A 54724-nucleotide genomic window follows, 5' to 3' on the forward strand; every position below is an offset into this window, starting at 1 on the left:
GGTATGGGCACCAATGAAATCGCCGGTAACTTTATCGCCTTCTCGATTGCCACTTTAATTAACCTTCCGGGCAACGCCCTCGGTTCGGCTTCCACCATCATTACCGGTAAGCGGCTGGGTAAAAATCAGGTGATGCAGGCGGAAAGGCAGATTAAACATGTGTTCTGGCTGGCGATGATTGGGCTGTGCACACTGGCATTGATCACCGTACCACTGGCGGGCACGCTGGCTAAATTCTACACCCGCGATCCCGAAGTTATCGAAGTCACCAAACACCTAATCTGGCTCAATGCGGCCTTTATGCCCATCTGGACCGCATCCTGGGTGCTGCCTGCTGGTTTGAAAGGCGCGCGCGATGCGCGTTACACCATGTACGTGTCGATGTTCAGCATGTGGGGTGCGCGCGTTGTTGCCGGCTACGTGCTGGGGATCATGCTCGGTATGGGTGTGGTCGGGGTGTGGCTGGGTATGTTCCTCGATTGGACGGTGCGCGGTGTGTTCTTCTGGTTCCGTTTGACCAGTGGCAAGTGGCTTAACAATTATCGACGCATGCTGGCCAAAAGCCGGGCATAACCTGCATGGCCGCCGCCGCAGAAGGCGGCCATGAATATATGCACTAATTGGGATTCCATCGCATATCTAATCGTTTTGGTTATAAAGCAAGTTACGCTTTACTGTCAGGGTCAACCATTACTGGAGAACCTGACGATGAAAACGATGCTGTCACAGTGGTTCCATCGCCTGATCAACGCCACATCGACACCCGCTGAAGAGCGTGAATTCGATCTCAGCAATCATATCGATCTGCTGATCCCGGTCAGCCAGCTTTATGGCATTGAATTCCACCCGTCGGTTTATCGCTACTATGAGCGATGAACGCCTGCATCACGCTATGCGTTACAGTTACTGGAATGAACTGTGCGCGCTGCTTAAAAACCCGCTGCCCTGTCCAGCGGGTTTTTTGTGCCTGAAAGATAGCCCTTCCTGACGACTTCTTGAGCAAAACCTGACGCAACTCTCCTGCTGGCACTGATTGTATTAATTATGTAAGGCCACCGTAAAGAAATGTATTCCCAAGCCGCGGCGCTCATGCAAGAATAAAAAAGTAAATGATAACCATTGGCGTTATCATTTAGGTGTTGCATCCCGAGGCAGTGGAGATCAGGGCAGGTTACATGCGCTGATTTGCCGGATGCGATGAGCCCGTCAATAACGATAAGAAATTTACCTTTTAAATGGATAACAATCGCAATTTGCCGTTTGGCAGTTTCAATTCGCTGACCCTGTTCACCGGGCTATGTATTGGTATTTCACCTGCTGCCGCTCTGGCCGCTGATAATGCCAGCAAAAAAACAGACGATACTCTCGTGGTGACGGCGCAAACGCCTTCGCTGTATGCACCTAATACATCTGCCGATCCCAAATTCACGCGCCCGCTGGTGGATACCACCCGCACCATGACGGTGATTCCTGATCAGGTTATTAAAGATCAAGGCGTCAATAACCTGACCGATGCACTGAAGAATGTGCCAGGTGTGGGGGCGTTTTATGCCGGGGAAAATGGCAGTTCTTCGACCGGTGATGCCGTGTATATGCGTGGCATGGATACGTCGAACAGCATCTATGTGGACGGTATTCGCGACATTGGTAGCGTGACACGCGATACCTTTAATACTCAGCAGATTGAAGTGATTAAAGGGCCGTCTGGCACCGATTACGGTCGCAGCGCGCCGTCGGGTTCAATCAACATGATCAGTAAGCAGCCGCGTCTGGACACGGGCCTGGATGCGTCGGTCAGTGTCGGCAGTGCGTGGATGCGCCGCGGTACGCTGGACTATAACCAGGCTATCAACGACAGCAGCGCGTTTCGCCTCAATCTGATGGGCGAGAAAACCCACGATGCCGCACGCGATAATGTGCAAAATGAGCGTTATGGTGTCGCGCCTTCACTGGCATTGGGTCTGGATACGTCAACACGTTTATACCTGAACTATCTGCATGTACATCAGAACAATACGCCAGATGGTGGCATCCCAACCATCGGCCTGCCGGGATACGCATCGCCGACGGCAGCCACTTCTGCACTCAACCATTCTGGCAAAGTGGCGACCAGCAATTATTACGGCACCGATTCCGATTTCGACAAATCCACCACGGATAGCGGCACCGTTCGCTTCGAGCACGATCTCAGCGACAGCACCACGATTCGTAACACCACACGCTGGTCGCGCGTGAAGCAGGAATATCTCCTGACCGCGGTAATGGGCAGCACCATTACCACGCCAAATCCTAATGATGTTGGCACCTGGACCTGGACGCGCAACGCAAACCTGAAAGATGTCAGTAACCGCATCCTTACCAACCAGACCAATATTACCTCGAAATTCTATACCGGTTCAGTGGGGCATGATGTCAGTGCTGGCGTGGAATTCACGCGTGAAAACCAGACCAACTACGGCGTCAACGCCATTACTGCGCCTGCGGTTAACATCTACCATCCGATCAGCATCATTTCTGTGGGAGGGCTGGATCGCAACGGCGCCAATGCCAATGGGCAGACCGATACCACCGGAATTTATGCCTTCGATACGCTGGCTATGACCAAAAATTTCGAGCTGAACGGCGGCATTCGTCTTGATAGCTATCACACCGATTATGACAGTGCCACGGCGTGTGGAGGCAGCGGGCGCGGTGCGCTGGCGTGTCCGACGGGCATCGCACGCGGCACGCCGCTCACTACCGTTGATACGGCCAAGTCTGGCAATCTGGTGAACTGGAAAGCGGGTGCGCTCTATCGCCTGACCGAGCAGGGCAATGTTTACGTCAACTATGCTATTTCTCAGCAGCCTCCAGGCGGCAGCAGCTTTGCGCTAGCGGCAGGTGGCACCGGCAATAGTGCTAACCGCACTGATTTCAAACCGCAAAAAGCCAAATCAAGCGAAGTGGGAACCAAATGGCAGGTGCTGGATAAACGCCTGTTGTTGAATGCCGCACTGTTCCGTACCGATATCGAGAATGAAGTGGACGCTAACGACGACGGCACTTATTCGCAAACCGGTAAAAAACGCGTAGAGGGCTATGAGCTTTCAGCTACCGGCAACATCACCCCAGATTGGGAAGTGATCGCCGGTTACACTCAGCAGCACGCTTCGGTGAAAGAGGGCGCAGCGGTTGCTCAGGATGGCTCCTCAGCTATCGCTTATACACCGAAACACGCCTTCACCTTGTGGACGCAATATCAGGCCACTGACGCGATTTCTGTTGGCGCGGGTGCGCGTTACGTGGGCAGTCTGCGTCGCGGCAGCGATGGCGCGGTAGGCACGCCAGACCATACTGAAGGTTATTGGGTGGCCGATGCGAAGCTGGGCTACAAGGTTAATAACAACCTCGATCTGCAGCTCAACGCGTACAATATTTTCGATACCAACTATGTGGCTTCCATCAATAAGAGTGGCTACCGCTACCATCCGGGTGAGCCGCGTACCTTCCTGTTAACGGCAAACGTGCACTTCTAAGATTCACCATGGGGCGTTCGCGCCCCTATTTATGAGAGAACACCGCGATGATGTATCACATTCCTGCAGTGCTGACGCCAGAAGACGTGGCGAATTTCAGTTCGCTGCTGCAACAGGCCGAATGGATTGACGGACGCGCTACGGTGGGCAGCCAGGGCGCCACGGTAAAAAATAATCAGCAGATTGATACGCGTACGCCGCTTTATGAGCGGTTGCAAACAGCAGTGATGCAGGCTTTGAACAACAATCCGCTGTTCTTTTCTGCTGCACTACCGCGCTCTATTTCTACACCGCTGTTTAACCGTTACGAGCAGGGTGAAACCTACGGCTTTCACGTTGATGGCGCGGTGAGACATAACGGTGCCGCTGGCTGGATGCGAACCGATCTCTCGGCTACGCTCTTTCTCAGTGAACCTGACAGTTATGACGGCGGCGAGCTGGTGATTGAAGACACCTATGGTCAACATAAGGTGAAATTTCCTGCCGGCCATCTGGTGCTTTACCCTTCGAGTAGTCTGCACTGTGTCACACCGGTGACACGCGGCGCACGTGTGGCGTCGTTTCTGTGGATTCAGTCGATGGTGCGTGATGATAAGCAACGCGCCATGCTGTTCGAACTGGACCGCAATATCCAAAGCCTCAAAGCGCGTCATGGTGATAGCGATGAGCTGCTGTCCCTGCTGAACATGTATCACAACCTGTTGCGGGGTTGGACGGAAGTGTAACGAATGAGGGGGCTTGCAGAGTGTGACCCTCCCCCAAAATCCTGCTCCATTCAGAAACAGAATTCCGGCATGATATTCACTCCCCTGAGTGGAGGTTGTGCCGATGAAAAAGTCAGCGCTTTTGCGACAGGCAGGTCTTGGTGTCCTCCATGCTGGCTAGTCGGCTTATCCACCACTGGCCTAAAGGCGAAAGACTGATTGCTGAAGCGTTCGACTTCGAGCCTGGAAAATCTGGCCTTAACGCTGCTGCTGATGCTCCTCCAAAGCAGCTCCGATCCGGAAGCCGCCTCGCATTTCATTTACCTGAACCGCGATAATCCTTTGAACCACAAAAACAGTTTTCTATTATCGACCTTCTTTGTTACGCACTAAGCTCACGTCTGTACGAATTGCTCATGATCTCAAAGAAGCGCCTGATGTATCTGGATGGTTGCCTTTTTGCCGGCAGCGTTGCCTTCGAAAACTGCCAGATCTGTCCTTTGATGGATTACGGCTTTTTTCACGCTTTATTACGAAAAGGAAATCGCCATGAATCTGATGAATAATTGTGCACCGCCTGCCGTAGATGTTATATTAAAATATAATATTCGGAGGTGCTCTATGTATACCACTCGCCTGAAAAAGGTCGGCGGATCCATCATGTTGGCGGTTCCTCCCGCCGTGCTGAAAACGCTGGAGCTGTCAACGGACAGCGAAGTCGGCATGACCATTAGTAATGGCTGCCTGATTATTGAACCCCAGAAACGGCCTCATTATTCCCTTGAGGAGCTGCTGGCGCAGTGCGATCCGCACGCCGAAATGAGCGAAGAGGATCGGGAATGGATTGATGCGCCTGCGGTGGGCAAGGAGATCCTGTAAATGGACAGAGGAGAGATCTGGCTCGTTTCACTGGATCCGATTGCCGGTCACGAGCAAAGCGGAAAACGTCCGGTGCTTATCGTATCGAAGGCATCGTTTAACAAGCTCACCCGGCTACCCGTTGTAGTTCCCATCACCAGCGGCGGAAACTTTGCTCGCACGGCAGGTTTCACCGTTTCAATGGAAGGGGCAGGTACAAAAACAATTGGCGTTATTCGCTGCGACCAGCCCAGAACCATTGATATGGCTGCCCGGAACGGTAAGCGGCTGGAACGCATACCAGACGCTGTGGTGGATGAAGTGCTTGCCAGACTGGATGCTATTTTGAGTTAACGCCAGGACGCAGAAAAGCAAAAAGCCCGCTCAGGTTTCCCTGAGCGGGCTTCTCTAAATATGGCTCCTCTGACTGGACTCGAACCAGTGACATACGGATTAACAGTCCGCCGTTCTACCGACTGAACTACAGAGGAATCGTGTGAACGAGGCGCATATTAATGGCACCTCCTGAATGTGTCAACAGCTAAAAATACATTTGTATTCAACTGGCTAGCAATAGTACAAAGCGATCGCGATTTAATCAGAAACTGCTGAAAGACGCGCCATCGGGTCCTGACGATAAAACAGTTGTAAGTGGCGATACATCGCAGGGAAGCGATCCGCCAGTAAATCAGGGGCGCTGAAAAAGTATTCCGACAGCACCGCAAAGCATTCGGCAGGATCGCTGGCAGCGTAGGGATCGATAGTCGCCGCCTGTTCACCCACCAATTCCACTTCCGCCTCAATCTCTTCCATCGCCTTTAGCAAGTCCTTCTCCCATTGGGCGACATCTCGTAACGCAATGGCGGGAATACCGCTGGTATAGCCGCTGCCGCGTGCATCGAGTTTATGCGCGATTTCATGGATGACGAGGTTGTAGCCGGAAAGGTCGAAAGAGTCCTGAATATCAAGGGCATTTAACACCACCGGACCTTGTGTCCAGCTTTGACCAGCATGCACTGCAGGTGCCTGGTGGACTAAGCCGCTGCTGTCTTCCCAACGGTCGTCAACATTGAAGGGCTCGGGATAAATTAACACTTCATGAAAGCCATCCAGCCACTCCAGACCGAGCTTCAACACGGGCAGGCAAAACAGCAAGGCAAGACGTGCCAGCTGTCGTTCGTCGAGTTGCAGTCCATTCAACAGCGAGATTTTTTTTTGTTGCAGAAAGCGTTGGGCAAGCGTGGTCAGGGCGCTTTGCTCTTCAGTCGTCAGCAGCGAGAAGATCGGTTGCGCCAGCGCCTGTTGCCAGGGAAGTGCCGTGACGGTGGTATCTACCTGCGCATTCCATGGCCATTTGAACATCGCGCGACTCACTCTGCAGGGCGGAAAGGGTTATCCTGGCGCGACAAAAAAGAAAATGCCAGCGCAGAATCAAAGCCGTGTATTCAATCAGTTACTACAGGATTTTTCTGTGATTAAGATGGCAAAGCAGGAAAATTGCCCTCACCCAGGCGGGTAAGGGCTGAAGACAATTAACTCTCGCGATCAACGCGTTGAAACTCGATCACCCATACCCACGGGTTCACTTCCCAACTGGTGGCGCCATACTGCTTCTGCCACGCTTTACGATAGGCTTCTTTCGGCGATTCTGCGTTCATGTTCATCGTGAAGAAGTTATTCAGGAAGTGCGTATCTGTTTGTACGCCTTCAGCCATGATGTCATCTTCACTGATGTCTTGAATCTTTTCAGCACGTACCGAGGTAATCGCCAAATCAATACGGCTGGCCCAGCGCGGCATATGAATCGCCGTTTGCCAGCCAAACTGCTCGGCGTGCTCCACATCGTCATCCAACTGACCCAGTTCATTGCTGTCGGAACGATATTGACAGAAAGCCGGGCTACGGAACGGCAGTGGATCGCGTTCATATTCGGCGAGTTGCTCTTCTGGCACGATGGGGCCGCGCCAGGTTTCACGCACCCACAATCGGTCACCCGCCTGGCCAAACGGGCAGTGAGAGCTGACATCTGCCATCGACATCAATTTATAGCCATGCAAATGGTTGGCGCTAACGTCAAATGCATGCACGCCTTCGTGATGATCCTGGCCTGGGCCAAAAGCCTGGGTTTTCATAATGCGCCGGGTTTGCGTCTGCTGGCCAACCAGCAGGGCGCGGACCCGCTGTTCGGAAAAAAGAATCGGCCGTTCTTTCATTACGTACCTCATGTAGTGTTACTCACCCGGAAAACTTCGACGAATCACCCGCATCAGCAGATGTGAGAGTTAGCATAATGGGTTTGAATCAATTTGCTTAATAATTTGTCGCCTCAGTATCAGGCTATTCCTGCATATTCCGGTTTTAAAAATGGCGCTTAAGCAAAATACATGCTGGAAATGCCTTCTCAGGCGAGAGAAAACCAGAAATATCCCCTATACAGTACGTTATAACGGCCTGCATGGGAATCTTTTCAGATTTTCCCGTGAGCGTTTATCGCTTTTACCTTGTGATAGTTAGCATCATTAACTGGAATAATTCAAAAGCGTGAATACTGTTGATGGTGGAAATAGATTACGCCTGTTTAACAGAGTTATTTAACTGCAATGACGCTAAGGAAATGCCTAAAACGTGATCTCCGCTGGGAAAGCGACATTAACAGCGCTATAACAAGATCGGGATCGCATTTTTACGCTTTGCACATCCAGGAAGGATGTAAAAAAAGTGTCACGACCAGACCGCTATGATGTCCCCAGGAGCAGCACCCTGAATTGGCGGTGCTTTTATAACAGCAATAAGGAGAAGCACGATGTCACTCACCCGCTGGCAACAACGCTACGAGAACTGGCTGCAGCAAAACTGGCTGCACGATGATAAAGCCCATGATATCGCGCACCTGCGTCGTGTCTGGATGAGCGCCACGCGCATCATGCAGCACAGTGCAGCCGATCCTATGGTGGTCCTCACCGCCTGTTACTTCCATGACGTGGTTAACCTTCCCAAAAACCATCCAGAGCGCCATCTGGCTTCCACCTATGCGGCTGAAGAGACACGCCGAATTTTGCAGCAGGACTTTCCGGACTTCCCACAGGAATTGCTCGAGGGTGTCGCCCATGCTGTCCAGGCGCACAGTTTCAGCGCACGCATCACGCCACTGACATTGGAAGCAAAAATTGTTCAGGATGCCGATCGCCTCGAGTCTTTAGGTGCTATCGGCCTCGCACGCGTTTTCTACACGGCCGGGGCGTTGGGCCGTCCACTGTTTGACAGTGAAGATCCATTAGGAAAAGAACGTGAATTAGACGATGTGAAATGGACGCTGGACCACTTCCAGAAGAAACTTTTACGCTTGCCCGAAACCATGCAAACCGAAGCGGGGCGCCTGCTGGCGGAGCATAATGCGGATTTCCTGGTGCACTATATGGCTAAGCTGTGCGCGGAATTGCAGGGCAATCTCACCAGCATTGATGAGTCTGTATTAAGGGATTTCAGCCCTATACACTCTTAATATTAAATTTTTATGACAGTCTGTTAACTTTCATCTTCTTCCGCTACGTTGTTGTAAATCAAAAGGGAGTATGAAGATGACCGAGACCGTTAACTTAACCATTAAAATTGACCCGGCGCTGAAAGAGCACATCAAACAGTTAGCCGCCGATAACCAAATCTCCATGAGTCAGGAGATCGTTAACCGCCTGCAGGCCAGTTTACATGCGGTTGAGCAACCGGCCGTCGATAGTCTAAATACCGAAGAAGCGGTCGCTGAACAGCTCTCCGCGTCTGAACTGAAGCAGGTACGTGCACTGCTGAAGAAAGGCAAAAAGAAAAAATAAGCGATATAAAAAACCCGTCATTGACGGGTTTTTTTATCTTTGTACTTAAGCGGCATCGACGCGGAATTGCTGTGCCCGCTGGGCGAGGCGATCAGAGAGTTCACGCAATTGTGTAGCCGAATTGACCTGATGGGCGTTGAGCGCTTCGTTTTGCTGTAGCTGATTACTCATCTCCACCACTTCGTGCGCAATTTTACTGACGCGGTGACTTTGCGCAGTGCTATTTTGCTGCAACTCATCGAGTTGCGTTACGACCCCCGACACCGCGTCGCTGATTTGTGTAAACAACACTTCCAGCGCTTTCACTTTGTCAAAACCATCATTCACATGCTGCTGAGTGTGCTGAATTAAACCATCAATCTGTCGGGTTGATTCACCACTCTTTTGCGACAGCAGTCCCATCTCTTTGGCGACGACGGAGAAACTACGACCGTACGATCCGGCGTGGGCGGATTCAATCGCGGCATTCAACGACAGTAAACGGGTTTGCATCGACAGGCTATCCAGCATGCCGACAATTCCGGCGATATCACCCGAAGCTGTAACGATCTGCTGCATTTTGAGTTCCATATTGTCGACTTCCGTGGCGCAGTTGCGCATCAGGGCATCGGCTGACTGCGCCTCCTGCGTGGCCTGCTGCGAGAACTGCGCACCAATTTCGACCTCTTCAGACACGCGATGTAAACGCTGTGACAAATGGTGGAAGCTGGCATTCTGCGCCTGATGTTGTTGCATGACTTGTTCGTTATGCTGCTGCATATCTTCTGCACCAGCCGCCACGCTGACCGCAACAGTATTAATGTCACTGACAATCTGCTGCAGACCGAAGCGCATCGACTCGATCGACTGAAACAGCTGGCGCGTCTCCAGGCACTGGCGACGCGGCGTGTCATGGCTCGGTACCAGGTCACCTGTGGCAATCTGTTCCAGCTGTCGGTTGGCGCGTCGTAGCGGCAATAGCACGCCGCGCATCAGCAGGCTGGAGGCCAGCACCAGTAGCGCCATCAAAACGGCACTGACGATCAGCGACATATTGCGACTCTGCTTTAGCGTACTGAGGGTATTTTGATTCACGCTGCTCAACTGGTGGTTGGCTTGTTCAATCTCGCTGAACCAGGCATCGTTAAACTGCTGCTGGAATGCCTGCATCGGCACCATAAAGAAGGCATTGATGTCATTGGCCGTTAACCCTTTCAACTGCTCTTGCAAACCTTCCGCTAACATTGCAAAGCCCTGAGCCAGCGGGCTGTCCGCTTTAGCATGGTAGGCGGTGAACAGTGCCTGGGCTTTTTTTAACGAATCATCAGAGGCGGCCGCCAGACTTTTCCAGCTGTCGACTGAGCCGCTTTGCTGATCCTGCATTAAATAGATACCGGCACGGTGGCTGTTATCACTGGCGGTGAGCAACTCGATACGTGCTTTATCCAGCAGGGCCAATCTTTCCCGCAGTTGATTGGCTTGCTGGAGTGAAATTTGCGACTGATTAACGTGATTACTGAGCAGCAGTACGCCCGCGAACTGCAGTAAACAAAACAGCACGATAAACAGCAAAAACTGGCTGCGCAGGCTGGTCAGCCAAAGCGGCATACGCAAGGTAAGACGAGTACGTAAACGCAGCGGTAACGAGATTACAGAAAGGAGTGACATCTAACGCCCCCAAAAATAAAAAGGAGTATTGGGAGCGGGCGTGACAGTTCGGTGACAGAGGACGCGATTCAGCGCAAAACAGCATAATGCGCGTCCCTAAAGGAAATTATGGCCCCGTGGCGCTAAGCGTTTTGGCTAAGATGCTGTTCGATAAGTGGCGAAAGTAGCTTTGCCACAGCAGCAAAAACCGGCACCACCACGGAGTTGCCAAATTGCTTATAAGCCTGGGTATCCGAGACCGGAATACGAAACTGGCTTTGTCCCGGCGCCTCAAATCCCATCAGTCGGGCGCATTCGCGCGGTGTTAACCGACGCGGACGCAGGGCCATATTGCTGGCGTGCTGGAAATCCGCTTCACCTTGCGCTTGATCCCAGCCGCGATCGATCAAGATTTCAGAACCGTCTTTATAGTAGCGCGCTGACAGGGTGCGTACGCATACGTTGGGATTACGGGGATCGTTAAGACCAAAGCCGAAGCCATTACCTTTGGCCTTGTGTTTTTTGGCGTATTGATAGAGATAGTTCCACAGTGTCGGTGACAAGGTGTACTTCGCGTCCGGTGTCGGCTCAAGCAAACTCTGCAGCGTGGGTACCTGCTGCGGATAGTGTTGAGAGAGCGCGCGCAGTGAAAAGCCGTCGCTCAATCCGGTGTCACGACGAATACCCACCAGCACAATACGTTCGCGATGTTGCGGCAGAAAATGGCGCGCATCTACCACTTTTGCATCCGGTGTCGCGCTGTCGGCGGCATCGGCAACGTCGTATCCGAGTTCGTCCAGCGTCGCCATGATGATGGCAAAGGTGCGTCCTTTGTCGTGGCTCTTGAGGTTTTTCACGTTCTCCAATACGAAGAACGGTGGCTTTTTGGCAGCCAAAATCCGCGCCACATCAAAGAACAAGGTGCCTTGTGCTTCACACTCGAAACCGTGTGCACGGCCTAACGCATTTTTTTTGCTGACGCCGGCCAGTGAAAACGGCTGGCAGGGAAAGCCCGCCAGTAGCACCTGATGGTCCGGGATGGTTTGGTCGATGTGCTGATAAATCGCCTGTTCGTCAGCGAGTCCTGCGGGCTGCGTCACCAATCGGATATCGCTGTTGAACTGGTGTCGTTGCGGATCGCTATAGTGATTGGCTTTATACGTGCGTACCGCTTCTTTATTCCATTCACTGGTGAACACGCACTGGCCGCCAATCTGTTCAAAGCCGCGACGAATCCCACCGATACCGGCAAACAGATCGACAAATTGAAATTTAGGCGCGGCGTAATGTGCAGGGCGCGAAGGCAGTAACGCTTGCAGGCTGCTGACTTCATGGCTGGAAAGCGCAGGCACGCTGCTTTTACCCTGGCGAATGCGATTCAGACGCGGCACGCTCCAGTCGCATCCGCCCGCTTCGGTTAAGGTGTGCACCACATCGCGTGCGGCATAGATATCGAGAACCTGCAATAACAGCGATGTGGCGTCATCCGAAGGGGCAGAAAATGAGGAGGGTGAAACCGTCGCGGCGGGATCGATAGCAAGCATGCGTTTTTCCTTAACAGTGAAGCCGCTATGCTATCACTCCTCGCGCCTTCACACACTTGTTGCGCGTGCCTTTCGCTTTTACGCCAAACCGCTAAAGTTGAAAGAGCCTCATTAAAAAGGAGACGCCATGGTCGACGTCCACTCGCAAGCCATTCGCAGCAAAAATATGCGTGCCATTCGCAATCAGGACACGGCGATAGAGCAGCGTATCGCGTTGATTTTAAAAGATCGTGGCTTTAGCTATCGTGTGCAGGATAAAGCGTTGCCGGGTCGGCCTGACTTTGTCCTGCCACAAGAACGAGCGATTATCTTTGTCCATGGCTGTTTCTGGCATCGCCATCACTGCTATTTATTCAAGATGCCTGCGACGCGCACCGAGTTCTGGAATGGCAAAATTAACAGCAATGTTGAACGTGACCGCCGTTATATCGGCCAATTACAACAAAGCGGCTGGAAAGTGCTGATTGTCTGGGAATGCGCGCTGCGCGGTAAATTGCGCCTTGAAGACGAGGCGCTGATTGAACGACTGGAAGAGTGGCTGCTGGCCGCTACGCACAGTGGCGAAATCGATCATCAAGGCTTGCATCACTATCGCGTTGCATAGCGTGTGATTGTTGCTTTTAGCCGCCATAACGGTTTAGATCTTCTCTTTCTCTGGGACGCGGAATCGAGCCATGAGCAGCATCAAACTGACTGTCAAACGCCTGTATCAACTCCGTGATGAGCGGATGGTGAACACCCACGCAACGGCACGCATTTATTTGGGCGAGCAACTGGTGGCCACCGAGGAGATCAGCGGAATGACGGAAAGTCCGGTGAGCAAATATGTGCACGCTGGCGATCTTGCCGGGCAAACACTTCGCGTCGAATGGGACTGTGCGGGCATCGCTGATATGTCAGTGACGGCGGTTGAGCGATGCCCCTGTTGTCAGGATCACGAACCGGAATAAGGATAACTATTTTGGCAGGAACCAGTTTACTCACGCTTCTGGATGACATTGCAACGCTGCTTGATGATATTTCAGTGATGGGCAAGGTCGCGGCAAAGAAGACCGCTGGCGTATTGGGGGATGATCTCTCACTCAATGCGCAGCAGGTCACCGGCGTAAAAGCCAACCGTGAATTACCCGTGGTCTGGAGCGTAGCGAAAGGCTCTTTTCTCAATAAATTAATCCTGGTACCGCTGGCGCTGATTATCTCGGCGTTTGCGCCCTGGCTTATTACACCGCTGTTGATGCTCGGCGGCGCTTACCTTTGCTATGAAGGCGTGGAAAAGGTGCTGCATAGCCTGAATCACGATAAGGCTGAAAGCAGTCCGGAGGCACGTCAACAGCGTCTGGACAAGCTGGCGCAGCAGGATCCGCGCCAGTTCGAAAAAGATAAAGTGAAAGGCGCTGTACGCACCGATTTTATTCTTTCAGCGGAAATTGTGGCGATTACCTTAGGGATTGTCTCTGAAGCACCGCTGCTGAATCAGGTACTGATTCTGGCGGGGATCGCGATTCTGGTCACGATTGGCGTTTACGGCATCGTGGCGATGATCGTGAAAATCGACGACCTCGGGTACTGGCTGCGGGAAAAATCTTCCACGCTGGCTCAGGCGATCGGCAGTGCGCTATTAGCCCTGGCGCCCTGGCTGATGAAGGTGTTATCGGTGGTGGGTACGGTAGCGATGTTTCTGGTCGGTGGCGGCATCATTGTGCACGGTATTGCCCCGTTACATCATGCCATCAGTGAGTACAGCAGCGGCTTCCATGGCGTTATCTCCGCCTTGCTGAGCAACGGTGCCAATCTGGTACTCGGCTTTATCATTGGGTCGATCGTGCTGTTGGCGGTAAATCTGATTGCGAAAGTGCGCGGTAAATCGGTATAAAGCGCAGGAATTTATCAATCACGGGTCAGGAGAACGATGATGAACGACGATATGTTTGAATTTGATATCGATGCGCAGCTGGAACAGGCTGAAGCGAAAGCAGCTGAAAAAGCCAATGAAGTCCCGGCTGATATCAGTGATGAAGCAGACTGTGAAGGTTGCAAAATCTGATTTTCCCACCCGGGAAAGCATTCAAAGCCGATAATAATTTTTATCGGCTTTTTTTATAAACAACATTTTACACTGCTTATTCCGATTTCGTCACAGTAATAACATTATCCTATAGGCACAAATGGGGTTCAGCTGCTATAACTTTATTCGTTCATTCAACGGAAAAAGGGAGGGCGCGGTATGACCTTTGCAATCAGTGACGAAGTTCAGCATAAAGAGGGCGGACCCACCATGGTGGTGACCGGCTATGCCAGCGGAATGGTAGAGTGTCGTTGGTATGATGGCTACAGCGTGCGCCGTGAGGCGTTCCGTAGTGACGAACTGAGTCACTTATCCGGAGCGCGCCAGCTGGCCAGCTAAGCGTGTGCGGGACGGTGATGCCGTCCCGTTGCGTTTTTTACCTATTTGATTTTCCTTTGATCCCTGCCTGTACGACTTTTCTCCTGCTGACTAAACTTTTCGCATCCGCCCTTTACCGAATAACTGTTACCCATGCCCACTTCGCCTTTGACGCCACGCACAGGTAATCCTTTTTTACCGGTGCATCTCTGCTTTCTGGCGGTCTTTTTGTTCTCTGCTTTTCTCACCGTGCATGAAGCGATTGAACTGAAAAATAACTATGAAGCACGTCAGCGCGCACAGTTGGCTGAAATCCAGAAAAACCTCGACAGTCAGTTTCAGGAAAGTATCGATGAGCTGATGTTTTACGAGAAAATGCTCAACTATGCGTTGATGCATCCGCTCGATTCGAGCCAAACGCGCGAAGCGATTACCCGCTTTGAGCAACTGCGCCAGCAAACCACCTGGCAATTAAAGTTGGCCAGCCTGCGCAGTATGCCGCTCAATGGGGTGAGTGACAGTTGGCTGGCGCGTGATCCCTTGCTGCTGCGAAAAAACGATCAATTGATTGCAGAACTGCGCGCTGCAATGGAATTCAGCTTTATCATGCAGTTCAGCGATCCCGCTCAGGATTTTCACTCACGCTTTTGGTATATCTCGCGCGCCGGTTTCTTTATCAGCTCACGTCCGCCGCAAAGCCCGCAAGAGCTGGAAGAGAGTTATAGCACCATGACGCAACGTCCCTATTTTCGCGACCAGGCACCCAATAATCCGTCGCATGCCAGGTTGCGCTGGACGGAAGCCTATCAGGGTGAATTCAACGAAGGGCTGATGATGACGGTAAGCACGCCGATCGTCAGTAATGGTTATTGGTATGGTGTGCTGTCAATGGATTTCACCCAGTCACGCATCCATGCGTTGATGGCCGAAGCACGACACAGCTTGCTGCAAGGCAAGCTGCTGATAGTGGACCGCTCGCTGAAAGAAATCACCCGCTTGCATGCACCCAACGATGAGCCGCTGACGCCTGAACAGCAGGCGCGTCTGGAGAGCCGAATCCGGCAACTCCCCGGTGGTGTCATGCGCCTTGGCACTCAGTTTGCCAGTTGGAGCAAATTAAAGAATGTGGACGCGTATATCGTTAATATTCAGAGCCTTAGGCAGGGGGTGTCACAGGAGCTGGGCCGCGTTTCACTCTTCTTACTCAGCATGTGGCTGCTGTTTGTTCTGCTGCTGCTGGTGGCGCATCAGGTCATTATTCGTCTGGTACGTCGTATGGACGATCTTTCCGCCAAACTCACCTGGCGCGCCAATTACGACGGTATGACGCGACTACTCAACCGTAAAACGTTTTTTGAACAGTTTGTCGCGATCTCTGCCCACAGTCAGCAGCAGCAAACGCCGCTTGCGGTGATTCAGCTGGATGTCGATCACTTCAAGAAAGTGAACGATACCTGGGGCCATGCGGCGGGCGATCAGGCGTTGATCAGAGTGGCAGGCGTGATTAGCCATACGCTGCGCAAATATGATGTGGCGGGTCGTATTGGTGGAGAGGAGTTTTGCATCGTGCTGCCGGAAACCACGCTGGCGGATGCGATTGCCGTCGCTGAGCGCATCCGTACGCGTTTAGCGGCAAAAACCATTCTGGTCAATTGTAATTCGACGTTCAACATCACCCTGTCAGCTGGCGTGACCGGCAGTGAGGAGCAAGGCGATTATGATGCGGAGAGCCTGCAAGCCACCGCCGATCGCCGCCTGTATCTGGCGAAAACCGGCGGTCGCAACCGCGTGGTAGCGGAAGATTAAACTTTGCCTTCGTTATCCTCTTCCACTGCCTGATAAATCCGCTGCAGGATATCCGGGAAAGCCGATTGCACTCGGCTCCAGCTCGGAATGAAAGGTTTCTCATTAGGCCGCTCAATAAAGGATTGTCCGGCATCGAGTATCGCCTGAGTGAACATCTCGACCGCCGCTTCCTCAATATGCTGATCAAACTTTAGGCCATTCATTGTCGCTTCGTGGTTGTAAATCTCCATCATATCCAACGCGTTGCGATAATAAGTGGCTTTGAGCACGCGGAACGAATCACTGGTGAGCGGCACGCCCATGGTCGCCAGCTTGCGTAGCAACGATTGCACAATATCATTGCTCATACGTTTCAGGCCGCCGGTGCCATCCTCTTCTGCCAGCGGCTGATGTTTGTGATCGTAGTTATTGGCAATCTCCACCTGACAGGTTTGTCGCGTGGTGTAGTTGCGGTAAATCTCCGATAGCACGCCAATTTCCAGCCCCCAGTCGCCAGGAATTTTGATGCCGTTCAGCACATGGGTGCGCATGGCGAATTCGCCGGAAAGTGGGTAGCGGAAGCTGGTGAGGTAATCCAGATATTCAGAATGGCCATACACTTTTTGTAGCGAACGCAGCAACGGGCCTACCAGCAAGCGACCTACGCGGCCATTGAGCTTGCCGTCCGCAACACGTGCGTAAAACCCTTTACAAAATTCGTATTGAAACGAGGGGTTGGCGAGCGGGTAGAGTAAGCGCGCCAGCATGCTGCGCTCATAGGTGACGATATCGCAGTCATGCAGCGCCACGCACTGGGTGCGATCCGAGGCGAGCGTATACCCGGTGCAGAACCACACGTTACGCCCTTTGCCCGGCTGGCTCGGCGACAACCCTTCTTTATCCAGTTCAGCATCCAGCGCTTTCAATCGCGGGCCATCATTCCACAGGATGCGATGGCGTTGTGGCAAACGAGAAAAGAACTCACGAGCAAAGAGAAACTGGTCGCGGTCAGCACGGTCGAGGCCAATCACAATCTCATCCAGATAAGGCACTTTAGCCAGCTCATTGACGATGTTATCCAGCGCCGGACCCTCCAGTTCTGAGAACAGGGAGGGCAGAATCAGCCCCATTTTGCGTTTGCGCGCGAAACGTACCATCTCTTTTTCCAGCGATTCAACGCTGCGTTGGGTGAGATTATGAAAGTTAGTAATGACACCATTTTGGTAAAAATCACTCATTTTCTCATCCTTAGGTCAGAGGGTTATTCGGGTTGCGCGAGAAAATAGTCCAGCCCTTCACGCCAGCCCTGCGGGCCGACATGCGCGGTGTGATAGACATTCTGTTGATCGCGCCGTGAGAGGATCACCGGGGTTTTACTGAATCCTTTAATCACCACGGCATAATCCACCTGCTCCAGCATCGGCACATCATTGGGGCCATCGCCGAGGCCGATGGTGGTGCGCTTCTCCCCGGTGCGTTGTTCGAGATGCTGCTGGAGTTGATGCAATGCAATGCCTTTACCGCAGCCCGCTGGCATCACATGCCAGAATCGTCCTCCCTGGGTGAGCGCCAGGTTGTGTTCCGCCAGCGCCGCGCGAAAATCATCCAGCTTTTCGCCATCATCGCGCCAAAGTATGACTTCTGAAGCATCGCGCAAGCGGCTCTGGCTGGCTTCGGCCAGGGTTAATCCGGTGAAGCGGGCCACGTCCGCATCACTGAAGTCATGAAAACCGGTGAAACGGAAGGTGGGTTGCAGTGTTTTCAATGAGCGGCACAGCGCAAGATAGTTTTCGCCCGGTTCCTCCGCTGCAATCTGCTCGCCATTAAAAGCGATAAACGCCCCGTTTTCAGCGATGAAAGGGGTACCGGAAAGACCCAGGCGTTTCTGTAAGGGGATCATTTCAGCGGCCGTTTTACTGGAACAAAACACCACGGGAATCGCCTGCTGTTTGAGGCGCTGCAACCATTCACTGGCAGCATCCCAGTTGTAATCATGATGATCCAACAGTGAGCCATCGAGATCGGTCACAATCATCAGCGACGAGTTAAGTCTGAGCATCAACACACTCCTTACGCCAGGCGCGTCCGTAAAGCAGAGACTAATCAGTATAATGGCGTTATGGCAATCACACTTTTATGCGAGTGGCTCACGTCAACTTCCAGGATAAATCTTAAAACAACAGGGTGACGAATAGGTACATGCCCACATTGCGTATAAAAGAAACACAGTAGGCACACGGTGTTTTCGGTAACAAATGGGGAAGGTCATGCTTTTTTGTTCGCTTTACACGCAAGATTGGGACTTGTCTTGTGTTGACTAAAGCGTAGTCTGACTCAGGTGTTAAGAATTTCCTGGTGTAACGAATTTACTGAATTATTTTACCCGGCCATCCCGCCGGGTATTTTTTTATGAAATCGATTTCAACGGTTAACTTCAGTGATCGAGAAGTCACGGATATCGAGTTCAAATGCCTCAGCCAGTTCGATGTAAGAGTCATAGGCTTCGCCATTCACTTTCACCCGGTGAGCGTGTTCCGCTTCCATAAACTCTTTTACCTCGCCTGAGGTTTTCTTCTGAATCGCTTCCAGCAATGCTTCAACGTCGATGTTCACTTCGCGCTGCACATTGTCACTGTACTCTTTTGCGGTTGTCATAGTCGGCCTCCCAGAGGCGATGAGATTCTTTATCAGTATAGACAACGGGGAGAATGGGCAGGAAAGGGCGGATTTCAGGCAAAAAAAAGCCCGCGCTGCGCGGGCAAAAATCCTTGTTACTTTTAGGTTGACTGCGCCTTTGGGGTTGGTGCAGTACGAAGAAGTGTACGGGCTGCCCGCGTCAGAAGTCTCTCTGCGTACTGTTAAGAAAGTGAAAAGCCGCGTTCTGACAGAACTTTACCCACCTGTCATCTCATTAATTGAATCAGCGGCTATGCTTAGAGCTTGACGATAAATAAGTGATATCAGGGAGTTAGTATGGATTTTATTCGAATTGTAATTGCGATTTTACTGCCACCGCTGGGTGTATTTCTGCAGGTGGGCTTTGGCGGCGCCTTCTGGCTGAATATCCTGCTTACGTTGTGCGGGTATATCCCGGGCATTGTGCATGCCGTGTGGGTAATCGCCCGACGCTGATCCGGATCAGGCAGCCGCCATTTTCTTCCGTTACACTGTATTCAGGACAATCTCTGGAGAGTAATCAATGCAGGTGAATGACCGCGTAACGGTAAAAACCGATGGCGGCCCACGTCGCGTGGGTACGGTGCTGGCAGTCGAAGGTTTTAATGAAGGGACCATGTATCTGGTGGCGCTGGAGGATTATCCGCTGGGGATTTGGTTCTTTAATGAAAGCGACCATGCGGAAGGGGTGTTTGTTGAGCCCTACGAGGAAGCTTAAGACTGCGTAAAAAATCAGGTGCACATAAGGTGCACCTGTTGTGTATCAACCCCTGCCATCAATGACGGCGTGAGGGTTTAGAACGTTTCCCAGTTGTCATTGCTGTTCGCCGCTGCCAATGCTGGACGCGGTGTCAGCGTAGGGGACTTCAGGGGGGGTGATGAAGGTGCCATCACCCGCGATGCGGGCGAATCGTTAAGTTTAAATGCTGCAACGGCCTGCGTCAGACGGCCCGCCTGATCTTCCAGCGAGGCTGCCGCTGAAGAGGCTTCTTCCACCAGCGAGGCGTTCTGCTGGGTTACGTTGTCCATCTCGGTAACCGCCAGGCTCACCTGCTGAATGCCACGGCTCTGCTCATCGGAGGCGGCGGCAATTTCCGACATAATATCGGTTACACGACGCACCGCCTCGACGATCTCACTCATGGTCGAGCCGGCTTCACCTACCTGATGTGAACCGTTATTAATCAGGTCAACCGACTCGGCAATCAGCGATTCAATCTCTTTCGCGGCCTGGGCACTGCGCTGGGCCAGATTGCGCACTTCGCTGGCCACGACAGCGAAACCACGCCCTTGCTCACCAGCACGCGCTGCTTCTACCGCCGCGTTCAGCGCCAGGATATTGGTCTGGAAGGCGATACTGTTAATGACGTTGGTGATCTCAGCAATTTTCTTCGAGCTGCCAGAGATATTGTTCATGGTTTTCACTACGCCATGCACCAACTCGCCACCGCTACGGGCTTTGCCGGAAGCATCCGCAGCCAGTTGACTGGCATGGTGGGCGTTCTCCGCATTTTGCTTCACGGTCGCGGTGAGCTGTTCCATGCTGGCAGCAGTTTGCTCCAGCGCAGAAGCCTGCTCTTCAGTGCGTGAGGACAAATCGGTGTTACCGGCGGAAATCTCGCTTGATCCTTGATAGATCGCAACGGCGCCTTCGCGGACGGTGCCGACGGTACGCACCAGTGCGGCCTGCATCAGTTGCAGATTATGCAACAGGCTGCCGATCTCGCTACGGCCATACGCTTGTTCCGGTGCGGTCAGATCGCCCTGAGCAATGCGCCCGATGCGCTCAACCGACTGACGCAACGGGCTGATCACCACACGGCGCAGGAAGACGAAGGTGAGGAGCACCAATACCAGAGCAGCAGCAAAGGCCACAGCCATGGCAATAAAGCCGACGCGGGACTGGTGCGCTGCTTCCGCGTTGATCGCTTCGGCACGGTCAGTACGAATTTTTATCGCTTTCAGTAATACCGCGTTATATGCATCATCCAACTTGCGTGTCACGTCGGTTTCCTGCGCCACGATCCCTTCGAAGCTGCCTTGTTTAGCCGACTCAATCATCGGCTTTAATCCCTTATCGATATAGTCATTGAATGCCGCGGTGAGTGGCGCATCCAGCGCGATATCTTCTGGCGTTTTCGCCTTGCGGTCCATATAGATTTTAAAACCGTCACGCGCTTGCTTGATGCGGGTCTCCGTGCGCGCCAGATCGGCACGATAGCCATCCATTTCACCAATACGCGCAGCGGCGCCGGATTGCAGTACGTTCAGGCGAGCGGTACGCAAATGGTTCGAGCTATTAGAGATGCCCATACGGATTTGAATTTCATCCGTTGCATCGTTGAGGGAATTATTACTCTGGATCAAAAAATAGCTGGCGAGGCCGATACACAGGGCAAAAAGCAGCAGAATGCCACCAAAGATCATGCTGAAAAGAGGCATCAGGCGCAGGTTCTGCCAGATGCTGAGCTTATATTGCTCATCAATCGATGCTGTTTTCATATCCTTGCTCTCATTTTGGGTAGGTGTTCTGAGAACAAGCATCGGCAGTTCAGGCCAAAGGATTAGGGGGCGAAATGAGACCTGGCTCGCAGATCCAGGCAAAACGACAAAGGGCCAATCTGCGGATTGGCCCTTTGTCGGCTACGGCTATTTACTCAAACTGTTCACATGCAGGACTATCGCACGTTGACATAAATACCGGAGGTCACGTTATCGGTCAGTCGCACCACATGATAAATAACCTGTTTATTATGTGTCTTAATTTTGCGTTTTATATTACCTTTGTGTGACGATACCGTTTTGGCTTTAATTTGCATCTTGTCTGAAATTTGAATGGTGTCATGACCTGACATCCACATTTTCAGCATATTTGACTCAGTCTGACTTAATGTCAGTGGGTGAATATCCAGGCCTGCTGAAATACGCGGGGTTGCGCTGAGTTTCTTTTGCAGGTAAGTGCCAAGCAGTGAGTCCAGAGTCGAAGTTTTCACCGATTTTGATGTAATAATCAAGTTCTTACGAACATAGAGGTATTCCTCAAAATGGATGTTCGAGATCGCCATAAAGATAAAAAATAGCGTATCTGGATGCTGCATAATAATGGCGCGAATACGATCGCTGGAATCAGCTTCATGAATAAAACATTCTTCATTAATAAAGACGACACCAGGTTTAAGCTGTTCACATCTTTGTTGCAATTGTTCAATATCAGAGACCGGAGTAATATTTTTCTTTTTAACTCCTTTGGCCGACATATAGTCTGATAATCCCAGGCGTGTGTAGTTACATGAATCCATAATAATCGTTGGCATTATAGCGACCCTCACCAATTTGTTATCCGTTTAAATCAACGATGAATACGCGTTTGCGGTACGAGAGAGATTTCCAAAGACACTTTTTTATTCTGCTCGGCAGATTGGCGAATGATATCCGTGCGCCATCATGACTCTATCCCTGAACCCTTCTGCGAAGTTTTTTGTGTTACTTCCACGTCACTCTTGTCCCCGCGATAGTGGGAATCGCCGGGAGTTTGCATTAAGTGTGTAATTCGCTCTGTTTTTGAGAGCCCTGTCACTATCGCGCAAGTCACAGACAAATCTGATAGGACAATTCTTAAAAACATTTGAATCGCGAAAGTGTGACGTTTCAGCGAGTGTTGACAATGCCGGAAAAAAGGGATTTAGACAAGAAAAATCGCTGTAAAATTTTTTTTGTTTAAAAACAGCCCTTTGAGCATTTATTCAACCAATTCACAAGGTTTATCGCCTTAGGAATCGTCTGACTAAAATACGCGAAGCGCCGTTTAATAAGAATAATTTTCACCTGAAATGCGCATTTATCAGAATAACCTCAGTTGATTTCTGAGAAATATGGTTCGAAAAATGCACAGATTGATTTTGAATACTTAACTATCGCATAAGAACTTCTACAGAATCGTTAATTAGCGTGCGCGGGAGAGTTCTGAGACAAACTGCGCGAGTAAATCAAAGACTTCGCTGAAGAGATGTTCGCAGAAGGGGGCGAGCAGCGGCATCATCATACCCAGACTGAGGATCCCCACCGTTAAGGTAATCGGAAAGCCAATCGCGAAAACCGACAGTTGAGGTGAAACACGGTTTAACAAACCTAGTGCCATGTTTAGCGTGAGCAATAAAACAATTAAGGGTAGCGCTAACATCATGCCATTAAGGAAAATTAAACCGGCGGACTTCACCAGCGCCATAAAAGCATTGGCGTTGAGGGGTTGATCGTTAATCGGCAGGGTATGAAAACTGTCCACCAGCAGCGAAATCAGCCACAGGTGTCCGTTGAAGGTCAGAAACAGCAGCATCGCCAGCATATCGAGAAAACGCGCCAGCACCGGCATGTTAAGGCGGCTGCCAGGATCAAAGAAAGTGGCAAAGGATAAGCCCATCTGTAAACCCACGACTTCACCGGCCATACGCACCGCGGCAAACGCCAGTTGCATCGTCAGGCCAATCCCCACACCAATCAGTAATTGCTGTAACAGGATCCAAAAACCGGCAGGGGTAAATAACGTGACTTCTACCGGGGGCAACACGGGAATGACGATCCAGGTCGTCAAAACCGCGAGACCCACTTTCACGCGCTTGGGAATGGATTTCTCACTCAGCACCGGCGCACTTGCGAAGAGTGCCAGCAAACGCACCATCGGCCAGAAAAATTGCGCGACCCAATGGACCAGCTGGCTGCTATCGAGATTAATCATCAGCCGATGATATAAGGCAAGTTGGTCAACAGATTACGCATGTAATCCAGTATCAGGTTCAGCATCCACGGGCCGGCAATCACCGCGGTGGCGGCAACGGCAAGGATCTTAGGAATAAAGGAGAGTGTCTGTTCGTTGACCTGCGTGGCTGCCTGTAACAGGCTGATGATCAGACCGCTGACCAGTGCCGCCAGCAACAGCGGTGCGGCGAGCATCAGGGCAATTCGCATTGCTTCCTGGCCGATGACCATAACCGATTCGGGTGTCATGCTGCGCTCCTGGCGTTATATGCTGCGGCTGTGAGGCCGACCGGATTGAGAGTTGCCATCGACTTTTCTCTGCGCCGCTAGGAGTAGAAACTTTGTGCCAGTGAACCCACCAGCAACTGCCAGCCATCCACCAACACAAATAACATCAGCTTGAATGGCAGAGAAATGGTCGCCGGCGGCACCATCATCATCCCCAACGCCATCAACACGCTGGCAACCACCAGGTCGATGATCAGGAACGGGATGAATACAGTAAAGCCAATCTGGAAAGCGGTTTTCAGTTCACTGGTGACGTAAGCCGGCAGCAAAATGCGCATCGGCACGGCTTCCGGACCTTGAATCGGCGCGGTGTTGGCAAGACGAGCAAACAGCGCTAAATCGGCTTCACGCGTCTGACGCAGCATAAACTCACGCAGCGGCTGAGCGCCTTTGTCGATCGCTACGTCCATGCTGATTTTGTCCTGGCTGAACGGCAAATAGGCATCGCTGTAAATCTTGTCGAAGGTCGGCGCCATAATAAAGAAGGTTAAAAACAGCGCAAGGCCAAGCAAAACCTGATTGGGTGGCGCAGAAGGCGTGCCCAATGCGTTACGCAGCAAGCCAAAAACAATGATGATGCGCGTAAAGCTGGTCATCATCAGCAAAATGGCCGGAATAAAGGTCAGCGAGGTGATAAACACCAGCGTCTGCACCGGCAGTGACCAGCTCTGGCCGCCATTCGCCAGTGGCTGGCTGACCAGTCCTGGCAATTGCGCATGGGCAACCGGTGCCAGCAACAGCAGTGGCAAGAGGGGAAGCAATCGACGCATCATTGGGGTTTTCCGGGACGTTTAACCAGGTTCTGCAACAGCTGACGAAAATCCTGTGGCGCCACGGTTTTGCTCACCAACTCTTCAGGTGGCAGCGGCGGCAGTGAATGCAGATGGGTAATTTGCTGGGCGGTGACGCCCAGCACTAAACGCGCATCGGCGGTATCAACAATCACCACCCGCTCCTGACGACCCACCTGCACGCTGGCGCTGATTTTTAGCGCCTGAGTGTTGACGGTTTTGGGCGCAAAGCCAAGGCGTTTTGCCAGCCAGCCACAGGCCAGAATCAGCAGAACAATCACAGCCAGCACGCTGCTGACTTGTCCAATCACCGAACCGGTAGAGACCACCGGCTGGCTATGAACAGGCTGGCCGATTTGCGCGTTCTTTAACATGCTTAACGGCTCAGACGACGCATACGTTCAGATGGCGTAATAATGTCGGTGATACGCACGCCATATTTGTCGTTCACGACCACGACTTCGCCCTGCGCAATCAGGTAGCCGTTGATCAGAATATCCAGGGGTTCACCCGCCAGGCCATCCAAGGCCACCACGGAACCCTGCGTCAGGCGCAACAGTTCTTTGATGGTCATCTTGGTGCGACCCAGTTCCACGGTGAGTTTGACCGGAATATCCATAATCAGATCGATGTCTTGCAGCGAGCCACTGGCGCCGTTGCTTTCAAACGATTTGAAAACGTTCTCTGTTGGATCAGGCGTGCTGGTGGTTGCCTGCTCGTTCATTGCCTCAGCCCACAGGTCGTCCGCAGAAATATCATCGGACGGTTTTTTGCTGTCACTCATCGGGCTGTTCCTCGTTCAGCGAATTCAAAATCGGGTTAATCAGGTGTTCAACACGCAGCGCGTACTGGCCATTCATGGTGCCATATTGGCTGGTCAGCACGGGTACGCCATCGACGTGAGCAATGATGCGGTCCGGCTTCTCAATGGGCAGGACGTCACCAGGTTTCAATTGCAAAATACGTGACAGGCGCATGGATGTTTCCGCGAAGTGGGCAATCAGCTCCAGCTCCGAGTGCTGCACCTGTTTCACCAGATTGTCGCGCCAGTGAGTATCTTCCTGACGGGAGTTTTCCAGTGGTGGATTGACCAGCAGCTCGCGCAGCGGCTCAATCATTGAAAACGGAATACAGATATTAAATTCACCCACCAGGTTACCAATTTCTACCTGGAACGGGGTGTTGACGACGATATCGTTCGGTGAAGTGGTGATGTTGGTAAATTTCACCTGCATTTCCGAACGGACGTACTCAACATCCAGCGGGTAAATCGCTTTCCAGGCATCGCTGTAACCATCCAGCGCCAGCTTCAGCATGCGGCGGATGACGCGTTGCTCGGTATGGGTAAACTCACGGCCTTCCACTTTGGTCGGGAAACGGCCATCACCACCAAACAGGTTATCTACGGCGATAAACACCAGGCTCGGTGAAAATACCACCAGCGCAGTACCGCGCAGCGGTTTCAGGTGGATCAGGTTCAGGTTAGTTGGCACCGGTAAATTGCGGGCAAACTCATGGTAAGGCTGAATCTTGATCGCACCGACACTGATATCCGGGCTACGGCGCAGCAGGTTAAACAGCGCCATACGAAAATGACGGGCAAAACGCTCGTTAATGATCTCCAGCGCCTGCAGACGCTCGCGCACCACGCGACGCTGGGTATTGGGATCATAGGGACGGATATCGCCATCGGTCCCTTTGGAACTGTTCTCTACTTCCGCGCTGTCACTGTCGCCATTAAGCAGCGCGTCAATCTCAGCCTGGGAGAGAATGCTATCGCCCATTAAATCACCTCAAAATGAAGGCGGTAAACAGCACGTCACTGACCACCTGTGGCGGTTGCGTTTTTACCAGCGGTGGCGCCAATGCCTGTTTGATCTGCTCAACCAGGGCCTGCTTGCCTTGTTCGGTGGCAAGCTGCGCGGCACTTTGACGTGAGAGCAGCAGCAGTAAACGGCTGCGCACCTCAGGCAGGTAATCATTCAACCGACGACGGGTATCCTCATCGGGCAGACGCAGGGTAAAGCCTACGTACAACACACGGTCGGGATCGTTGTCAGGATTGACCAGGTTAACCGTAAACGTATCCATTGCAAAAAATACAGGGGCGGCCGGTGGCTCAACTTTCGCCGCTTCCGGTTTGTCATCCCCGTGTTTATTCATCATTCGCCAGACTGCATAGCCTGCCACGCTGCAAGCGGCCAGCGTTACAATCAGTAACACCGGTATTAGTAGTGAACGTTTGCGGCCTTTAGCTTTCGCGTTATCAGACATGTTTGCAGTTACTTCCTGTGAATTATGGGCAAGCCTCTCGGCTCGCCTGGACAGATTATCCCGCGTCTTAAGTCAAACAATGGGAAGAAAAGACGCGGGTTTTACGCTTACCTTCAGCGTTTAGCCGCTGTCAGGCAAAGATATCGACAGCGCCGTTACCTGTCACACGCGCCTGGAGGGCTGCCGGGACGGCAATAGGCGTTATCTCGTTTTCACTGTCCTGGGAGAGGGTAAAGCTGCCGTGTTGGCCATCACGACGTCCTTCCTGCTGGCCCTGATAATTCTGGCTTTGTGCGAAGGCGTCGCTGCTGACATTACTCTGTCCCAGGTTAATACCGCTCTCCGCCAGCGCTGAACGCAGCTGAGGGAGAGCCGCTTCCAGCGCGGCCCTCACTTGGCTGTGGCTGGAAACCATACTTAACTGCGCCTGATCCTTATCGAGGGTCAGGTTGATCTGGATAGCACCCAAATCTTCGGGATGTAAGCGCAATTCGGCATTTTGCTGACCGTTGCGACTAAACATCACGATTTGCTGGCTTAACGCCTGCTGCCACTCATTGCTGCCGAGTTGGGCATTCAGCATCGGCGTCGACGGAGTGGTGCTGGTCGTCGCCGTACTGTTGGTCAGTGTGCTACTGCTGCTGACCGGGGCGCTGGTTAAGGCTGTTACCGTGTCGCTCTGAGTATTACGATGTTCTTCCGGTTTGCTGAGCGTGCTCAGCACCTGCTTAAAGCTTTCATCCAGTGACAGCGAGCTGTGACTGTTGCTGGCCGTAGTGCTGGCGGCAGCGGCACTGCTACTGGTTGGCGTCGTACTGGTATCACGGCTAACACCGCTCAGCACATCGCTGGATTTCTTATGAGGCGTACTGTCGGACTGTGCCTCTTGTTCATCTTTCACGGCGCTCTGCAGCGTTCGGCTTAACAATGATCCGTTTAGCGTAGTCCCTGCATCGGCAGATGTTTTATCCGTGCTGGCGCTGACGGCGCTCTGACTGTTTCGCGCTTCAACCGCAACCGGTAACATCGCGAACAGTGCCTGAACATTCTGTAAGTCGCTGGCACTTAACGAACTTGCTTCAGACTTGTCTTTATCATCGGCTGATTTCAGCGTGGCTTTAGTGTTTTCCGGTTGTAAAAGTGCGTTTAACGCCTCTGGTTTGTCCAGTGCCTGCAATAACGCGCTTAATGACGCTTTTGTGACGCCTTTTTCATCGACTTCTGCTGTCAGATCAGTCGATTGCGTGTTAACACCTTGTTGCTGAGCCAGTGTCAGTAGGCGGTTACCCAGTTCAGTGATAAAACCCTGTGGCAGCGCATCTGTACCCAGCAAATTGTCCGATGCAACAGCACTGTCTGCATCGCTGACTTTAGAGGTTTGCGTAACCATAGTTGGCAGCGTAATCATTCGCCTCTCCTCATAGCGGCCCGTTGGGCAAATTCATCCATCCGTTTCTGATCGAGACGGTTTTCTTGTCGTAATGCGTTTTCGGCAGCCCGAGTGATCAGCGTTTGATAAGCATTCAATCGCTTATGCTTTTCTTGCCAGCTGCTCAGCGCCTGATCCAAACGTTGATTCCACTGATTCAGCTGTTGCCGATGCTGTTCAATGGCTTTTTCCAGCGTCTGGATAAACTGGTGATAGTTGGTCCAGCGCAGGCTGGAAATACCGCCAGACATATCGGTGTTGAGCTTATTGCGGTACTCATCCTGATAGTCGAGCAGCATGGTGAGCTGCTCATCTGCCTGCTTTACGCCACGGCGCATGTCACCTAAATGAATCACGGCCTGTTCCAGATCCTGCTCCGCCATATCGCGCAGCTTATCGATTGCACTGGCAGTTTTCATGGCTTACCTCGCTTGGGCTCGCGCTAGCCGAACATGGCCTGCAGGTGCAGACTGGCGTCGTCATAGTCGCTGCGTTCGAAAATACCCTGTTGCAGGAAGGCTTCCATCTCAGGGTAAAGCTTGATGGCTTTATCGAGCATCGGATCGCTTCCAGCGGCATACGCGCCTACACTCACCAGATCGCGGTTGCGCTGGAAACTGGAGAGCAGTTGTTTGAACTGACGCACACGCGCGTAGTGGGTGTCATCAATTAACGCGGTCATCGCACGGCTGATTGAGGCTTCAATATCAATCGCCGGATAGTGACCGGCTTCAGCCAGACGGCGCGACAAGACAATGTGACCATCAAGAATGGCGCGCGCCGAGTCGGCAATCGGGTCTTGCTGATCGTCACCTTCGGTAAGCACGGTATAGAACGCCGTAATCGAACCGCCGCCGTGGGTGCCGTTACCGGCGCGTTCCACCAGGGCGGGGAGCTTCGCGAACACGGAAGGCGGATAACCTTTGGTGGCCGGTGGCTCACCAATCGCCAGGGCGATCTCACGCTGCGCCATGGCGTAGCGGGTGAGGGAGTCCATGATCAGCAGCACGTGCTGGCCGCGATCGCGAAAATCTTCCGCGATGCGTGTGGCATACGCGGCACCCTGCATACGTAGCAGCGGTGAAACGTCAGCCGGTGCGGCGATCACCACCGAGCGCGCACGACCTTCAGCGCCGAGGATGTTCTCAATGAATTCCTTAACTTCACGGCCACGTTCACCGATCAGGCCAACCACAATCACATCGGCTTTGGTGTAACGTGCCATCATGCCAAGCAGCACCGACTTACCGACGCCGGAGCCCGCAAACAGGCCCATACGCTGACCGCGCCCAACGGTAAGCAGGGCGTTGATCGCCCGGACGCCGGTATCCAGCACATCGTGGATTGGCGTACGTTGCAGTGGGTTGAACGGTGCGGTGATCAACGGCGCACGATAGCCGGTGTCCGGGGCAGGTAAACCATCCAGCGGTTTGCCTGCGCCATCCAGCACGCGGCCGAGCAGTTCTGGCCCAAGCAGCAGTTGTTTACCGCCTTGTGCGTTGTCACCGCTAAAACGGGCATAAACGCGCGCACCTGGCAAAATGCCGTCCACTTCTTCCAGTGGCATCATCAACAGTTTCTGACCGTTGAAACCCACCACTTCGCTTTCAACTTCAGTGATGTTGTTGCCGTCGTGACGTTCGATGATGCAGGTCGCACCGAGCGGCAGTTGCAGTCCGGTGGCTTCCAGTACTAAACCGGTGGCGCGGGTCAGACGACCATAGCGGCGCACGGTCTGCACCTGCGAAATACGATCCTCGAAAGCATCGAGTGCGCCAAGCCAGCGGGAAAGACGCGACGAGGTCATTACAAGGTCCCCGGTGCGGCCAGACGGCACAGTTCCTGCCAGCGGGTTGCCACGCTGGCATCGAGATCACCATCTTCGGCGCTGAGTTTACAGCCGCCGGGATGCAGTGAGTTATCGGCGAGCAGTTTCCAGCCGTGCAGATCCAGCGTCGGGCCCAGTGTCTGCTCAATGCGCTGTAAATCATCAGGATGCACGCGCAGCTGCGGTTTGCCGCTGAACATCGGTTCTTGCTGAATCAGTTGCTGAATCTGGCGCAGCAGGGCGGTGCCATCCACTTGTGTGGCCTGGCCAATCACCGTGCGCGCTGCTTCCAGCGCCAGCTGCATCAGACGTGAGGCGATGACGCTATCCAGCGCTTCCAGCGTGTGATGGAACTCGGTCACTAACTGCTGCATACGCGCCTGCAAGGGCGCCTGCTGCTGTTGGGCATCGGCCAGTCCCTGCTGGAAACCGGCGTCGTAGCCGTTCTGCTGCGACTCGGCAAAACCCTTTTGATAGCCTTCGCTGTAGCCTTGCGTCTGTGCATCTTTGCGCATCTGCTGCTGCATGCGCTCCAGCATCTGCTGTTGCTCAGCTTCGGCACTCATTTCGACATCCACAGCCGGCTCTTCCTGCGGCGGTTCTTCTGCCACTTTGAAGGTGCTGCCTAAATCATCAGGCTGCCAGCGCTGCCACGCACGGGCGGAAAAGGCATCAGACATAAGTTTCCTCGCCACCACCAATTACCATTTCGCCGGATTCTGCCAGGCGACGGACCACCAGCAGGATTGCTTTCTGTTCGTTCTCCACGGCCGACATACGCACCGGGCCACGGTTGGCCAGATCGTCGCGCAGGATATCGGCTGCACGCGCTGACATGTTCTTGAGGAACTTCTCGCGCAGCGGCTGTTCGGCACCTTTCAGTGCAACCAGCAACTGCTCGGACTCCACTTCCTGCAGCAGGCGCTGGATGCTGCGATCGTCCACTTCCACCAGGTTTTCGAACAGGAACATCTCGTCGATGATCTTCTGTGCCAGCTCGCCGTCGAAGTCGCGTACCGCTTCGATAACCGCTTCTTCCTGCTGTGTTTTCATCAGGTTGATAATTTCGGCTGCGGTTCTTACGCCGCCCATCTTCGCACGCTTGAGGTTGGTACCATCCAGCAGGCCGTTCAGCACCTCGGTCAGTTCTGCCAGCGCCGCTGGCTGGACACCGCCGAAGGTTGCGATACGCAGCATCACGTCGTGACGCAGACGTTCATCGAACAACGCCAGAATATCCGCAGCCTGGCCACGTTTGAGGTGCACCAGAATGGTAGCGATAATCTGCGGATGTTCGTCGCGGATAAGATCGGCCGCTGCCTGCGGTTCCATAAAGTTGAGCGTTTCCATGCCGCTGGTGGTCTCGTTTTTCTCGAGAATATCTTCCAGCAGGCTGGAGGCACGCTCCTCGCCCAGCGCTTTGATCAGCACCGAACGCAGGTAGTCGTTGGAGTTCAGGCTCAGCGCCGCAAACTGCTCGGCATCCGCTTCAAACTCGCGCAGCACTTCGGTCAGTTGCTTGTGCGACACCTGACGCATCCCCGCCATCGCGGCGCTCAGGTGCTGCACTTCACGCTGGTTGAGATGTTTGAACACCTCGGCCGCACGCTCTTCGCCAATGGTCATCATCAGAATGGCGCTTTTTTCAGTACCGGTCAGACTCATAGTTCTTTACTCATCCATTCGCGGATAACCAGCGCCACAACGCGCGGATCGTTTTCAGACATATCGCGGATGCGCTGGCTCATCACCTCGGCGCTCATGCGGTTATTCGATTTACGCTCTTGATCCAGCTCATCTTTACTGAGCTGCACACTGTAGGCTTCTTCAGATTCCAGCGCTTCTGCACGTGCTGCCGCCGCCTCTGCTGCTGCCTGCTCCTGCGCTTTCTTACGCATCAGCTGCGGACGAACCAGTTTGCGATACAGGATGAAGGCAACCAGCGCCACCAGCAGCCAGCGACCACCGCTCATCAACATGTCGAAGAAGGCTTGCGATTGCCAGAACGGCAGGTCACCGCCAGACGGCTCAGTCATGTTGAACTGCGAGTTCACCACGTTGATGCTGTCGCCACGATTCTGCGAGTAGCCCATCGCTTCACGGGTCAGGTCTTCAATCTGTTTGATCTGCTGATCGTTCAGTGCAACGGCTTTGCCTTTGCCGTCATCACGGTAGTTCACCACCACGGCCACTGACAGACGCTGCACATCGCCGACGTTCACCTTGGTGTGGCGAATGGTGCGATCCAGCTCGTAGTTCACGGTGTCGTTACGGCTTGAACTGCTCGGGCCGCTGCTTTGCTGCGTGCTGGTGGTGGTGCCGTTGTTGTTCGCCGCGTTGTTCTGGCCATTCGCATTCTGGCCATTGGCATTCTGGCCGTTGGCATTTTGCTGCTGAGGATTATTAACCGGCGCAGTATTCGCAGGGGCAGGTTGATTCGACAACGCACCCGGCACGCCGCCTCGGTAAGGGCTACCGTTCTGCTGGTTAGTATTGGTCTGACGCGAGCGAATCGCCGTGCTGTTCGGATCGGCGTTCGGTTTGTACTTCTCGTCAGTTTGTTCGCTGCGGTCAAAGTTGATCTGCGCTGTCACCTGCGCATGCACATTGCCCTGGCCAACGATCGGATTCAGGATGGCTTCGATACGTTGCTGGTAACGCGCTTCCACTTCAGACGCGTACTTCAGCTGTGCGTCATTCAGGTCACGACCTTCGCTGTCAGAACGGGTCAGCAGGCGACCGGCCTGATCCACCACGGTCACGTTGCCTGGCGGCAGACCGGCGACGCTGCTCGACACCATATGCTGAATGGCCTGAATCTGGCCTTCATCTAATGCACGACCCGGTTGCAGGTTCAATGTCACGGAGGCCGAAGGCGCTTTCTGCTCACGCACGAACAGCGTGGGTTTTGGCATCGCCAGATGCACGCGCGCGCTCTTGACCGGGCCGAGCGTTTCAATGGTGCGGGCCAGCTCACCTTCCAGCGCACGCTGGTAGTTGATCTGCTCGCTGAACTGGCTGATGCCGAACTTCTCTTTGTCCATCAGCTCAAAGCCAACAGAGCCACCTTTCGGCAGCCCCTGTTGCGCCAGGCGCAGACGCAGTTCATGTACCTTATCGGCAGGCACCATCAAGGCACCGCCGTTTTCGGCGAACTGGTAAGGAATGTTCATTTGCGTCAGTTGGGTAACAATCGCGCCGCCATCCTCATCGGAGAGGTTGTTATAAAGGACGCGATAGTCAGGGGCTTTAGCCCACAGCACCAATGCAAAAACCACTGCGATAGCGGCAGCGGCAGCAACAATGATAGGAATTCGCGGATTGGCGCGCAGGCGGGCCAGAAGGTCATTCAGACCTTTCTTTGCGGTATCTTGTGTGGCGGCTGCACTCGCATTCATGACCGATTCCTGCCTGACATAATTGACCGGGTAAGTTGTGGTGACAAAACAGACTCCCTGACTTCCCCCATCATATTTCGCGTTGTAGCTGCGTTGGCTGCGTTCGTTCACCCCAGTCACTTACTCGAGTAAGCTCCTGGGGATTCGCGAACTTGCCGCCTTGCTAAAGCGCGAACTATTTTGGGGGCCAAATGAAAAATGAAATTCCAATCTTATGGCTGGCATTATTGATGAATCGGGTCACTTCGATGGCTGGATAAGCTGGGTTTTTTACGTTTATTTAGCGCCTTTGTCCTATTGACAGTGTGTTAACTTTTGCAGCGTGAAAATTTAAACCCTTCTTTAATGAGGTACAGGCAATGTCGATTCAGGCAATTGATGGTGTGTTGCAGCAGCTGCATTTAACGTCGTTACAGGCCAGCGGCAAGCAGGCCGAGTCAACCCATCAGGTAGATTTTGGTGCCACCATGAAAGCAGCACTGGATAAGATCAGCGACACGCAAACCGCGGCTCGCACCCAGGCGCAGGATTTTGAAATGGGCAAACCGGGCATCCAGTTAAACGATGTGATGGTCGATCTGCAGAAATCCTCCATTTCCATGCAAATGGGGATTCAGGTGCGTAACAAACTGGTCTCGGCGTACACCGATATCATGAATATGCAGGTGTAGTAGCTGCACAGATTGTTGCGGTGTCAGGCGGGAAAGCATTTATCTTTTTCAGTAACAGCGGCATGATGCTGGCCTGACACACAGCGTATATCGAGAAGAGGATTCTCACGTGAAGCCCACCCTGCTGCTGCTGATGGCAACGATCATGCTATCCGGCTGTGATAATAAAAATGCGGACTTTGCACCGCAGATGAAAAATTACGCTTACCTCTATCAGTTCGAAGCCATTCCCGGCAAAGTCAAAAGCACGCATCAGCGCCTGTTTAGCGCCGACGACACGCCAATCTTTGATGTCGATATCGCGTTCGATGGGCAAGGCTGTATTTCCCATGTGAAATCCATTGATAAAGCCGGGGAGGTCACCGAAGTGACGCGGGAAGGCGATAAACTGACTGGCACTGAGAACGGCCAGGATGTGGTCGTCACGCTGAATAAGCAGTGCGCGCTAATAAAAAAAGTCACTCCTACCATGACGGTGGATATAGGCTATAACGATCAGGGTTGGGTCGATCAAATCTCCTCTCCCGCCTCTGATGTTAAATTCCATCTGACCTACAATAACGTCGGTGATATGACGCTGTTAAGTATTAAGAAGGGCGATGAGGAAGTTTCACGCGCCAGTGCCAAACATGATACGGATGCGAAAAAGATATCCGACGTGGTCACGACGGTGCAAAGAAACGAGCAGAGCAAGACGGTCACCACCCAGTGCCAATATAAGAATGATGTCCCTTTCCGTTGCGACACCGTCACCACGGACGGCGCAGGGCAAGTGACGGACAGGCAGTACGGCACCATTGATGTCACCTATTATTGATGTCTGAGTAAGCCGCGAATGCGGCTTTTTTTATGCCGTTAATATCGGCATCGATAAGCGAAGCGTTAAATAAAACAACAACTTACTGATCAATTGCGCGCTCGATATGCTAAAGTGTGGGCCTTAGGTAAGCATTCGTCAGAGCAGGGAACTCGGTGGGCAACATGCGCATCACGCGAGGCGTTGAGGAGTGTTGAGTAAGGGCTGCAGCGACAAGAAGCGTGTAAGAATGAAAGAAGGTTATTACTGGGTTAGAGATAAAGATAATCCACCAGAAGTCTGGCGATATATAAAGCAGTTTGGCTGGTACCGTCCCTGCGTTGCCGTGCCCATCACCTTAAGTTCATTTAAGTTGATGAACTACCAGGTCATCAGCGATCGATTATTACCACCGGGTTATTTCCCGCTTTAAATGAAAAAACCGCCGGTTGATGGGCGGTTTTTTGTATTTTTGGGTCTTGAGCTAATTGATCTCTGGCCAGGCGACGGCCGGGAAACCATTTAACAGCGGACGGGCGAACAAATATCCCTGGAACTGGCTAATGCCCGCGGCTTCCAGCCACATCCACTCTTCGGCTTTCTCCACGCCCTCGGCGATGACCGCAATTTCCAGCGAGTTACAGCACTTAATGATGGCATGCAAAATGGCCTGTTTAGGACCGCTTTTGTGCACATCGCTAATCAACTCACGATCAATCTTAATTTTGTCTGGCTGGAATCGCGATAACAGTGATAGGCCAGCAAAGCCTGCACCGAAATCATCCAATGCCAGACTGATACCCGCCGATTTCAGTTTACGCACCTGTGCCGCAAACTCATCGGTGCGCGAGATGATCTCATTTTCAGTGACTTCAACAATCACCTGCTCGGGTACCAAACCATTGGCTTCAATCTGCGTCAGCAGAAACTCCACCGCATCAGGAACCGTGACCAGTGACATTGGCAGCAGGTTAATGGAAATACTGTGTTCGCCAATACCTAACTTTTTCGCCAGTTCAAATGCCAGCTTTTTAGACTGAATATCCGCATGATAAACAGCTTCGCCACCGAAGGCAGAAAAGTATTCGCCGGGTGAACCGCCATTCGGGGTGCGGATTAACGCCTCATATGACGCCACGCGGCGTGCAAACGGATCGATAATCGGCTGAAAGGCAAAGTGGCACTCTTTCAGTGAGTCAATGACTTCATCCTGAAGGGTACGAGAGGGCTCATCCGCAATGAATTCCCAGGTGCTGGCGGCGGGGATTTCAAAGTAGTTCTCTTTATCACGAGCGATTACAAAGGTGCGCAGGAATTGCAATGCGCGATCATCGTAGGTCAGCTGATAGCGCGAGGTGCCTTTGTCTAACACGGCTTGTAGCACCATGGATTTATCATGCTCGCGTAAATCAAACAGCTCCATCCCCACTTTGCCGAATCGGCGAGCGGGAGCAAAGTCATGCATTAACTCCACCAGATTGTGGTGGCGGGCGTCCTGGCAGATGCGATCATAAATACCCTGTACGGCTTCGCGTGGCCCTTCAAGTAGCTGGAAGAAGTGCAGTCCATCAAAAAGCAGAATGCCTGTGACATCGTGCGAGCTGTTTTTGTTATTCGCTTTTTTCACCATGTCTTCGAGTGTCTTGATAGGAACATGGTCATGGAGGTGGCTGCGATAAATGATGGTGGTAAGCATAGCGATTGTCCGGACAGCTTTTTATTGTGGGGCCTACAGTAGCAGGCTTGGGGCGGGGGCTGTCCACCAATATAGTCCCGGATCGTAGACTATTTTCCAATTAATGAGTTAACCGAAACGGCTAGCGAAACGGCGTCAAATCGAATTGTTAATTAATTGCACCGGGGGAGCATCTACGATAAATAATTTCGATTGAATGGATAAATAAAAAGCGTATCTTGGCCCTCGTTAACCAGAGGTGAGCATAATGTTACGCGACTATTTAAAGATTGATGATAGCGACCGTTTAGTTGAACAGAGCGTATTAAGACTCAACAACCGCGGTCAGGAAGATGTCACTGAATGGCATATTGTTAGCGTAGACGGCAAGCAAAAAGGCAGCGTGACGCTGTTCGATAAGCTCTGCAACCGCCGCTCATATTGCGTTAACTATCGCATTACGCAGAAGGATGTGCACGGGAGGGTTGTCGTCGATCATCTGACCGACGTTTTGTAATAATTGCCGTAGTTTTGCTTGTTTTGACCCGCTCATAGGCGGGTTTTTTGCATTCTGTTACCTGACGCGATAGCGGCGCATTTCCATCATAGTTCCGATTAATTCAATCTTTTTCTCAGACGATGTCTGCACAGGAAAATCCTCATTCAACGGTCGTAACGAGAAAATTTGTTCGTCGTGCTGTTCAGTCATCAGGCGATAAATACGTACCAGAACCTCGCCATTGATGTGCGCCAGCACCACATCACCCGGTTGCGGCGCAACAGCTGGGTCGAAAATCAGCGTATCGCCGGGTCGGTAGTCAGGTTGCATCGCGGCATCATCCAGAGTGATCGCCAACGCCGATTCACTTAGTTTGCTGTCGCTATAGAGAAAGCGGGTTGCCTGCTGCCGAATCAATAAGCGCTGCTCCTGCATCCATGCTGCCGCTTGTGTCAGGGTGATCAACGGCAGGGCGCTGACGTCACTGACTGTCGACGGGGTGGTAAACACCTCGCCCTCACCATCAATAATCCATGCGGCGGTACATTGCAGCAGTTCTGCCAGCCTTAACAGATTCTCGCCACGCGGGAGGGTCTCATCCTTTTCCCATTGTGAAACAGCAACGTGTGACACGCCAATGCCGATTGCCACTCCTTGCTGTGTAAGCTTCAGGATTTTACGACGGCTGCGGATGCGCTCACCCACAGATTCTTTTTTCATCATCTTGACAACTCCTCTGTGCTTTACTTAAGTATACTTAAATTCATTAATTAAAGTAAACTTAAATTCTAATGTTGGCCGCATCACTGGCAAGGGCGGGCAACATGTTCCTCAGGTGGATCCCTTGCCAGTAGAGAGGTGAGGCATGGAAAGTAGTTTGGTGACCAGCGTCGGTGCGCTGCTTCTCGGTGGCGGTGCGGCAGCTGTGTTCTGGAAACCCTTAATGGCAGGCATCGCGGCCATCGTCACCAGCAATCGCGCCGGCGGCGAGATCATCACCAGCTACAAAGAACAGGTGATGCTTCTCAAAGAGAGCCATGCGCTGATGCGCCAGGAGAATGATGACCTGCGTATTCGCCACGACAAAAACCTGCGGCGCATCTCTTCGCTGGAGACCGATCTACGGCTGATAAAGAACGCGTTGGGCATTCTTTTAGCCACCACGGAATCTGATCATAGCGATAAATTCCGCAGTCAGATCAATCAACTGATCACCACCTTAGAGGAGAGTCGCGATGGTGCAGATAAACAGTGAGTTTTCAGTGCGAGGCCACCGGCGCCAGCTACTGCTAGGCGGCCTGCTACTGATGCTGTCGCTGCTGTGTGTGGCGATGACAATTATGTTCGTGTTCGTGAATAACAGCGCCAATCGCCGGGTGGAAGACATTCGCCAGCAGTATCGTGCGATTTCGGACCGGAGGGAGGCGCGGGTGGCCGAACTGACCAGCCAATTAGTCGCGCTGCAGAAAAAACTCGATGGCTTGCCGGACCGCACTGCGAACAAAACGGCGGACAAAGTGAAGCAGGTTGTGGGGGAGGACGCGCCGCCCGAATCGACGCATTAAGGAGGCCATGATGAGTATTACCGAGCGGATTGCAGTTGGCTTCGGCCGATTGCGGTCTTTATTAAGCAAGAAGGAGAAAATTATGAGCGACCAAACTGTAATCGAAAATAGTGCATCAGCGGATGCCAGCACGCTATCACCGTTAGAGAGTTTTGCTAATGAGGTGGCGGGGAAGGCGGAGAGCAGTGCATCAGCGGCAGATGGCTTAACTTCAGCCGTGAGTAACGCGCCAGGGCAGGACGCCATAGCACCAGTGTTAAGCAGCGTGCCTGCAACGGATGCTTCAACGACAAACGTGGATAGTGAACCAGCACAGGACGTCTCAACAGCAGCCGTGAGTAGCGTGCCAGCGTCGGATGCTTCAACGCCCGCGGTGAATAGTGTTCCAGCAGCTGACGCCACACTTCCCGCTGAAGACAGTGCAGCTGTCCCAGACACCTCAACGCCAGCAGTGAATGCTGGCAGCGAGGCACAACCTGCAGCGGCCGTAGCGGATGCAACGGATCTCACTCAGCAGTTGACCACGCCGGATCCGCTAGCAAACGGTTCTGCCAGCGCCGGGCCTTCATCGGCTTCTACCGTCGGCAATCTGGCTGAGCAGCCTGTAGCAGGAATCATTACGTATGCGGTTAGTCAGGATATCAGCGCTAGCGTGAAGGACTTCACTCAGGCATTCAACTTTGTCGAAAGTGGGGTTGTGAAGTTAGGTACGGCCGCGAAGGATGAGCTGATTGCCCTCGCGCGCAAGTATCTTTAATTCTGTGGCGGCCTTCGGGTCGCCTTTTCATCTTCCGATTATTCTTAATGCGGCCTCGCTATTTTCTACTAACTTTAATCATTCAGGCGTTATTTAAACGGGTTTAATTAGCGAAAAGGAAGATAGCATGAGTGATACAGAGGCAATCAAAACCAAAACTGACTACCTGCGTGATGTCACCTCCCAGTTAAAAGAGATGCGTCACTATGCGCAGACTAATACTGAGACGCTATCCAGCCACTGGTTGGCATTTGATGCAGGCGAGTACAAAGATAAAGAGTATGCGGGACGTTTTGACACGCTGCTCAACAAGCAGGGACAGCTGTTAGATGATATTGAGCTGGCGATTCAGGATTTAGAGATCGCCATCAATCACAGCGAGCAAGAAGGCTAAGTTCCCCCGCGCTGGTGGCTTAATCGGCCACCAGCCACATCTCGGCTTCATCAAACATCTCTTCAACAATACGCGCGACGGTTGCTTTATCGTTCTTACTTAAATCGGTATCGATAGCGTTGCGTTCCATCGGCTTAACGCGCACCTCAATCTCTGGAAAGACGCGTTGCACACGTTTCTCAAGCTCCTGCAAAATCATCTCACGCGCGCCCGGCAGACCGGCAACGTTGCGTTTATCGTAAATCAACTCCACAAACATCAGGGCATTCCATTCATCAAGCGGGTGCGCCATATTACTGTAAATAAAAACAGTGGCAAGTGATGAACCGTTGCGCTGCGAAAATTTTTTGTTTTTGGTAAGCGCAGCACCACATTTGCGTTGATACTCAACAGCGTTACACAGGGAAATGGACTCATGGGGGGTAATATGCGGCAACTGGTGATCGATATTCTGCTGAAAATGGCAAAGATGGATACGGATGCAAAAGAACTGGTGGCACAGGTGGAGGCACAATCACTGCTGCTGGCGGCATTATTGATTCAGGCTAAAGAGGATAATTCGCTGACCATCACGGAAACCGTGCAGGACGCCATCGTTACCGCATCGCGTTCTGGCGAGTTGTTTCTACAGTCAGACGTGGATCTGCTATTGACGCACGTTAACCGCCTACTAGCCGTTGCGCGTTATGTCGAAGTGAAGGGAGTCGAGCGAGAAGGATAGGGGAAAAATACGACCTCTGGAGGGGAAATCCAGCAACTCCTCCAGAGGCGGCGCAATAGCACCTTCGTTCAAGGACAATCTACGACCGAAGCCGTCAGACACAAGTTATACAACTTCTGCTGACTTGTACAACTTTTTCCTTGCCGATTTGTGTGGTTGGAGGTGTGCTTGAGATATATTTTTAGGGCCGCTGCGCTTAAAGTTCGTTCTTGATGCAAAACTCTTCCCACGTCATGCCGAGCGCTTCCGCATGTGATTTCAGGTAAGTTTCAATGGCTTCAGCCGCAACCGCTTTATCAGGCTCTGCCAGTTGGATGGAAAACAGCATGCCATCCAGCTTTTTCTGGCGTAAGAATGCCGCATAAATGCGCTCAGCGTGCCACTCGCGCAGTTGACGCAGTGACAGGTTGGCCGCGCGTGCGTCGCTCTCGGTCAGTTCATCCAGCGCGGCTTGAAAATCGGCGTGCGCGGCAAAAAACATCGTGCGTGCCTGGGCGTAATACTCTTCTGGGGTTTTCATGCGAATTTCCTGCTTATCGACTTGCGCGCTAGTGTAACGTGCGCGAGCCGTATTGTCAGGCTCAGCCGGCTTTTCACCGAGATTCCTTGCGTAACTTACGCGAAAAATTATAACGTAGCCGCCATTGAGGCGAGTGTAGGGACCAGGAATGAAAAAGTGGATGGTATTGGCCGCGCTGGGCTTGAGCGGATGTGCGCAGATCAGCAATTACGATGAAGCGGTAAAAACCCCGGCACCAGTGGAATTGCAAGGTAACTGGCAAACTGTCGGACCGCAGAGCAAGTTGATTAGTGGCCAGGCGATGGGCAGCCTGATCATTGGTGCAGAAGGCGACACGCTGGACTGCCGCCAGTGGCAGCGCGTGATTGCCAAACCGGGCAAGTTAACCCGCCTGAGCGATGAGTGGGTCAACGTGACGCGGCAGGTGCGCGTCATGCCGATAACGCTGGAGAACGGTGAACTGCGTTATGACGGCTTACGCATGCGTAAGGTCGATCAACCCACCGTTGAGTGCCAGCAGGCGCTGGAACAGGTGGCGAAGCGTCCAAAGGACGCGGTGATACAGGATATTCAGCCGCAGATTATGGAGCCGGTGTCGGTTCCTGCGCAGAAGTAATACCGTAAGCAAAGCATAAAAAAAAACGGGTGAGCATTAGCTCACCCGTTTCTCATTCAGCCCGCCGCGCATTAATTCTGCGGCAGATACACATTACCTTGCTTGCCGTAAGCACTCATCACCGACTTTTGCATCGTGGATTGACCAATCAACTGCGACAGTTCGTCCATGCGCGCCTGTAGTAGACGTCTGACTTCACTCTCATTGTCCAGGATATGGCGCAGTACCGGGCGCAGTTGTTCTTGCATAGAGTTGGACGGTGGCGAGGCCTCAGTAGAGCGGGCCAACGTTTGCACCGCACTGACGTAATCCACTTCCTTAATAATCAGGTCATCCCATTCGCCGTCTGCGGCCAGGCGCAGCATTCCATGGCTGAGATCGAGTAGCTGTTGGTAAACGTTTATCAGTTGCGGTGCGTTATTCATTAAACGGCGTCCTGAAGGTGTTGAGGTTGTGCGACTTCTTTCCAGGCGTCAGCGATATTACGCAGAAGACCTTCGACTTCTTCGATGGCTTCTACATCATTACGCAGGTTTGCCTGCAGCAGACGGCGGACCATGTAGGCGTAGAGCCCCACCAGATTATCGGTGAGCTCATCGCCGCTCCCTTCCACCAGACCCTGCTTAAGTCCGTTTTCGATGATGTTGATCGCTTTCGACAGCGATGAACCTTTGCCTTCAATATTGCCATCCTGCAAAAACAGGCGGGCACGTACCAGCGCGCTGAGCGCGCCGTCAAACAGCATGGAGACCAGCTGCTGCTGGTTGGCGCTCATGACAGCGCTCTCCACACCAATTTTTGCATAGGCTTTAGTGCCATTTGCGCTGTACATGATCACTCCTTATTACGATGAGCTGCTGGAGCTAGAGCTGCTTGATGACTCGAACTGTTGTGTCAGATAGCTACTGGTTTGGTTCAGCGAGCTCATCAAAACGTCGAGCTGAGTAAATTGCGTTTTGTAGCGCGCCACCATGTTATCAATGCGAGTGCTCATTTCGTTGTATTGGTCGGTCAGTTGGTTCAGCGTCTTGCTAACGCCATCAGTAGCTGCTTGCACAATACCGGTACTTGACAGCCAACCTGTCAGATTGGTTGCGATAGTGGTGGTGATACCGGTGGTTTTACCGTCACCGACAATCATCTCTTTCACGCCATCCGCATCGCTGCTTAGTGCGGTTTCTAACTTGTCTGAATCCAGTTCCAGTGAACCGGTGGTCGGGTCAGTGGTGATACCAATCTGCGCCAGGGTTTTATAGGTGGAAGAGCTTTGCGCATTAGTCAGCATGCTTTTCAGCTGAGTCTGGATGGTACGCAGCGTGCTGTCGCCAACTAAAGCACCGTTGCTGGAATCCTGAGAGTCAGCACCGACATCCACCGCGGTGTATTTGGTCAGGGTATTGAACTGATCCAACAGGGTGTTGTAGGCATCGGTCCAGGTCTTGATGGCACTTTCAGCTTTCGACGTGTCTTTGGTGATGGTCAGCGTCTGGTTACCGCTGGTGGTGTCATTGAGATTGAGAGTGATGCCTTCCAGCGCATCGCTGATGGTGTTACTGCTGTTCTCAATCTCAACGTTATTCACTGTCAGCTTGGCATTTTGCGCGGTGACGCTTTCAGTCATCGCGTTGCTGCTGGCGGTTGAGTCATAACCCACGATGCCCTGCAGGGTATCGTCACCGGTGACCTTAATTGAACTTACTGCGTTATCACTGCCAGTTTCACTTGAAGTCAGTGATAAACGGTAGCTGCCATCGCCCACTTTGATAATGGTGGCTGAGACGCCCGCATCAGCGCTGTTGATCGCATCGCGCATACCAGTCAGCGAGGTTTGATCGCTGGTCAGGGTGATGTCTTTACTGGTGCCATCCTTCAGCGTGATGCTCAAGGTGCGGCTGCTGGCAGAACTGTCACCCAATGCGGTGGTGTTGCTGGTTTGTACCGCTGAAGTCAGGGTCTGTGCCTGTGCCAGCTGCGAAACGCTAATAGTGTACTTACCGGCAACGACAGTGCCAGATGTTGTGGCACTGAAAGCGCTTGAGCTGCTAGAGGCAGACGTAGCTGAGAATAAATCGGCACTGTTTAACGCGGTATTGGCTGTCTGGAACGTGGACAGAGAGCTTTTCAGCGTCGCGTACGCACTCAGCTTAGCGGTATACGCCGTTTGCTGAGTGGAGATAGGGGTTAAAGACGCTTTCTCAGCTGTGGTCAGGTTATCCAGAATAGTACTTAAGTCGAGTCCTGAACCGATACCGAGGGTAGAGATACTAGCCATGTTGTTTCCTTTTATACCGACACGGAGAGTGAATACCGGGGTTATCGGCTCTTAATAGGCAAAGTTTAAAATTATTTACCTACGAGTGATAAAGCGAATAAGGCATATAGAGAAGGGTAATTCCAACGCTAGAAAAGTATTGGGTTTGCACTAAAGATGTGCGAGGTGAGGGCGATAAAGATAAGCGTGACAGGTTGAAGAGAAAAAATTTCGCCTGGTACTAAAAAATCTCTAAAGGTTGTTTAAGCACAGACGATAACAACTTTGACGGCGCTGAAGCCGGCGGGTTGAAGCCCAAACCATAACCAAAGACTTGATTAATAGGAACTTAAACCATGGCTCAAGTAATTAACACCAACAGCCTCTCGCTGATCACCCAGAACAACATCAACAAGAACCAGTCTGCTCTGTCTACTTCTATCGAGCGTCTGTCTTCTGGTCTTCGTATCAACAGCGCTAAAGATGACGCTGCTGGTCAGGCAATTGCCAACCGCTTCACCTCTAACATCAATGGCCTGACTCAGGCTGCTCGTAACGCCAACGACGGTATCTCTGCTGCGCAGACGACTGAAGGCGCACTGTCAGAAATCAACAACAACTTACAGCGTGTTCGTGAACTGACTGTACAGGCACAGAACGGCACCAACTCTGATTCTGACCTGTCTTCAATCCAGGACGAAATCAAATCCCGTCTGGACGAAATTGACCGTGTATCTGGTCAGACTCAGTTTAACGGCGTGAACGTATTGGCTAAAGACGGCAAAATGTCTATCCAGGTTGGCGCTAACGATGGCCAGACCATAGATATTAACCTGCAGAAGATTGACTCTTCTACTCTGGGTCTGAGCGGTTTCGGTGTTTCTTCAAACGCACTGAAAACCAGCGATGCTATTACTCAGGTTGGTGCGAGTGGCTCACTGAAGAATGTTGATTTGTCATCAGTTGCTACAGCTTTAAAAGTTGACGCAAGCACTCTTTCTCTGAAAAACGTTCAAACCTCTGCTGGTGCAGCAACGGGTACTTACGTTGTTTCATCTGGTAGCGACAACTATGCAGTATCTGTTGACGATGCAACTGGTGCCGTGTCACTGAACACCACTGACGTTTCATACACTGACTCTGCGAACGGTGTGACTGCTGGTACTATGTCAGGTCAGTTCGTGAAAGTAGGTGCTGACTCAACTGGCGCTGCACAGGGTTACGTAACTGTTCAGGGTAAAGACTACAACACTGCAGCGGCTGCAATTGTTGATGGTGGCGCAGGTGGTACAACTGCTGTGGCTAGCAACATCGGTGATATTGCTGATAGTGCAAACGCCAACGCACATACTGGTTCAGCCACTGCTGATCCACTGGCTTTGCTGGACAAAGCTATCGCTAAAGTTGATACGTTCCGTTCAAGCCTGGGTGCGGTACAGAACCGTCTGGATTCAGCGGTAACTAACCTGAACAACACCACTACCAACCTGTCTGAAGCACAGTCTCGTATTCAGGACGCTGACTACGCTACTGAAGTTTCAAACATGTCTAAAGCACAGATCATCCAGCAGGCGGGTAACTCAGTGTTGGCTAAAGCTAACCAGGTTCCACAGCAGGTTCTGTCTCTGCTGCAGGGCTAATCGCTACTTAAGCTCCTTGCTTATCAAACCCCGCTTCGGCGGGGTTTTTTTATACCTGCATATCATGAACATTCAGATATAATCATTGCTCTCACTTTTCACAGGACGTGAACCATGCGTAAACGATTTGCCCTTTTAACGCTTCTCCTGGTCTCTGGCTGCGCGCCCATAAAACACCCTCGCACACACACGCAAAATCCACCTGCACCAGCCGTCACCGATCTCAAAAGCTATTATGACGCCGTCCATTTTGCTATCCAGACGCAGTTTTTTGACGCCGACCACTACATTGGCAAATCCTGCAATTTACGTATTGATCTTGATGCAAAAGGTCAGGTAAGCGATATGCATGGACTGAGCGGTGATTTATCTCTTTGTACCGAAGCGATGTACGCGATAAAGCATGCTGAGTTGCCCGTTCCGCCTTCTGCAGAGGTGCATGAGAAGACCAAAAGTATGGTGATAGTATTTGCGCCTCAGTAAGGATGTGCGATGAATCGCACCGCTACGATTAAAGCGGTCATTAATTTTTTACGACACCCAAGCGTAGCGGCGCAATTTATCGCGCAACCCTTTCACCCACCTAACGACTTCAGGTGTTTCCTTCTGCCCTAAACCAAATTCTTTTACACCAGCCACCACGATTTCCCCCAGCACCCTATAACCCCAAAAAAGTAACCAACCTGTTACAGTCTGGTGCTGAAATGCCGATAACTACCCCAGAATCATTCCCATTTTTTGCACGTCTTTATTCTGTTTCTGGGGTGTCTATGCGCTTCAATTATGACTTGTTACCGGGTGAGCTACTGACCTTCGAAGAGATCGCGTTGCGCTATGCGCAGCAGCATCCTGATGAGAAAGAACTCACCGCACGCGGGTTGCTGAGCCCGTCGACCAGCTTTCGCAATTTGGTGATCCGCGCGGTGTTCGCGCAGGAGGAGATTAACAGTCCGTTAGAGGATCTGTTGTTCGTCTCTGACGATAACGAGCGCAAAAACTATCTGCGCCGTTTTGAGCACTATCTCAAAAGCCAGCAGGCTTTCCTTTATTTCCGCCGTAACGATGAAATAAAGAAGGAAGGGCGCTGGAAGGTGGTGGGTGAAACCCAGGTTTACGCCATGCTGGATCCGAATTCGGCAGAAGCGCAGAACCTGCTCACCAGTCGGGGCTTCAAACTGGTGTTGATGCGACAGACGGAAGAGGAGGAGTACTGGCAGCTGTTCGATCCCCATGCGCACCCTTGCTTCCCACTGTCGCGCAAAATTCAGTTTCTGGTGGTGCTGAGTACGCCGCAGCATAAAGTGCCGACAGCAGTGATGCCAGGCACAGAAGTCGGGCGGCGCGTAAAGGCGAAAGTGTTCCAGCGAGCCAGCCAGGCAGAGTTTAATTCAGCCGTTAAAGCGCGCTATGGCGCCTGTATCATTACCGGCACGCAGCTTACGGAACGTCACAGCTGGCCGTGGGTGGAGGCCTGCTATATCGATACCCAGGAAAATGAAGAAGGTTTTCTTGCCGATAACAGCGTCGATAACGGCTTGTTCCTGCGCAGTGACTTACAGCGCTTGTTTATCAATAAAATGATAAGTATCGACGCGGAATCCGGGCAGGTGATGTTTAATCCGCTGCTGGAAACTGAAGCGCCGATTAGCGATTTTTATCAGGCACTTGATGGCAAAACCTGTGCACTTTGGGACGCGGTGCCGCCTGGCACGCGGCAACGGCTGCGCAATCTACGCTAGCGGCTTCGCCTATGGCGGTGCATTCCACCGCCATCCATAACAAATTTGAAATAACCTCGCTTTTGCCCGCCTATTCTGCCAATCGAAACCCCTACAGAATTGGATAATCATGCCGATAACTTTATTAACGCAGGGTAGTCACCGTGAACGATCTCTATACGCCCGAAGGCGTGATGGATAAACATTCGCTCTGGCAGCGCTACGTTCCTCTGGTGCGACACGAAGCGTTGCGCTTGCAGGTACGTCTGCCAGCCAGCGTTGAGCTTGACGATCTGCTGCAGGCCGGTGGCATTGGTTTATTAAATGCCGTGGAGCGCTACGACGCGCTGCAAGGCACCGCCTTTACCACTTATGCCGTGCAGCGTATCCGGGGCGCAATGCTGGATGAACTGCGCAGCCGCGACTGGGCACCTCGCAGCGTGCGTCGAAATGCGCGCGAAGTGGCCGGTGCGATGCATCAGGTAGAACAAGCGTTGGGGCGCTCGGCTACTGAGCAGGAAGTGGCTGAACAGTTGAATGTTTCGCTGGAAGAGTATCGGCAGATTCTGCTCGATACCAATAACAGCCAACTCTTCTCCTACGACGAGTATCGGGAAGAACACGGTGACAGCGCGGAGCTGGTGACGGATGGGCATGAAGAAGCCAACCCGCTTCATCAGTTAATGGAAGGAAGCCTGCGTGATCGCGTGATTGAAGCCATCGAGGCATTGCCCGATCGTGAAAAATTAGTGCTCACACTGTACTACCAGGAAGAACTGAACCTGAAAGAGATTGGCGCAGTGCTGGAAGTGGGGGAATCCCGCGTCAGTCAACTGCACAGTCAGGCGATTAAACGCCTGCGTGCCCGGTTAGCGGGGGCGCGCTGACAGACTCAGTACCTGGCATCGAAAAAATAAAAATACCGGGGACTCAGCAATGGGAGCCAAAGCCAAAGCCAGACCTTTAAGTCGTTATCTTAAAGACTATAAACACAGCCAAAGCAACTGTTCACATTGTGGCAAAGTTTTAGATCGTATGGCGTTAGTGTTTCGTGGACAGATCATCAATAAAGAGGCCATCGCGCGGATGGACCAGATGATTGATGACCAGGTATGGATGAAACTCCAGCCGGAACTGACCGCGTTATGTCGTTTCTGCAGCGATATTTTTTGTAATACCCATCCTAATTACTTCGACATTATGGCGTTCAAACAGTATCTGTTTGAGCAGACCGAGATGAGTCACAGCACCATTCGCGAGTATGTGGTGCGGCTGCGTCGTCTTGATGACATGCTGAAAGCGAAAAATTTCCCGGCCGACAGATTACGGGGCAACAGCTGGCATGAATGTCTGGAAAACGATTTGCCGGATGCGGGTAACAACAATTACCGCATCGCACTGCGTAAATATGACCAGTTTTTAGGCTGGCAGCAGGGCTGATTGTGATCCTGCCCTTGTTGTTGCTGAGCATAGCAGCAACAGGGGCCGCACTCGCAGAATTCCGGGTGCGACTTTTCTCATCTTCTGCAACACTGTATGGATAATTGCACATTGCCCGAATGGAGGCTGCATTGTCTTTACATCTCTTGCACCAGTTCCCACGTCTTGAATTACTCGGTGCACCTACGCCGCTTGAGCATCTGCCACGGCTTTCTGATTATCTCGGTCGCGATATCTTTATCAAGCGCGATGACTTCACGCCTGTGGCGATGGGCGGCAACAAACTGCGCAAGCTCGAATTTCTGGCGGCCGATGCGCTGCGCGAGGGCGCGGATGTTCTGCTGACGGCGGGCGCAATTCAATCCAACCATGTGCGCCAGACGGCGGCGGTAGCGGCGCGCCTTGGCCTCAAGTGTGTGGCGCTGATGGAAAATCCAATTGGCACCACCTCAGAAAACTACCTCACCAACGGCAATCGCCTGATGCTCGACCTGATGGACGTCGAGGTGGTGATGGTGAATGCGTTGCACAATCCCACTGAACAGCTGGCAGAACAGGCTGAACGTCTCGAAGCTCAGGGTTTCCGTCCTTATATCGTGCCGGTTGGCGGTTCCAACGCACTGGGCGCGCTCGGCTACGTGGAGTGTGCGCTGGAGATCGCGCATCAAAGCGAAGGCGTGGTGGATTTCGCCGCTGTGGTGGTAGCATCGGGCAGCGCCGGCACCCATGCAGGTTTAGCGGTGGGGCTGGAGCAGTTGCTGCCCAATACCGAGCTGGTCGGCGTGACGGTTTCACGCAAAGTTGACGCGCAGTTGCCGGTGGTAGAGCGCATCCGCAGCGCGCTGGCTGAACAACTGGAAGTGCAGACGCACGCGCCGATCACGCTTTGGGATGACTATTTCGCGCCGCGTTACGGTGAACCTAATGAGGAAGGCATGGAAGCGGTGAAACTGCTGGCGCGCCTTGAAGGCATCATGCTGGACCCGGTCTACACCGGTAAAGCGATGGCCGGATTGATTGATGGCATTGCGCAGAATCGCTTCCGTCGTGAAGGGCCGCTGCTGTTTATTCATACTGGCGGCGCGCCTGCGTTATTTGCTTATCATCCTTCGGTCTAAGGCTAAGATAAAAAAGGTTTATAATCCGGCAGCTGTTGTTCTGGCCTAAAATGGGCCTGAATGCAGCGCCAATAACGAAAAGGCGGCAAACTTCGGTTTCGCTGCCTCATAGCACACAACACATCACAATAAATGGGGTAAACATGGCTTTCTCTCCAATTCGTCGCCAACTGGTGATGGGCATGATGGCGGTCGCGCTGGTCGCGGGCGTTAACGTTAAAACGTTCGCCGCAGAAGATCTGCTGGCACAGGTGAAGAGTAAAGGTGAGCTGCGCGTGGGTCTGGAAGGCACCTATCCGCCGTTCAGTTTCCAGGATGAGAGCGGCAAGCTGACCGGTTTCGAAGTGGAATTCGCGCAAGAGCTGGCGCAACACCTTGGCGTCAAAGCGGATCTGAAACCGACCAAGTGGGACGGCATGCTGGCGGCGCTGGATTCTAAGCGTATCGACGTGGTGATCAATCAGGTAACGATTTCACCCGAGCGTAAGAAGAAGTATGACTTCTCCACGCCATACACCATCTCTGGCGTTCAGGCGCTGACGATGAAGAAAAATGCCGGCAGCATCACCAAGCCAGAGGATCTCTCTGGTAAGAAAGTCGGTGTCGGCCTTGGCTCGAACTACGAGCAGTGGCTGCGTGACAACGTCAAAGGCGTCGATATCCGTACCTATGATGATGACCCAACCAAATACCAGGATCTGCGTTCAGGCCGTGTTGATGCCATTCTGGTGGACCGCTTAGCGGCGCTGGATCTGGTGAAGAAAACCGGCGACACCATGGCGGTAGCGGGCCCGGCCTTCTCTCGTCTCGAATCCGGCGTGGCGCTGCGTAAAGGCAATGACGACCTGCTGAAAGCCATTGATGCGGCGATTGCTGATATGCAGAAAGATGGCTCGCTGAGCAAACTCTCTGAGAAATGGTTCGGCGCGGACGTCACTAAATAATGCAGGAAAGCTTACAACTGGTGCTGGATTCAGCACCATTCTTACTCAAAGGCGCGCTGTTCACGCTGCAGCTGAGTATCGGCGGGATGTTCTTCGGTCTGGTACTCGGCTTTGTGCTGGCGCTGATGCGCCTGTCACATTTCTGGCCAGTAAACTGGCTGGCGCGTATCTATGTGTCGATTTTCCGTGGCACGCCGCTGATCGCCCAGCTGTTTATGATCTACTACGGCTTGCCGCAGTTCGGTATCGAGCTGGATCCTATCCCATCAGCGATGATCGGTCTGTCACTCAATACCGCCGCTTACGCCTCTGAATCCCTGCGTGGTGCGATTGCTGCCATTGAACGTGGACAGTGGGAAGCGGCGGCCAGTATCGGCATGACGCCATGGCAAACCTTGCGCCGCGTGATCCTGCCGCAAGCAGCGCGCACTGCTTTGCCGCCGCTGGGTAACAGCTTTATCAGCCTCGTCAAAGACACCTCGCTGGCGGCCACCATTCAGGTGCCGGAGCTGTTCCGTCAGGCGCAATTGATCACCTCACGTACGCTGGAAGTGTTCACCATGTATCTGGCTGCCTCACTGATTTACTGGGTGATGGCGACCGTGCTGTCGGCATTGCAAAATCGCCTGGAAGCGCATGTGAATCGACAGGATCGGGAGGCAAAATGAGTGCGATTGAAGTACGTCAGCTGGTCAAGCAGTTCCACGGCCAGACCGTGTTGCACGGCATCGATTTGGATGTGGCACCGGGCGAAGTGGTGGCGATTATCGGACCAAGCGGTTCGGGGAAAACCACCTTGCTACGCAGTATCAATCTGCTGGAAGTGCCCGATAGCGGTCGCGTCACGGTGGGTAATATCACCATTGATGCCAGTATCGGGCTCAATAAGCAGAAAGAGCAGGTTCGCCGTTTGCGTCAGCAGGTGGGTTTCGTGTTCCAGAACTTCAATTTGTTCCCGCATCGTTCGGTGCTGGAGAACATCATTGAAGGGCCGGTGATCGTGAAGGGTGAACCGAAAGCGGAGGCCATTGCCCGCGCCCGCAGCTTACTGGAAAAGGTCGGTCTGCACGGCAAAGAGGAGAGTTTTCCGCGTCGTCTGTCCGGTGGGCAGCAGCAGCGTGTTGCCATTGCGCGTGCGCTGGCGATGCGCCCGGAAGTGATTCTGTTTGATGAGCCGACTTCGGCCCTGGACCCAGAGTTGGTGGGCGAAGTGCTGAATACCATTCGCGCGCTGGCGCAGGAAAAGCGCACCATGGTGATCGTCACGCATGAGATGAGTTTTGCGCGTGACGTGGCCGATCGAGCGATCTTTATGGATCAGGGCCGTATCGTGGAGCAGGGCGCAGCGAAAGAGCTGTTCAGCCATCCGCAGCAGGCACGCACCCGGCAATTTCTTGACAAGTTTCTTAACCAATAGTCTCAAGCGTCGTCTGGAACTGACGGCGCTTTCTTTTCTCCTGTCTGAATTCTTCCTCTCAGTTTCCTCTGAAAATTGTCTAAGAACTTTTAGTTAACCACCTGAAAAATAATATTTTATTTTCTGCAGAGTTTTACTGGCAACAGGCAGAATGATTTTTAAGACGCCCCCGATTGAGACATCTTTGTAAATATAAATAATTCTTTACAAATTCATGGCGCAATCAGGATCATAAAATGACACATGCCAGAAATGAAGTCCTCTGGATCAACACGCTAAAAGGGGCCTGCATCTTACTCGTGGTGTTGCACCACTCGATCATCACCACTTTCGCTCCCTCTCTGCATCACCTCACGGCCGGCATGGTGCCTGCGCACTGGTGGGTGACCTTCAATACCTATCTTTCTCCGCTGCGTATGCCCGCCTTTTTCTTTGTCTCGGGCCTGCTGGCGGCCAGTTCGATCGTCAAGAAGAGCTGGAAAGAGGTGTTCACCAAGAAGTTCAGCAATATCGTGTATCTCTATTTGCTATGGGGAGTGATTCAGTGGCTGAGCATTCACTATATCTCCACGCACCTCGGTGAGCGGCTATCCAGCACCAAAAACGCGGCCTATGCCGACACGCCGTTTGAGTTCCTTAAACTGCTGCTGACCTCCATGACCAGCCTGTGGTATCTGTACGCGCTGGCGGGTTTCTTCCTGTTCACCAAGCTGTTCCATCGCCAGAAAATGGCGCTGATGGCACTGGCGATTGTCGCGACCTACGCTGCGCAGTTTAGCCTGATCCCAGGTTGGGGGCCGGCCAGCGTGGCGCAAAACTATCTCTACTTCCTGCTCGGCGTATTCTTCAGTCAGTCACTGATTGAGATCAGCCAGCTTAAGCGTCAACACTGGCTATTGCTGGCGGGCATTGCGGTAATTGGCGTGGCACATCACGTGGGCGGCATCTATAAAAATCCGTTCTACAGCCTGCTGACCATCGTGTTCGGCATCGTAGCGTGCCGTTTCCTCAATGAGCGCCTGAACATGGGTTGGCTTAACTGGATTGGCCGTAACACGCTGCAGATTTATGTCCTGCACCGCATCTTCATTGAATTGCTGGGACTGAGCGCGATTGCCCTGGCGCTGCATTACGGCTGGTTTGGTCATGCGGCCTTCAGTTGGGCATGGGCGCTGCTGATGCCGATAACGGGCGTGGCGTTCTGCGTGACAATCTCCCTGGCGGTGTGGTCACTGCTGAATCGCGGTCCAGGCAGAATGTTATTCCTCTATCCACGACTGTTGCGAAAACCAGTGCCAGAGACAAAAGCGGCACCGCTGCAATAATCAAATAGGGCCAGTTTGCTGGCCCTAATTATTTCCGCTTAGCACAATATTAATATCCGCGTTTATCCATCTGCCACATTTCATAATTATCAGAATAAAATTTGATTTTAATTTGGTTTGTTTGTGGTGGATTGCTCTTAATTTCCCTGTATTAATTGCTAACCTTATTTCCCTCGCCATGCCCTTAGTGACTCTAATATGGGAAGATATTGTTAGCCTGCTTAGCATTTGATTAATGTCTGGAACTGTAAAGTATTGTTATATCAGGGCCAGTAAAAAACTTTTAGGACTTTCGCTAGAGTCATCCCCCGCCAGCTTGTTTAATAATCGTTGAATAACCAGAAATGCATCATTGTTTATTTCCTCATACTTCTCCTTAAAGACCTACACAGCAGCGGGAGTTAATCATATGAATAACGCCAGGAAAGAAGATATTGCATGGGTCAATACCCTGAAAGGGGCCTGCATATTGCTGGTGGTGTTGTACCACACCGTATTACCCGGATTTGAAGGAACGGTGAAATTATTGACGGCGGGTTGGATACCGGCAGAAATATGGGTGCAGTTTAATACCGTTTTATCTCCGCTGCGTATGCCAGCCTTTTTCTTTGTTTCGGGCTTGCTGGCAACCAACGGGATTCTTAATCGTCCGTGGAAGCAGGTATTTACCAGTCGTATTACCAATCTGTTCTATCTCTATATTTTGTGGGGCTTTATTCAGTGGTGGTCGATTGTGGGTATCTCGACAGAGATTACCGGCCAGCGTATCTCACACAACCTGAATGCCGCCTATGCGGGTTCACTGTTTGAGTTCCTGAAGCTGACGTTTATGGCGATGAGCACCTCGTGGTATCTGTACGGACTGGCACTGTATTTCCTGTGTGCGAAGATCTTCCACAAACAAAAAGTGGCGTTGCTGGTGGTCGCGGTTGCGCTTAACTATCTGGCGGTGGAGAAGATCATTCCATACTGGGGACCG

Annotated in this window: 66 protein-coding genes, 1 tRNA gene and 1 pseudogene (1 of these 68 cut by a window edge); 37 read left to right on the plus strand and 31 right to left on the minus strand. The window is 52.5% G+C overall.

What is annotated here, in order from left to right; translation table 11 throughout:
• The 7 genes and pseudogenes from VH86_RS21220 to VH86_RS21240 all read left to right on the plus strand — a co-directional run.
• On the plus strand, nucleotides 1–573 hold a 573-nt coding region (locus tag VH86_RS21220; RefSeq protein WP_045834025.1), incomplete at its 5' end, for an MATE family efflux transporter.
• Between the two features lie 135 nt (nucleotides 574–708).
• Complete coding sequence (locus VH86_RS25950; RefSeq protein ID WP_167540446.1) at nucleotides 709–876, plus strand: hypothetical protein; 168 nt, start codon at nucleotides 709–711, stop codon at nucleotides 874–876.
• A gap of 359 nt (nucleotides 877–1235) precedes the next feature.
• Nucleotides 1236–3515 (plus strand): catecholate siderophore receptor Fiu, encoded by a 2280-nt coding sequence (locus VH86_RS21225; protein WP_045834026.1) that lies wholly within the window; start codon nucleotides 1236–1238, stop codon nucleotides 3513–3515.
• A gap of 47 nt (nucleotides 3516–3562) precedes the next feature.
• Nucleotides 3563–4240, plus strand: a complete 678-nt coding sequence (ybiX, locus tag VH86_RS21230) for a PKHD-type hydroxylase YbiX (protein WP_045834027.1) — start codon at nucleotides 3563–3565, stop codon at nucleotides 4238–4240.
• Between the two features lie 112 nt (nucleotides 4241–4352).
• Nucleotides 4353–4481 (plus strand): annotated as a pseudogene (locus tag VH86_RS26195) (helix-turn-helix domain-containing protein); the annotation flags it as partial.
• Between the two features lie 359 nt (nucleotides 4482–4840).
• Complete coding sequence (locus VH86_RS21235) at nucleotides 4841–5098, plus strand: antitoxin (protein WP_045815147.1); 258 nt, start codon at nucleotides 4841–4843, stop codon at nucleotides 5096–5098.
• The gene (locus VH86_RS21240; RefSeq protein WP_045834028.1) at nucleotides 5099–5431 is read left to right on the plus strand and encodes a type II toxin-antitoxin system PemK/MazF family toxin; all 333 of its coding nucleotides are present in this window, start codon (nucleotides 5099–5101) and stop codon (nucleotides 5429–5431) included.
• 61 nt (nucleotides 5432–5492) lie between these two features.
• Here VH86_RS21240 and VH86_RS21245 read toward each other — a convergent pair.
• The 3 genes from VH86_RS21245 to VH86_RS21255 form a co-directional block, all read right to left on the minus strand.
• Nucleotides 5493–5568 (minus strand) — tRNA-Asn (locus tag VH86_RS21245).
• A 103-nt stretch (nucleotides 5569–5671) separates the two neighbouring features.
• Nucleotides 5672–6439 carry a DgsA anti-repressor MtfA gene (gene mtfA, locus VH86_RS21250; RefSeq protein ID WP_045834029.1) on the minus strand — a complete coding sequence of 256 codons (768 nt, stop codon included), beginning with the start codon at nucleotides 6437–6439 and terminating at the stop codon, nucleotides 5672–5674.
• 170 nt (nucleotides 6440–6609) lie between these two features.
• The gene (locus VH86_RS21255) at nucleotides 6610–7290 is read right to left on the minus strand and encodes a hypothetical protein (RefSeq protein ID WP_038646300.1); all 681 of its coding nucleotides are present in this window, start codon (nucleotides 7288–7290) and stop codon (nucleotides 6610–6612) included.
• Between the two features lie 590 nt (nucleotides 7291–7880).
• Between VH86_RS21255 and VH86_RS21260 the strand changes: the two genes are divergently transcribed.
• Both VH86_RS21260 and VH86_RS21265 read left to right on the plus strand, forming a co-directional pair.
• On the plus strand, nucleotides 7881–8579 hold the full coding sequence (locus tag VH86_RS21260) for a phosphohydrolase (protein WP_038646302.1): 699 nt from the start codon (nucleotides 7881–7883) through the stop codon (nucleotides 8577–8579).
• A 76-nt stretch (nucleotides 8580–8655) separates the two neighbouring features.
• Nucleotides 8656–8904 carry a hypothetical protein gene (locus tag VH86_RS21265; RefSeq protein WP_034824521.1) on the plus strand — a complete coding sequence of 83 codons (249 nt, stop codon included), beginning with the start codon at nucleotides 8656–8658 and terminating at the stop codon, nucleotides 8902–8904.
• A gap of 45 nt (nucleotides 8905–8949) precedes the next feature.
• Here VH86_RS21265 and VH86_RS21270 read toward each other — a convergent pair whose 3' ends face one another.
• Together VH86_RS21270 and dcm are read right to left on the minus strand one after the other, a co-directional pair.
• The gene (locus VH86_RS21270) at nucleotides 8950–10551 is read right to left on the minus strand and encodes a methyl-accepting chemotaxis protein (protein WP_045834030.1); all 1602 of its coding nucleotides are present in this window, start codon (nucleotides 10549–10551) and stop codon (nucleotides 8950–8952) included.
• A gap of 122 nt (nucleotides 10552–10673) precedes the next feature.
• The gene (gene dcm, locus VH86_RS21275) at nucleotides 10674–12074 is read right to left on the minus strand and encodes a DNA (cytosine-5-)-methyltransferase (RefSeq protein WP_045834031.1); all 1401 of its coding nucleotides are present in this window, start codon (nucleotides 12072–12074) and stop codon (nucleotides 10674–10676) included.
• A gap of 127 nt (nucleotides 12075–12201) precedes the next feature.
• Here dcm and VH86_RS21280 point away from each other — a divergent pair, with 127 nt between their 5' ends.
• Nucleotides 12202–12678 carry a very short patch repair endonuclease gene (locus tag VH86_RS21280; protein WP_045834032.1) on the plus strand — a complete coding sequence of 159 codons (477 nt, stop codon included), beginning with the start codon at nucleotides 12202–12204 and terminating at the stop codon, nucleotides 12676–12678.
• 153 nt (nucleotides 12679–12831) lie between these two features.
• On the opposite strand, the gene VH86_RS26390 is transcribed toward VH86_RS21280, so the two are convergent.
• A complete protein-coding gene (locus VH86_RS26390) occupies nucleotides 12832–12960 on the minus strand; it encodes a Vmc-like lipoprotein signal peptide domain-containing protein (RefSeq protein ID WP_353604531.1) in 129 nt (42 codons plus the stop codon).
• A gap of 75 nt (nucleotides 12961–13035) precedes the next feature.
• On the opposite strand from VH86_RS26390, the gene VH86_RS21290 reads away from it, so the two are divergent.
• The 4 genes from VH86_RS21290 (at nucleotide 13036) to dgcQ (ending at nucleotide 16263) form a co-directional block, all read left to right on the plus strand.
• Nucleotides 13036–13947 (plus strand): DUF808 domain-containing protein, encoded by a 912-nt coding sequence (locus VH86_RS21290; protein ID WP_045834033.1) that lies wholly within the window; start codon nucleotides 13036–13038, stop codon nucleotides 13945–13947.
• Between the two features lie 36 nt (nucleotides 13948–13983).
• Complete coding sequence (locus VH86_RS26290) at nucleotides 13984–14118, plus strand: hypothetical protein (protein ID WP_255253243.1); 135 nt, start codon at nucleotides 13984–13986, stop codon at nucleotides 14116–14118.
• Nucleotides 14119–14298: 180 nt separating this feature from the next.
• Nucleotides 14299–14478 carry a YodC family protein gene (locus VH86_RS21295; RefSeq protein WP_034824498.1) on the plus strand — a complete coding sequence of 60 codons (180 nt, stop codon included), beginning with the start codon at nucleotides 14299–14301 and terminating at the stop codon, nucleotides 14476–14478.
• Between the two features lie 132 nt (nucleotides 14479–14610).
• On the plus strand, nucleotides 14611–16263 hold the full coding sequence (dgcQ, locus tag VH86_RS21300) for a cellulose biosynthesis regulator diguanylate cyclase DgcQ (protein WP_045834034.1): 1653 nt from the start codon (nucleotides 14611–14613) through the stop codon (nucleotides 16261–16263).
• On the opposite strand, the gene VH86_RS21305 is transcribed toward dgcQ, so the two are convergent.
• The 3 genes from VH86_RS21305 to yodD all read right to left on the minus strand — a co-directional run bounded on the left by VH86_RS21305 (nucleotide 16260) and on the right by yodD (nucleotide 18897).
• Nucleotides 16260–17480: a glycosyl transferase gene (locus VH86_RS21305; protein ID WP_038646319.1), complete on the minus strand. Its 1221-nt coding sequence runs from the start codon at nucleotides 17478–17480 to the stop codon at nucleotides 16260–16262. The two genes, dgcQ and VH86_RS21305, sit on opposite strands and share 4 nt — an antisense overlap.
• A gap of 23 nt (nucleotides 17481–17503) precedes the next feature.
• Nucleotides 17504–18301 carry a mannosyl-3-phosphoglycerate phosphatase-related protein gene (locus VH86_RS21310; RefSeq protein WP_045834035.1) on the minus strand — a complete coding sequence of 266 codons (798 nt, stop codon included), beginning with the start codon at nucleotides 18299–18301 and terminating at the stop codon, nucleotides 17504–17506.
• A 362-nt stretch (nucleotides 18302–18663) separates the two neighbouring features.
• Complete coding sequence (yodD, locus tag VH86_RS21315; protein WP_038646324.1) at nucleotides 18664–18897, minus strand: YodD family peroxide/acid resistance protein; 234 nt, start codon at nucleotides 18895–18897, stop codon at nucleotides 18664–18666.
• A 318-nt stretch (nucleotides 18898–19215) separates the two neighbouring features.
• Between yodD and VH86_RS25295 the strand changes: the two genes are divergently transcribed.
• Nucleotides 19216–19374: a YqaE/Pmp3 family membrane protein gene (locus tag VH86_RS25295; protein ID WP_034824466.1), complete on the plus strand. Its 159-nt coding sequence runs from the start codon at nucleotides 19216–19218 to the stop codon at nucleotides 19372–19374.
• Nucleotides 19375–19441: 67 nt separating this feature from the next.
• Nucleotides 19442–19636: a protein DsrB gene (gene dsrB / locus VH86_RS21330; protein WP_034824463.1), complete on the plus strand. Its 195-nt coding sequence runs from the start codon at nucleotides 19442–19444 to the stop codon at nucleotides 19634–19636.
• 77 nt (nucleotides 19637–19713) lie between these two features.
• On the opposite strand, the gene VH86_RS21335 is transcribed toward dsrB, so the two are convergent.
• From VH86_RS21335 to fliF, 15 genes are all read right to left on the minus strand, one after another.
• Nucleotides 19714–21420: a methyl-accepting chemotaxis protein gene (locus VH86_RS21335; RefSeq protein WP_045834036.1), complete on the minus strand. Its 1707-nt coding sequence runs from the start codon at nucleotides 21418–21420 to the stop codon at nucleotides 19714–19716.
• Between the two features lie 176 nt (nucleotides 21421–21596).
• Entirely contained in the window at nucleotides 21597–22232 is a 636-nt protein-coding gene (gene rcsA / locus VH86_RS21340) for a transcriptional regulator RcsA (RefSeq protein ID WP_038646331.1), read from the minus strand.
• A gap of 629 nt (nucleotides 22233–22861) precedes the next feature.
• The gene (fliR, locus tag VH86_RS21345; protein WP_045834037.1) at nucleotides 22862–23650 is read right to left on the minus strand and encodes a flagellar biosynthetic protein FliR; all 789 of its coding nucleotides are present in this window, start codon (nucleotides 23648–23650) and stop codon (nucleotides 22862–22864) included.
• The gene (gene fliQ / locus VH86_RS21350; protein ID WP_034824451.1) at nucleotides 23650–23919 is read right to left on the minus strand and encodes a flagellar biosynthesis protein FliQ; all 270 of its coding nucleotides are present in this window, start codon (nucleotides 23917–23919) and stop codon (nucleotides 23650–23652) included. The genes fliR and fliQ overlap by 1 nt, the downstream gene beginning before the upstream one ends.
• Before the next feature lie 77 nt (nucleotides 23920–23996).
• Complete coding sequence (fliP, locus tag VH86_RS21355) at nucleotides 23997–24728, minus strand: flagellar type III secretion system pore protein FliP (protein ID WP_034825234.1); 732 nt, start codon at nucleotides 24726–24728, stop codon at nucleotides 23997–23999.
• Nucleotides 24728–25123 (minus strand): flagellar biosynthetic protein FliO, encoded by a 396-nt coding sequence (gene fliO, locus VH86_RS21360; RefSeq protein ID WP_038646335.1) that lies wholly within the window; start codon nucleotides 25121–25123, stop codon nucleotides 24728–24730. The genes fliP and fliO overlap by 1 nt, the downstream gene beginning before the upstream one ends.
• Nucleotides 25124–25125: 2 nt before the next feature.
• On the minus strand, nucleotides 25126–25533 hold the full coding sequence (gene fliN, locus VH86_RS21365; protein ID WP_034824445.1) for a flagellar motor switch protein FliN: 408 nt from the start codon (nucleotides 25531–25533) through the stop codon (nucleotides 25126–25128).
• A complete protein-coding gene (fliM, locus tag VH86_RS21370; RefSeq protein ID WP_034824442.1) occupies nucleotides 25526–26533 on the minus strand; it encodes a flagellar motor switch protein FliM in 1008 nt (335 codons plus the stop codon). Before fliM ends, fliN begins: the two co-directional genes overlap by 8 nt.
• 4 nt (nucleotides 26534–26537) lie before the next feature.
• Nucleotides 26538–27023 (minus strand): flagellar basal body-associated protein FliL, encoded by a 486-nt coding sequence (gene fliL / locus VH86_RS21375; protein WP_034824439.1) that lies wholly within the window; start codon nucleotides 27021–27023, stop codon nucleotides 26538–26540.
• Between the two features lie 130 nt (nucleotides 27024–27153).
• A complete protein-coding gene (locus tag VH86_RS21380; RefSeq protein WP_045834038.1) occupies nucleotides 27154–28431 on the minus strand; it encodes a flagellar hook-length control protein FliK in 1278 nt (425 codons plus the stop codon).
• A complete protein-coding gene (fliJ, locus tag VH86_RS21385; protein ID WP_038646338.1) occupies nucleotides 28428–28871 on the minus strand; it encodes a flagellar export protein FliJ in 444 nt (147 codons plus the stop codon). Before fliJ ends, VH86_RS21380 begins: the two co-directional genes overlap by 4 nt.
• Nucleotides 28872–28894: 23 nt before the next feature.
• Complete coding sequence (fliI, locus tag VH86_RS21390; RefSeq protein WP_045815130.1) at nucleotides 28895–30259, minus strand: flagellar protein export ATPase FliI; 1365 nt, start codon at nucleotides 30257–30259, stop codon at nucleotides 28895–28897.
• On the minus strand, nucleotides 30259–30960 hold the full coding sequence (gene fliH, locus VH86_RS21395) for a flagellar assembly protein FliH (RefSeq protein WP_045834039.1): 702 nt from the start codon (nucleotides 30958–30960) through the stop codon (nucleotides 30259–30261). The genes fliI and fliH overlap by 1 nt, the downstream gene beginning before the upstream one ends.
• Entirely contained in the window at nucleotides 30953–31945 is a 993-nt protein-coding gene (gene fliG, locus VH86_RS21400; protein WP_038646347.1) for a flagellar motor switch protein FliG, read from the minus strand. The genes fliH and fliG overlap by 8 nt, the downstream gene beginning before the upstream one ends.
• Entirely contained in the window at nucleotides 31942–33678 is a 1737-nt protein-coding gene (gene fliF, locus VH86_RS21405) for a flagellar basal-body MS-ring/collar protein FliF (protein ID WP_045834040.1), read from the minus strand. Before fliF ends, fliG begins: the two co-directional genes overlap by 4 nt.
• A gap of 359 nt (nucleotides 33679–34037) precedes the next feature.
• Here fliF and fliE point away from each other — a divergent pair, with 359 nt between their 5' ends.
• The 3 genes from fliE to VH86_RS21420 all read left to right on the plus strand — a co-directional run bounded on the left by fliE (nucleotide 34038) and on the right by VH86_RS21420 (nucleotide 35578).
• Nucleotides 34038–34349, plus strand: coding sequence for a flagellar hook-basal body complex protein FliE (gene fliE, locus VH86_RS21410; protein ID WP_045834041.1), 312 nt, complete (start codon nucleotides 34038–34040; stop codon nucleotides 34347–34349).
• A gap of 109 nt (nucleotides 34350–34458) precedes the next feature.
• The gene (locus tag VH86_RS21415) at nucleotides 34459–35166 is read left to right on the plus strand and encodes a YnfC family lipoprotein (protein WP_045834042.1); all 708 of its coding nucleotides are present in this window, start codon (nucleotides 34459–34461) and stop codon (nucleotides 35164–35166) included.
• A gap of 229 nt (nucleotides 35167–35395) precedes the next feature.
• Entirely contained in the window at nucleotides 35396–35578 is a 183-nt protein-coding gene (locus tag VH86_RS21420) for a hypothetical protein (RefSeq protein ID WP_045815127.1), read from the plus strand.
• 51 nt (nucleotides 35579–35629) lie between these two features.
• Here the strand turns inward: VH86_RS21420 and VH86_RS21425 are convergent, their stop codons facing one another.
• Nucleotides 35630–36841, minus strand: coding sequence for a diguanylate phosphodiesterase (locus tag VH86_RS21425; RefSeq protein ID WP_045834043.1), 1212 nt, complete (start codon nucleotides 36839–36841; stop codon nucleotides 35630–35632).
• A gap of 247 nt (nucleotides 36842–37088) precedes the next feature.
• Between VH86_RS21425 and VH86_RS21430 the strand changes: the two genes are divergently transcribed.
• Nucleotides 37089–37337 (plus strand): hypothetical protein, encoded by a 249-nt coding sequence (locus tag VH86_RS21430; RefSeq protein WP_038646357.1) that lies wholly within the window; start codon nucleotides 37089–37091, stop codon nucleotides 37335–37337.
• Nucleotides 37338–37394: 57 nt separating this feature from the next.
• Here VH86_RS21430 and VH86_RS21435 read toward each other — a convergent pair whose 3' ends face one another.
• A complete protein-coding gene (locus tag VH86_RS21435; protein WP_052696636.1) occupies nucleotides 37395–38042 on the minus strand; it encodes a S24 family peptidase in 648 nt (215 codons plus the stop codon).
• Between the two features lie 142 nt (nucleotides 38043–38184).
• On the opposite strand from VH86_RS21435, the gene VH86_RS21440 reads away from it, so the two are divergent.
• The 4 genes from VH86_RS21440 (at nucleotide 38185) to VH86_RS21455 (ending at nucleotide 40035) form a co-directional block, all read left to right on the plus strand.
• A complete protein-coding gene (locus VH86_RS21440; RefSeq protein ID WP_034824400.1) occupies nucleotides 38185–38574 on the plus strand; it encodes a hypothetical protein in 390 nt (129 codons plus the stop codon).
• Nucleotides 38555–38884 carry a hypothetical protein gene (locus tag VH86_RS21445; protein WP_045834044.1) on the plus strand — a complete coding sequence of 110 codons (330 nt, stop codon included), beginning with the start codon at nucleotides 38555–38557 and terminating at the stop codon, nucleotides 38882–38884. The genes VH86_RS21440 and VH86_RS21445 overlap by 20 nt, the downstream gene beginning before the upstream one ends.
• 82 nt (nucleotides 38885–38966) lie before the next feature.
• Complete coding sequence (locus VH86_RS21450) at nucleotides 38967–39641, plus strand: hypothetical protein (protein ID WP_156150608.1); 675 nt, start codon at nucleotides 38967–38969, stop codon at nucleotides 39639–39641.
• Nucleotides 39642–39768: 127 nt separating this feature from the next.
• Nucleotides 39769–40035 (plus strand): hypothetical protein, encoded by a 267-nt coding sequence (locus VH86_RS21455; RefSeq protein ID WP_038646362.1) that lies wholly within the window; start codon nucleotides 39769–39771, stop codon nucleotides 40033–40035.
• 19 nt (nucleotides 40036–40054) lie between these two features.
• On the opposite strand, the gene VH86_RS21460 is transcribed toward VH86_RS21455, so the two are convergent.
• On the minus strand, nucleotides 40055–40294 hold the full coding sequence (locus tag VH86_RS21460) for a DinI-like family protein (protein WP_038646364.1): 240 nt from the start codon (nucleotides 40292–40294) through the stop codon (nucleotides 40055–40057).
• A gap of 168 nt (nucleotides 40295–40462) precedes the next feature.
• Between VH86_RS21460 and iraP the strand changes: the two genes are divergently transcribed.
• Nucleotides 40463–40756, plus strand: coding sequence for an anti-adapter protein IraP (iraP, locus tag VH86_RS21465; protein WP_045834046.1), 294 nt, complete (start codon nucleotides 40463–40465; stop codon nucleotides 40754–40756).
• A 196-nt stretch (nucleotides 40757–40952) separates the two neighbouring features.
• Here iraP and VH86_RS21470 read toward each other — a convergent pair whose 3' ends face one another.
• Nucleotides 40953–41276 (minus strand): DUF6388 family protein, encoded by a 324-nt coding sequence (locus VH86_RS21470; RefSeq protein WP_034824381.1) that lies wholly within the window; start codon nucleotides 41274–41276, stop codon nucleotides 40953–40955.
• Nucleotides 41277–41424: 148 nt separating this feature from the next.
• Between VH86_RS21470 and yedD the strand changes: the two genes are divergently transcribed.
• Nucleotides 41425–41892, plus strand: coding sequence for a lipoprotein YedD (gene yedD / locus VH86_RS21475; RefSeq protein WP_045834047.1), 468 nt, complete (start codon nucleotides 41425–41427; stop codon nucleotides 41890–41892).
• A gap of 71 nt (nucleotides 41893–41963) precedes the next feature.
• Here the strand turns inward: yedD and fliT are convergent, their stop codons facing one another.
• From fliT to fliD, 3 genes are read right to left on the minus strand one after another with little or no spacing between them, the layout of a single operon-like run.
• On the minus strand, nucleotides 41964–42317 hold the full coding sequence (fliT, locus tag VH86_RS21480; protein ID WP_038646372.1) for a flagella biosynthesis regulatory protein FliT: 354 nt from the start codon (nucleotides 42315–42317) through the stop codon (nucleotides 41964–41966).
• Nucleotides 42317–42724 (minus strand): flagellar export chaperone FliS, encoded by a 408-nt coding sequence (gene fliS / locus VH86_RS21485; protein WP_034824372.1) that lies wholly within the window; start codon nucleotides 42722–42724, stop codon nucleotides 42317–42319. Before fliS ends, fliT begins: the two co-directional genes overlap by 1 nt.
• 12 nt (nucleotides 42725–42736) lie before the next feature.
• Nucleotides 42737–44164 (minus strand): flagellar filament capping protein FliD, encoded by a 1428-nt coding sequence (fliD, locus tag VH86_RS21490; protein ID WP_045815121.1) that lies wholly within the window; start codon nucleotides 44162–44164, stop codon nucleotides 42737–42739.
• 335 nt (nucleotides 44165–44499) lie between these two features.
• Here fliD and VH86_RS21495 point away from each other — a divergent pair, with 335 nt between their 5' ends.
• From VH86_RS21495 to VH86_RS21545, 11 genes are all read left to right on the plus strand, one after another.
• Entirely contained in the window at nucleotides 44500–45783 is a 1284-nt protein-coding gene (locus VH86_RS21495) for a FliC/FljB family flagellin (protein WP_045834048.1), read from the plus strand.
• A 114-nt stretch (nucleotides 45784–45897) separates the two neighbouring features.
• Nucleotides 45898–46266, plus strand: coding sequence for a cell envelope integrity TolA C-terminal domain-containing protein (locus VH86_RS21500; RefSeq protein ID WP_052696637.1), 369 nt, complete (start codon nucleotides 45898–45900; stop codon nucleotides 46264–46266).
• Nucleotides 46267–46553: 287 nt separating this feature from the next.
• The gene (locus tag VH86_RS21505) at nucleotides 46554–47522 is read left to right on the plus strand and encodes an HNH endonuclease signature motif containing protein (RefSeq protein ID WP_045834049.1); all 969 of its coding nucleotides are present in this window, start codon (nucleotides 46554–46556) and stop codon (nucleotides 47520–47522) included.
• 143 nt (nucleotides 47523–47665) lie between these two features.
• Complete coding sequence (locus VH86_RS21510; RefSeq protein WP_045815118.1) at nucleotides 47666–48388, plus strand: RNA polymerase sigma factor FliA; 723 nt, start codon at nucleotides 47666–47668, stop codon at nucleotides 48386–48388.
• Nucleotides 48389–48437: 49 nt separating this feature from the next.
• Nucleotides 48438–48941, plus strand: coding sequence for a flagella biosynthesis regulatory protein FliZ (gene fliZ, locus VH86_RS21515; protein WP_034824353.1), 504 nt, complete (start codon nucleotides 48438–48440; stop codon nucleotides 48939–48941).
• A gap of 131 nt (nucleotides 48942–49072) precedes the next feature.
• Nucleotides 49073–50059 carry a D-cysteine desulfhydrase gene (locus VH86_RS21520; protein ID WP_045834058.1) on the plus strand — a complete coding sequence of 329 codons (987 nt, stop codon included), beginning with the start codon at nucleotides 49073–49075 and terminating at the stop codon, nucleotides 50057–50059.
• Nucleotides 50060–50202: 143 nt separating this feature from the next.
• Entirely contained in the window at nucleotides 50203–51003 is an 801-nt protein-coding gene (gene tcyJ, locus VH86_RS21525) for a cystine ABC transporter substrate-binding protein (protein WP_034824352.1), read from the plus strand.
• Entirely contained in the window at nucleotides 51003–51671 is a 669-nt protein-coding gene (gene tcyL / locus VH86_RS21530) for a cystine ABC transporter permease (RefSeq protein WP_045815117.1), read from the plus strand. The genes tcyJ and tcyL overlap by 1 nt, the downstream gene beginning before the upstream one ends.
• The gene (tcyN, locus tag VH86_RS21535; RefSeq protein ID WP_038646388.1) at nucleotides 51668–52420 is read left to right on the plus strand and encodes an L-cystine ABC transporter ATP-binding protein TcyN; all 753 of its coding nucleotides are present in this window, start codon (nucleotides 51668–51670) and stop codon (nucleotides 52418–52420) included. The genes tcyL and tcyN overlap by 4 nt, the downstream gene beginning before the upstream one ends.
• A 236-nt stretch (nucleotides 52421–52656) precedes the next feature.
• A complete protein-coding gene (locus VH86_RS21540; RefSeq protein WP_045834050.1) occupies nucleotides 52657–53745 on the plus strand; it encodes an acyltransferase family protein in 1089 nt (362 codons plus the stop codon).
• 409 nt (nucleotides 53746–54154) lie between these two features.
• Nucleotides 54155–54724, plus strand: partial view of an acyltransferase family protein gene (locus VH86_RS21545; protein ID WP_034824341.1) — the 5' portion only. Its footprint extends 513 nt past the window's final position; the window shows 570 of its 1083 coding nt (coding positions 1–570); its start codon is at nucleotides 54155–54157; its stop codon lies beyond the right edge, outside the window.

The sequence above is a fragment of the Pantoea sp. BL1 genome (assembly GCF_000963985.1).
GTDB classification, from domain to species: Bacteria; Pseudomonadota; Gammaproteobacteria; order Enterobacterales; family Enterobacteriaceae; genus Pantoea; species Pantoea rwandensis_B.

Coding starts and splice junctions, on each gene's coding strand:
- VH86_RS25950 (WP_167540446.1), top strand. CDS start 709: ATGAAAACGATGCTGTCACAGTGGTTCCATCGCCTGATCAACGCCACA.
- VH86_RS21225 (WP_045834026.1), top strand. CDS start 1,236: ATGGATAACAATCGCAATTTGCCGTTTGGCAGTTTCAATTCGCTGACC.
- ybiX (WP_045834027.1), top strand. CDS start 3,563: ATGATGTATCACATTCCTGCAGTGCTGACGCCAGAAGACGTGGCGAAT.
- VH86_RS21235 (WP_045815147.1), top strand. CDS start 4,841: ATGTATACCACTCGCCTGAAAAAGGTCGGCGGATCCATCATGTTGGCG.
- VH86_RS21240 (WP_045834028.1), top strand. CDS start 5,099: ATGGACAGAGGAGAGATCTGGCTCGTTTCACTGGATCCGATTGCCGGT.
- mtfA (WP_045834029.1), bottom strand. CDS start 6,439: ATGTTCAAATGGCCATGGAATGCGCAGGTAGATACCACCGTCACGGCA.
- VH86_RS21255 (WP_038646300.1), bottom strand. CDS start 7,290: ATGAAAGAACGGCCGATTCTTTTTTCCGAACAGCGGGTCCGCGCCCTG.
- VH86_RS21260 (WP_038646302.1), top strand. CDS start 7,881: ATGTCACTCACCCGCTGGCAACAACGCTACGAGAACTGGCTGCAGCAA.
- VH86_RS21265 (WP_034824521.1), top strand. CDS start 8,656: ATGACCGAGACCGTTAACTTAACCATTAAAATTGACCCGGCGCTGAAA.
- VH86_RS21270 (WP_045834030.1), bottom strand. CDS start 10,551: ATGTCACTCCTTTCTGTAATCTCGTTACCGCTGCGTTTACGTACTCGT.
- dcm (WP_045834031.1), bottom strand. CDS start 12,074: ATGCTTGCTATCGATCCCGCCGCGACGGTTTCACCCTCCTCATTTTCT.
- VH86_RS21280 (WP_045834032.1), top strand. CDS start 12,202: ATGGTCGACGTCCACTCGCAAGCCATTCGCAGCAAAAATATGCGTGCC.
- VH86_RS26390 (WP_353604531.1), bottom strand. CDS start 12,960: ATGCCCGCACAGTCCCATTCGACGCGAAGTGTTTGCCCGGCAAGATCG.
- VH86_RS26290 (WP_255253243.1), top strand. CDS start 13,984: ATGATGAACGACGATATGTTTGAATTTGATATCGATGCGCAGCTGGAA.
- VH86_RS21295 (WP_034824498.1), top strand. CDS start 14,299: ATGACCTTTGCAATCAGTGACGAAGTTCAGCATAAAGAGGGCGGACCC.
- dgcQ (WP_045834034.1), top strand. CDS start 14,611: ATGCCCACTTCGCCTTTGACGCCACGCACAGGTAATCCTTTTTTACCG.
- VH86_RS21305 (WP_038646319.1), bottom strand. CDS start 17,480: ATGAGTGATTTTTACCAAAATGGTGTCATTACTAACTTTCATAATCTC.
- VH86_RS21310 (WP_045834035.1), bottom strand. CDS start 18,301: ATGCTCAGACTTAACTCGTCGCTGATGATTGTGACCGATCTCGATGGC.
- yodD (WP_038646324.1), bottom strand. CDS start 18,897: ATGACAACCGCAAAAGAGTACAGTGACAATGTGCAGCGCGAAGTGAAC.
- VH86_RS25295 (WP_034824466.1), top strand. CDS start 19,216: ATGGATTTTATTCGAATTGTAATTGCGATTTTACTGCCACCGCTGGGT.
- dsrB (WP_034824463.1), top strand. CDS start 19,442: ATGCAGGTGAATGACCGCGTAACGGTAAAAACCGATGGCGGCCCACGT.
- VH86_RS21335 (WP_045834036.1), bottom strand. CDS start 21,420: ATGAAAACAGCATCGATTGATGAGCAATATAAGCTCAGCATCTGGCAG.
- rcsA (WP_038646331.1), bottom strand. CDS start 22,232: ATGCCAACGATTATTATGGATTCATGTAACTACACACGCCTGGGATTA.
- fliR (WP_045834037.1), bottom strand. CDS start 23,650: ATGATTAATCTCGATAGCAGCCAGCTGGTCCATTGGGTCGCGCAATTT.
- fliQ (WP_034824451.1), bottom strand. CDS start 23,919: ATGACACCCGAATCGGTTATGGTCATCGGCCAGGAAGCAATGCGAATT.
- fliP (WP_034825234.1), bottom strand. CDS start 24,728: ATGCGTCGATTGCTTCCCCTCTTGCCACTGCTGTTGCTGGCACCGGTT.
- fliO (WP_038646335.1), bottom strand. CDS start 25,123: ATGTTAAAGAACGCGCAAATCGGCCAGCCTGTTCATAGCCAGCCGGTG.
- fliN (WP_034824445.1), bottom strand. CDS start 25,533: ATGAGTGACAGCAAAAAACCGTCCGATGATATTTCTGCGGACGACCTG.
- fliM (WP_034824442.1), bottom strand. CDS start 26,533: ATGGGCGATAGCATTCTCTCCCAGGCTGAGATTGACGCGCTGCTTAAT.
- fliL (WP_034824439.1), bottom strand. CDS start 27,023: ATGTCTGATAACGCGAAAGCTAAAGGCCGCAAACGTTCACTACTAATA.
- VH86_RS21380 (WP_045834038.1), bottom strand. CDS start 28,431: ATGATTACGCTGCCAACTATGGTTACGCAAACCTCTAAAGTCAGCGAT.
- fliJ (WP_038646338.1), bottom strand. CDS start 28,871: ATGAAAACTGCCAGTGCAATCGATAAGCTGCGCGATATGGCGGAGCAG.
- fliI (WP_045815130.1), bottom strand. CDS start 30,259: ATGACCTCGTCGCGTCTTTCCCGCTGGCTTGGCGCACTCGATGCTTTC.
- fliH (WP_045834039.1), bottom strand. CDS start 30,960: ATGTCTGATGCCTTTTCCGCCCGTGCGTGGCAGCGCTGGCAGCCTGAT.
- fliG (WP_038646347.1), bottom strand. CDS start 31,945: ATGAGTCTGACCGGTACTGAAAAAAGCGCCATTCTGATGATGACCATT.
- fliF (WP_045834040.1), bottom strand. CDS start 33,678: ATGAATGCGAGTGCAGCCGCCACACAAGATACCGCAAAGAAAGGTCTG.
- fliE (WP_045834041.1), top strand. CDS start 34,038: ATGTCGATTCAGGCAATTGATGGTGTGTTGCAGCAGCTGCATTTAACG.
- VH86_RS21420 (WP_045815127.1), top strand. CDS start 35,396: ATGAAAGAAGGTTATTACTGGGTTAGAGATAAAGATAATCCACCAGAA.
- VH86_RS21425 (WP_045834043.1), bottom strand. CDS start 36,841: ATGCTTACCACCATCATTTATCGCAGCCACCTCCATGACCATGTTCCT.
- VH86_RS21430 (WP_038646357.1), top strand. CDS start 37,089: ATGTTACGCGACTATTTAAAGATTGATGATAGCGACCGTTTAGTTGAA.
- VH86_RS21435 (WP_052696636.1), bottom strand. CDS start 38,042: ATGATGAAAAAAGAATCTGTGGGTGAGCGCATCCGCAGCCGTCGTAAA.
- VH86_RS21440 (WP_034824400.1), top strand. CDS start 38,185: ATGGAAAGTAGTTTGGTGACCAGCGTCGGTGCGCTGCTTCTCGGTGGC.
- VH86_RS21445 (WP_045834044.1), top strand. CDS start 38,555: ATGGTGCAGATAAACAGTGAGTTTTCAGTGCGAGGCCACCGGCGCCAG.
- VH86_RS21450 (WP_156150608.1), top strand. CDS start 38,967: ATGAGCGACCAAACTGTAATCGAAAATAGTGCATCAGCGGATGCCAGC.
- VH86_RS21455 (WP_038646362.1), top strand. CDS start 39,769: ATGAGTGATACAGAGGCAATCAAAACCAAAACTGACTACCTGCGTGAT.
- VH86_RS21460 (WP_038646364.1), bottom strand. CDS start 40,294: ATGTTTGTGGAGTTGATTTACGATAAACGCAACGTTGCCGGTCTGCCG.
- iraP (WP_045834046.1), top strand. CDS start 40,463: ATGCGGCAACTGGTGATCGATATTCTGCTGAAAATGGCAAAGATGGAT.
- VH86_RS21470 (WP_034824381.1), bottom strand. CDS start 41,276: ATGAAAACCCCAGAAGAGTATTACGCCCAGGCACGCACGATGTTTTTT.
- yedD (WP_045834047.1), top strand. CDS start 41,425: ATGAAAAAGTGGATGGTATTGGCCGCGCTGGGCTTGAGCGGATGTGCG.
- fliT (WP_038646372.1), bottom strand. CDS start 42,317: ATGAATAACGCACCGCAACTGATAAACGTTTACCAACAGCTACTCGAT.
- fliS (WP_034824372.1), bottom strand. CDS start 42,724: ATGTACAGCGCAAATGGCACTAAAGCCTATGCAAAAATTGGTGTGGAG.
- fliD (WP_045815121.1), bottom strand. CDS start 44,164: ATGGCTAGTATCTCTACCCTCGGTATCGGTTCAGGACTCGACTTAAGT.
- VH86_RS21495 (WP_045834048.1), top strand. CDS start 44,500: ATGGCTCAAGTAATTAACACCAACAGCCTCTCGCTGATCACCCAGAAC.
- VH86_RS21500 (WP_052696637.1), top strand. CDS start 45,898: ATGCGTAAACGATTTGCCCTTTTAACGCTTCTCCTGGTCTCTGGCTGC.
- VH86_RS21505 (WP_045834049.1), top strand. CDS start 46,554: ATGCGCTTCAATTATGACTTGTTACCGGGTGAGCTACTGACCTTCGAA.
- fliZ (WP_034824353.1), top strand. CDS start 48,438: ATGGGAGCCAAAGCCAAAGCCAGACCTTTAAGTCGTTATCTTAAAGAC.
- tcyJ (WP_034824352.1), top strand. CDS start 50,203: ATGGCTTTCTCTCCAATTCGTCGCCAACTGGTGATGGGCATGATGGCG.
- tcyL (WP_045815117.1), top strand. CDS start 51,003: ATGCAGGAAAGCTTACAACTGGTGCTGGATTCAGCACCATTCTTACTC.
- tcyN (WP_038646388.1), top strand. CDS start 51,668: ATGAGTGCGATTGAAGTACGTCAGCTGGTCAAGCAGTTCCACGGCCAG.
- VH86_RS21540 (WP_045834050.1), top strand. CDS start 52,657: ATGACACATGCCAGAAATGAAGTCCTCTGGATCAACACGCTAAAAGGG.